The organism is Thalassotalea eurytherma (genome assembly GCF_030161415.1).
GTDB classification, from domain to species: domain Bacteria; phylum Pseudomonadota; class Gammaproteobacteria; order Enterobacterales; family Alteromonadaceae; genus Thalassotalea_G; species Thalassotalea_G eurytherma.
Genome location: NZ_BSSU01000006.1, coordinates 115,343 through 173,013 on the forward strand (window position 1 = coordinate 115,343; position 57,671 = coordinate 173,013).

Sequence of the window (57,671 nt, forward strand, 5' to 3'; positions counted from 1 at the left end):
CTAGAAGATGGCCCTAAGATTGCCTTAGAACGTTTTATTTCTGCAAAAGTAGACATTACCTTTGAAAACCCAAAAGCATCAAAAATATATGCCATGGAAATCATCCAAGGTGCTCAACATATTGATAACTTTGCTCGGGTATACCTACGTAATTGGGTTAAAGAAAAATCTCAAATATTCGAACATTGGATGAATGCAGGCGAGATGGCAAAAGTTGATCCAGTAAAGTTAATTTTTCTTATTTGGTCGACGACTCAGCATTATGCTGATTTTGAAACACAAATATTGAATATCACTAATAAGCAAGAGTATGAGCAAGAAGATAGAGAACAAGTAAAAGCTTTCCTCGTTAATTTTATTTTACAAGGCTTAAACATTAAATGAATCGTTTAACTCAAACATTAGCGTTAGGTGTTGCATTACTAGGTCAAGGTTGTATGTCTGAAACTGAAAAACCAAGCCAATTAAAAGTTGCCACTTTCAATGTGTCGATGGAAGCGCTTAATTATATGCCTTATGAACAAGGTAAAGAGCGTATACCTATGGGCAATGAGTTGGCAATGGCATTAGCGACTCAACATCAGCAAATAAAAAATATAGCTCATATTATTCAAGATGTTCGTCCTGATATTCTCTTGTTAAATGAATTTGACCGTCAAGACGAATTACACCAAAGTGCACTGGCTCAGTTTAAAGATAAATACTTAAACCAAGGCGACAATGCAATTGACTATCCCTACTTCTATCAAGGCCCTGTAAATACAGGCGTACCATCTGGCTTAGATTTTAATGGCAATAGTTCACATACAGATAGCCCCGCAGATACTTATGGCTTTGGTTATTTTCCAGGCCACTTTGGCATGGCTTTGTTGTCAAAATACCCAATTGATGCACAGGCGATAAGAACCTTTCAAACCTTTAAATGGAAAGATATGCCCAGTGCTTTAAAGCCAGTTGAACCATCAACCGGTATTGCTTATTACAACGACGAAGCATGGCAAGCATTTAGGTTAAGTTCAAAATCACACTGGGATGTACCTGTAACCGTTCGCGATACGACAGTGCACATATTAGCTAGCCACCCTACTCCTCCTGTTTTTGACGGACCGGAAGATAGAAATGGTAAACGTAACCATGATGAAATTAGAATGATTAACGATTACGTCACGCCTAACCAAGCAAATTATCTGTATGACGACAACGGGAAATATGGTGGTTTAGGTGAAAATAGTCGTTTTATCATCTTAGGTGATCTTAATGCGTCTAGTGTCGAAGGTGATGCGATTAATTCCGGTATTGAAGCTTTACTAAACAATCCAAACGTACAAGATCCCAAGCCACTAAGTAAAGGTGGTGAACTTCATAAACCAGACAATGAACATGCAAAATATCATACAGCATATTGGGGCATGCGAGCAGATTACGCATTACCGTCACAATATGGCTTTAGTATTAAAGATTCGGGCGTTTATTGGCCTGAAAAAGACAGTGAAACGTATTATTTGATCAAAGATAGAGGTGCATCATCAGATCACCGTTTAGTTTGGGTCAACTTAGAAATCAAAAAATAGAGTATAAAATGAAGAAAATCCTAAGCTCTTTAGCGCTATTAACCTCTTTCCACGTTAGTGCTGAAGCGCCACAAAATATCATCATGGTCGTGAGTGACGGAATGGGACCAGCCTACACCACCGCCTATCGTTATTACAATGACGATCCTGCAACCCCAGAAATAGAAACCACAATATTTGATAAATACCATGTTGGCTCGTCAAGTACTTACCCTGCGAAGGTTTCAGGTTTAGTGACGGATTCTGCAGCAAGCGCTACGGCATTAGCTTCAGGTGTTAAATCATACAATGGAGCAATTGGCGTAGACGTAAATGAGCAACCTGTTAAGAGTGTATTGCATCAAGCAAAACAAATAGGCAAAAAAACTGGCATTGTCGTGACCTCACAAATCAACCACGCTACACCTGCCGCTTATATGGTGCATAACAAAAGTCGTCAAAATTACGATGAGATAGCTGATAGTTACTTTGATAATCGTATCAACGATCAATTTATCGCCGATTTAATGCTTGGTGGTGGTTGGCAATATTTTATTCGTAAAGATCGCAATGTTGTTAACGATTTTAAATCTTCGGGATTTCACTACCTAGATGACTATAATCAATTATCAAACTTACCAAAAGACAAACCAGTTCTTGGTTTATTCGCAGATAAAGGCATGCCTCAGGCGTTAGATTATGGCGATAAGTATCGCTTATCGACAATGACGGCCGCAGCATTAGACTACTTGCCAAACGACAAAGGCATGTTTCTTTTAATTGAAGCAAGTCAAGTTGATTGGGGTGGTCATAGCAATGATATCGCTTATTCAATGTCAGAAATGTCAGATCTAGAAAAAACCATGGCGGTACTCGAGAAGTTTGTAGAACAAAATCCAGATACACTTGTTGTACTAACGGCTGATCATTCTACAGGCGGCATGACTATTGGTGCTAATGGTGATTATGCTTGGCATCCTACGTGGATCAAAAACCTCACTGCATCAACTCAAAGCATGGCGCAAGAAATTGGCGATAATGGTTTGGATGTATTAAAACTTCAGCAAGCATTAGGCTTTCAATTAACACCTGAAGAACAAGATGAACTTACCACGCAAATGGATAAAGCACTCGCCTACTGGACTGAAAATGAGATTAAGTTTTTAGCAAAAGGCTATAGCCAAGCTAGCACGGTTACTAGAAAAATGCGTAAAGCAATTACACAGTTAATCGACAAGCGCACAAATACGGGTTGGACTACAAGCGGACATACTGGTGTTGACGTTCCCGTGTATGCTTTTGGTAAAAATAGTGAGTTGTTTATAGGTCAGCTCGATAATGTTGATATTGCCACTACGATATTTAATTTATTAAAGTAGCCTACAACTAAAGAAAAAAGGCGATGCTAACTATGTTAGCATCGCCTTTTTTATATCAGTATCTGACGATAAGTTTAGTGATTTATTAATAACTCATTTAGCGCCGAAACTGGATGCTTTGGCTTAAACTTAGCCATTCGTTTTACTTGGGATCGACAAGAGAAACCAGTCGCTAACATTTGTTGCTGGTCTATATTATTTACTTTATCTTGCCAACTCATCTTGTACAGCGCTTTTGAGTTATTTACGTTGCTAACTTCATGGCCATATGTCCCCGCCATACCGCAACAACCTACAGATACGTTGTTCAACTGCAAGCCAAATTGTTCAAAAATCGCTTGCCACTGACTTTCGCTATTGGGTAGCGCCGTTTTTTCTGTGCAATGACCAAACAAACTAAAGACAATATTTGAATTAAGTTGAGGGACATTTAATTGCTCTTTTTGCTCAAATAGCCATTCATGGGCTAATAATACTGAAAAATCACCACGGTTTTCCCCAAGTACTTGTTGATACTCATCACGATAACAAAGCACGAGGGATGCATCTAAGCCAATCATTGGTATATTGAGTTGGCTCACTTGATTAAGAAAATCACTTGCTGATCTTGCTGTTTTCGCAAAGCGATCTAGAAAACCTTTAACATGCTGTGGCTTCCCGTTTGGTTTAAACGGCAAAAGCACTGGCTTTCGCCCTAGGTGCTTTATCACAGACATTAAGTCTTCAACCGTTTGCGCATCATAAAAACTGGTAAACGGATCTTGAACAATAAAAACATATTGATCACGAGCTTCTTGCGATAATTGGCTAAAATAATTTAGATCAAACAACTCATAACGTTTCTCAATGACTAAGTTTTTAAGCGTTGGTACTGATAGTAAAGGCGTATCGGCATAGCCAATAGTTGCTCTTGAAAATTTGTCATAGATGGGCGAATTTAAAACGGCATTAACTACGCGAGGCATTTTAGCCATCACAGGCGCCATAGACTCGACATTGGCAACAAGATGATCCTTCATCGGTCTCATATAGCGGGTATGGTAAAGCTGAATAAAGCGTGCTCGCAAATCTGGAATATCGACTTTTATTGGACACTGGCTAGCACATGCTTTACAGGCTAAACAACCTTGCATAGCATCCATTACTTCATGTGAGAAATCGTCTTTTTTGTGTTTGGTCAATTGATTTCTTACTTTCGATAGTAGCTGCTGAACAGACCAACCTGATGTATTTTCTTCAAGTGATAAAACATCAACGCCTTTATCTTCAAGTAGCCTTAACCACTCGCGCATCAAGCCTGCTCTACCTTTAGGTGAATGTCTGCGATCGCGTGTTACTTTACTTGATGGACACATTGGGCTATTCGGATCGAAGTTAAAACATAAACCGTTACCGTTGCAATCTAACGCGTGAGAAAAGGACTCTTTAACGGTCACTGGGATTTGTCTGTCGTAATAACCTCGTTTAGTATCGTCAACACTAACTAAGCGTTCAGACGATGAAATCGGTGTACATATTTTGCCAGGGTTCATTTTATTGTGCTGATCGAATACGGTTTTAATTTTTCGTAATTCAGTAAATAGCTCTTCACCGAAAAAGTCTGGACCATATTCACTACGGTACCCTTTACCGTGTTCACCCCACATTAAACCGCCGTACTTGGCTGTTAACTTAACCACTTCATCTGATAATGTACGTAATAGTTTTTCTTGCTCTGGATCACACATATCAAGTGCAGGTCTAACATGCAGTACGCCGGCATCAACATGACCAAACATACCATAATGTAAATCGTAGCTATCGAGAAGCGCTCTAAATTCAGCGATAAAATCCGCCAAATTTTCAGGTGGCACAGCGGTATCCTCGGCAAATGCTAGCGGTTTTTGGCTACCATCTGTGTTACCTAATAAACCAACCGCCTTTTTACGCATGGCGTATAATTTACCAATACTGCTTAAATCACTGGTAATTTGATAGCCAATAACACCACCTTGTTTGTTCGTTATCGCACTGTCTAGTCTTTGTTTTAATTGGTCAATGCGCGCTTTCATCCAACTTTCGTCTTCAGTATTGTATTCAACGATATTCAGGCCATCCATTGTTTGACCTTCAACGTCGGTGATCAGGTCACTCACTGAATGCCAAACGATGTCTGTTTTAGCAAGGTTTAGCACTTTAGAGTCAATGGTCTCAACTGATGTTGCTTGCGCTTCTACTAAGAATGGCGAATGACGAAGTGCGGAGTCAAAACTGTCATATTTAATGTTGATCAGTGTTTTAAATGTTGGGATCGGTGTTAAGTTTAGCTTTGCTTCACAAACAACAGCTAACGAACCTTCAGATCCGGTGATGATCCTTGAAAGATCTAGTTGTTTTAAGTCTTTATCGAGGACATTTTCTAGATCGTAGCCCGTTAAAAAGCGATTTAAACGGGGGAATTTATTTAATACTGCATCACGTTTATCTAAACAACTTGCAAGCACTTGAGCAGTAATTTTACCCATTGTAGAGTTTTCTTTCGCCAGTGCTTTGGCGACATCAAGGCCGATAGGCTTGGTTTCTAATAACTCACCGTTAGCCAGTACACTTATCAAACCTAATACGTGATCGGATGTTTTACCATAAACTAATGAGCCTTGACCTGACGCGTCTGTATTGATCATTCCGCCAATGGTAGCGCGATTACTGGTAGATAAATCAGGAGAGAAGAAAAAACCATAAGGCTTTAAAAATGCATTTAATTGATCTTTAACAACACCGGCTTGCACCTTTACCCAACGCTCTTCAACATTTATATCAAGAATGTTGTTCATGTATTTGGATAAATCGACAACAATACCAGGCGTTAAACTTTGGCCGTTAGTGCCTGTACCGCCGCCTCTGGCACTGAATTTTATTTCTTGAAACTCTGCTTGATTGGCTAAATCGGTAATTGTTTGCACATCACTAATGCTTTTAGGATGCAAAACCAATTGTGGTAGTTGTTGATAAACACTGTTATCTGTTGCTACAGCTAATCGAGCACTGTACTGACAGTTGATTTCACCATCATATGACGAGTTTTCAAGTTGTTGAGCAAATTGCTGGTATCGTGCAGAGACTAATTCTTTTGGTGCTAAACGAGGTAACATCTTAACTAATAGGCATTATACAATAGAGGCAACAACTATATCATAACCATACAAAGATGTTACCTCGCGCCTTAAATTACTCTGCTATAAATTATCTATTTTAGTTGGGTTAATCGCTTTAATATTTTTATGCGCCTGAATAAGGTGATCGGGTACCATTTTGGTGTGTTTGATTGCATCTAACAGGGGCACTAGTATTGGCTTAGCATAGCGTTCACCAATCATAAACCCTGACATCCCCCCTTTTAATGCCTCAACAGCAGCAACACCTAACTTAGTTGCTAAAATACGATCGTTGGCACTCGGCGCGCCTCCGCGTTGAATATGACCTAATATACATGCTGACGCATCAATAAAATCATAGCGATTAAGTTGATCACGTAATTGGGTAACGCCACCAGGCCATAAATTTTCGGCAACGCAAATCAAGAAACTATTATTACAACTGTTTTGATATTGTTTAACCTGTTTAGCAAGCGAATCGATGACTTGTTCAGGATGTTCTGTGTCGGTATTTTCGAAAGATAAAATCGCTTCAGCGCCTGAAGCTAAACCAACATGAAAAGCAATATGGCCACTATGACGGCCCATTAGCTCTATAATAAATACCCGATCGAAGGCATCCGCCGTATCTCTTATTTTATCTACCGCTTGAATAGCTGTATTAATGGCTGAAGAAAACCCAATGGTATTATCGGTACCGTCAAGATCATTATCAATGGTACCTGGTAAGCCAATGACTTGCCCTGCCCAGTGCTCTTGAATCGCTAACAAGCCATTAAAAGAACCGTCGCCACCAATCACCACTAGTGCGTCAACCTTATCTTTTATCAACGTTGAAACGGCTTGTTTTATACCTGCACTAGTGCGCATTTCTTTGCAGCGCGCGCTTTTAATAATGGTGCCACCTAAGTGAATAATATTATCAACATCGCTTTGCGTTAATCGAATTGACTCACTATTAATTAAACCGTTATACCCGTGTTTATAACCAATAACTTCAACACTACTATCAAGCGCCAGCACAATCGCCCGGATAGCTGCATTCATACCCGGAGCATCGCCACCACTCGTTAACATGCCTACTCGTTGAATATTTTTCATGACAAATTCCATGACAAAACTAATCTCTATAAGCTAACATCATATTTCACTAACTATTTGATAACAAATAATCAATTACTACAAATTGTAATTGCCTTCTTACTAAAGTGAACTTTACTTTAAAATATTGTTCGAACAAAAAACCAAATACGTCGTTACCGCGTATAAGAAAGAAGATAAAGGAAACTTCTATGTTTGCAGTCCGTCGTTCCATCATTGTTATTACACTTAGCATCTTTATGTCTGGATGTTCGTTTTCGTTCGTCTATAACAAACTAGATTGGTGGGTTAGCTGGTATTTAGACGATTATGTTGAGCTTGATAAAACCCAGCAACATGTTTTTGACAAAGCATTCAATAGATTGCATGCCTGGCATCGTACAAATGAATTAATGAGGTATCATAGTCATTTAGCTCGGTTTCAACAGCGGGTTAATGAAATTCCAACCGGAAACCCAATTACAGCCGATGAAATTTACGCCCATACCAATGAGATGCAAGAACATTGGTACCGATTTATAGATGCTGCTGAGCCTTACCTGTCTCCCCTGATGGCACAACTTTCATCTAAACAAAAACAAGGACTTATCGATAATTTAGCAGAGCGTAATGACAAACGTGTAGAAGAACGGAAAAAGTCGACCTACGAGAAACGAATAAAAGAGAATATAAAGGATCAACAGAAATCATTTAAAAAATGGTTTGGTCGTTTATCAAAACATCAAAACTTACTGGTTGAAGAAACAACGCCAACTTACACATCAAGTTTCGATGACTGGATTGCCTATCGAACACTTTGGTTATCTAACTTTGATAATGCACTAATGACTGATGCAGACAACCAAATCAATGCTGTAGCATTGACCCATGCTTTGGTGAATGCTCAAGATTTGCGTTCACCAGAATTTAAGGAAAAGATTGAGTATAACAACCGCATTTTCGCGCAAATGTTGGCCGAATTTTTAAACCAAGCATCTGCTAAACAGTTCAAGCGCTTTAACCGACGTGTAACCTCATATTTAGAAGACTTTGAAGAACTAGCGCAAGAGAATTAACCCAATGCTAAATAATTGTTGATTTGCCAAGACACTCGCCTTAAAAAACGGGATAATAGCGCCAATTATAAATAACATGACTTTGCAGATCGCAAGCAAAGTCATAAGTCATTAGGTAACTCCATGGAAATTAAAGTTAATTTTCTCGATAACTTGCGTCTTGAAGCAAAATTTGACGATTTCACCGTCATTGCTGACCAACCTATTCGTTATAAAGGTGACGGCAGCGCGCCAAGTCCATTTGATTATTTTCTTGCGTCTTCTGCATTATGTGCCGCCTATTTTGTTAAGGTTTACTGTAACGCTCGCGATATTTCTACTGACAATATTCGTATTTCACAAAACAACATTGTTGACCCTCAAGATCGCTACAATCAAGTTTTTCAGATTAATGTCGAATTACCAGATAGCCTAAGTGAAAAAGACAAACAAGGGATATTACGTTCAATCGAACGTTGTACCGTTAAAAAGGTCGTCCAAACAGGACCTGAATTCAAAATTGAGTCGGTAGAAAATCTCGACGAAGACGCACAAGCGATGTTGATGGTTAACGCTGACAACCAAGATAGCACCTATATTTTAGGTAAAGACCTTCCGTTAGAAAAAACCATTGAGAATATGACCAATATTCTGGCTCAACTTGGTATGAAAATAGAAGTAGCCTCATGGCGCAATATTGTACCGAATGTCTGGTCTTTGCATATTAGAGATGCAGCATCGCCAATGTGCTTTACTAATGGTAAAGGCGCTACGAAAGAAAGTGCACTATGTTCGGCTTTAGGGGAGTTTATAGAGCGCCTCAATTGCAACTTCTTCTACAATGACCAGTTTTTTGGTGAAGAAATCGCTAATAGTGATTTCGTTCATTACCCTAATGAAAAATGGTTTGAATTAACGGTTGATGATTCTTTACCTGATGGCTTATTAGATGACTATTGCTTAGAAATCTATAACCCAGATCATGAATTGAAAGGCTCTCACTTAATTGATACAAACTCGGGTCGAAAAGATCGTGGGATTTGTGCTATTCCTTACACCAGAAAGTCTAATGGCCAAACCGTTTATATTCCTTCTAACTTGATTGAGAACTTATACTTAAGTAATGGCATGAGTGCGGGTAATAATATGGAAGAAGCACAAGTGCAGTGTTTATCGGAAATATTTGAACGAGCCATTAAAAAGCAAATTATTGAACAAGAGTTAGTGTTACCCGACGTACCAGCAGAGGTGTTAGCTAAATATCCAAGCATTGTTGATGGAATAAAAGGCCTAGAAGAGCAAGGCTTCCCCGTCTTAGTAAAAGATGCATCTCTGGGCGGACAATTCCCTGTAATGTGTGTCACACTCATGAACCCTAAAACTGGTGGTGTATTTGCTTCATTCGGCGCCCACCCGAGCCTAGAAGTTGCCATAGAACGCAGTCTAACAGAGCTATTGCAAGGTAGAAGTTTTGAAGGGCTTAATGATGTACCTCGCCCTACGTTTAATTCAATGGCAGTACAAGAGCCGGAAAACTTTGTTGAACACTTCATTGATTCAACGGGTGTTGTGTCATGGCGTTTCTTTAGTAGCAAACATGATTTTGAGTTTGTTGAGTGGGATTTCTCTGGTACAAATGACGAAGAATGCAATACGCTATTTGGTATTTTAGAAGACCTAGGTAAAGAAGCCTATATTGCAGATTTTCATGTCTTCGGTTCAAGCGCTTGTCGAATCTTAGTCCCTGATTTTTCAGAAGTATACCCTGTTGAAGATCTTATCTGGGATAATACAAACAAAGCATTGCTTTACCGAGAAGATATTTTGAACCTTCATCGTTTATCTGACAATGAGTTAGACGACTTAGTTAAACGACTGGAAGAATCAGAGCTCGATGTTTACATTGATATTCGTACCTTAATTGGTATTGAATTTGATGAAAACACCGATTGGGGCCAGCTTACCATTTTAGAACTAAAAGCGTTAATTTACCTAGCATTGGGTGAGCTTGATGTAGCCTACGATCTTATTGGTGAATTCTTACAATACAATGATAATACGGTTCAACGAGGCCTATTCTATCAAGCGGTGCACAACGTGTTAGACATTGCATTAGACGACGAACTAGAAATAGAAGATTTCTTAACGTCATTAAATCATATGTACGGTGAAGCGCTGATGCACAATGTTATTGGTACAGTAAATAGTACGGTTACATTCTATGGTTTAGCGCCAACAAGTATGAAGCTTGAAGGCTTAGATAAGCATTTGCGTTTAATTGATAGCTATAAAAAACTACATACGGCTCGAGCAAAATCGATGTAACTGATAACAGTTAGTTAGCCACAGTAAAAGTCACCACTTTAATTAAGTCGTGGCTTTTTTTTCAGTCTCACTTTGTACTGTCCTTTACGTATCATATAACTGACCCATAGCGTGCCCGTCAATGAAAGCCAAAAAGCAATAACAGAAAAAAACATCATCAAATAGTTATTGAAACTGCCTTCTTTTGCATAATCCATAAAATGGAGCATAAAGAAAAAGTCTGCAAATCGTTTGTTATCATCAGTGTGACCAATAATATGCCCGGCATGCGCATCAACATATACGCTGGTATTTACCTGATCATCAAAATCAACACGCCAACTTGCGTTTTTTTGTTTAAGTAACTCTATTGGTTTTTCCATCAGCGTAATTCGAAAAGGTTGGCCTGAACCGTTATAGCTCAATGTCGCTATTTGTTTCGCAATATCTTTTGTAATAGTAAAAGGTGTTAAATCGGTCACTTCAAACAATTGGTAGTCTTGCTTAAAATGTGGGTATAGCGCTTTAGAAAAGTAAGCTAAATAATGGGCGCTTCCTAACACATTAACGACGTCTATCGAGACAATGTTTGGATGGGACACTAACAAGTTTTCTATTGGCATCACATTAGCTAGATCAAAAACAATATTATGAGCACCTTGCACTTTATATTGGTTTCCAGATACCTTTTCGCTATCCATGACATTGAAGTAAAAACCGCTAACAAGCCATATCATTAGCTGCAGGCCAACAACTAACGACAAGATATAATGAAGTTTTCTGATAAATTTCATCGCATCGCCCTATTGCTCGAACGGCTACGCTTACTAGCCAATTTACTGAAAACTAAATAAAGCCCGCAACCACAACTTAATAGGCCAAGTAGTGTTGTACACCAAAGTAACCAGTTGTCTACTTCACTCGTTTCATAATCCATTATATGGAAACGAAACATCCAATCAAAAAGTCGCCAAAAACTATGTCGTTTGGTAACAATAGCGCCGCTTTGCGCTGAAATATACAGACTTGGCAACGCAAAATCATCAAATTGAACCTGCCAAACAGGTAAGTGCCGGGAGCTCACTTCAAAAGGTTGGTTTTCTTTAAACAACAAAACAGAAGTAACGGCGCCTTTACCCGTATAGGCATGAATAGCGATTTGTTTCGCTAACGATTCATCAATAGGTGACAGAAGATTTCCGTTAGTTGCATCAATTAGCAATTTACTGCATTCGTTATCAATCTGATAGACAGGTAGCTCAATGAGCACTTTCAATGTTAATGATGCTAACGTCGGGAAACGATCCTGTAAATGAGCAACAGTCACATTGATTTTCGACGGGTCAATGGCCTTTTGGTGGTTGTGAACAAGTAAGTCACCATGAATATAATGGATATTAAAATACACCATATACATACCAGTTATTGACCAAATCAAAAACTGAACCGCCAATATTGCCATTAACCATTTATGAAAACGTCGAACTACTCTCACTCATGCCCTTATTTACTAACCTGATGTTTTCGCCATAAAAAATACACAGCGGGGATTACAATTAACGTTAACATTAACGCGCTAAACATACCACCCACCATAGGCGCAGCAATACGACTCATAATTTCTGAACCTGTACCACTACCGTATAAGATAGGCATTAACCCAATTATGATGGTAGAAACTGTCATCATCACAGGTCGAACTCGCTGACCTGCACCCGCAAGAATTGCATTTTTCAATAAGGCTTCTGGCAGTTTGCCGTCATGACCTTGTTCATTTTTTATGAGATCGTTAAAGGCTTGATTTAGGTATACCAACATAATCACGCCAATTTCTACGGCGACACCTGCTAGTGCTATAAAGCCAACACCAACTGCTACACTAAAATTAAAGCCTTCAATATAAATCAACCAAATACCACCAATAAGCGCTAAAGGCAGAGTCCCCATAATAATGGCAACTTCTGCGAAACTTTTAAAACTCATATAAAGCAAAATTAATATGATTGCTAAGGTCAGTGGTAATACGTAAGTTAACTTATCTTGAGCGCGAGACAAATACTCATATTGGCCAGCCCAACTTATTGAATAGCCTGGCGGTAATTTAATTTTTTCATGAATTAACGCTTTAGCGCCTTCAACGTAATTACCTAAATCAACACCTTCAATATCAACGAACGTCCAGCCGTTAATACGTGCATTCTCACTTTTTATACCGGGTGCGCCGTCTTCGAGATAAATAGATGCGACATCAGCTAAGGCAATACGTTGGCCATTAGGGGTGATAATCGGTAGTTTATTTAGTTGCTCTGGCGAATCACGATAAGCTTGCGGATATCTCAGGTTTATTGGATAACGTTCAAGCCCTTCAACCGTTTGTGTAATATTCACACCACCAATAGCTGTTGCGATAACTTGTTGAACATCGTCAATATTCAAACCGTAACGCGCTGCTTTTAGTCGATTAATGTCGATCTTAATATATCGACCTCCAGCGACACGCTCTGAATAGACTGACGCCGTACCAGGATAACCTTCAAGTACTCGTTCTACTTGCTCACCTATAGACTGGATAACGTCTAGCTCAGCGCCCGCTATTTTAATACCAACAGGTGTTTTAACGCCTGTTGCTAGCATATCTATTCGTGTTTTTATTGGCATAACCCACGCATTGGTTAAACCAGGGATCTTTACTAAATGATTAAGCTCTTCTTTTAAAATTTTCGTTGTAACGCCTTCGCGCCATTGCGCTTTTGGCTTTAATTGAATAAAGGTTTCAATCATTGTTAACGGCGCAGGATCTGTTGCCGTATCTGCTCTACCTACTTTACCAAAAACGTTTTTAACTTCTGGCACAGTACGGATTAACTTGTCGGTTTGTTGTAGCAGCTCACGTGCTTTACCAATAGATATACCAGGATGTGTCGTTGGCATATACATGATATCGCCTTCGTCGAGTTCTGGTATAAACTCATGACCGATCTTGCTCACTGGATAAAATCCTAACAAGGTTATCGCAAAAACGATAAACAACGTAAGTTTAGGAAATGACAATACGGCTTTCAGTACCGGACGATAAGTGTTGACTAACAATCGATTGACTGGATTCTTTTGCTCCGAGGTTACTTTACCTCTAACAAAATATCCCATAAGAACCGGTATTAACGTCACAGCGATACCTGCCGAAGCTGCCATTGCATAAGTTTTCGTATACGCTAGCGGTGAAAACATTCGTCCTTCTTGCGCTTCTAAAATAAAAACCGGCAGAAAACTCACGGTAATAATCAATAAACTGAAAAATAGTGCAGGACCTACTTCTGTCGCTGACTTAGCGACGATTTGCCATCTATTTTCTGGTGTTAGTGGTGTCCTTTCCATGTGTTTATGCATGTTTTCTATCATGACTATTGCACCATCTGTCATCGCACCAATAGCAATAGCAATCCCGCCTAGCGACATGATATTTGCGTTTATTCCTTGGTAGTACATGATAATGAACGACACAAGGATACCTATGGGCAGACTAATGATAGCGACAAATGATGATCGGATATGGAAAAGAAAAACGATACACACTAAAGCAACAACGACAAATTCTTCGGCAAGTTTGGACCATAGATTTGATACAGCTCTTTCAATCAAGCCGGAACGGTCATAAACAGTTACGATTTCTACACCCTGTGGTAGTCCCTTCTTTAGCGTAGTTAGTTTATCTTTAACGCGGTTAATTGTTTGTTGAGCGTTTTCACCAAAACGCATGACAACAACACCACCAACCACTTCGCCTTCACCATTTAGTTCGGCAACACCACGTCGCATCTGTGGGCCTAATGTTATCTGCGCTACATCACTTAACAACAAAGGTGTGCCTTGATCGTTAACGCCTAAAGGAATGTTAGACAGATCATCAACAGAATTAATATAGCCTGACGCGCTAACCATATACTCCGCTTCAGCCATTTCAATAACCGATGCACCTACTTCCTGATTGCCTTGTTTTACCGCTGTTTCGATAAGGCGCAGAGGAATACCGTAAGCGCTCAGTTTTTCGGGGTTTACCATCACTTGATATTGCTTAACCATACCGCCAATACTTGCTACTTCTGAAACACCAGCAACGGTTTGCAATTCAAATTTTAAAAACCAATCTTGTAGCGCACGTAGCTGGCTTAGGTCGTGTTTGCCCGTTCGATCAACGAGGGCATAAAGATAGACCCACCCAACACCTGTTGCATCAGGACCTAACTGAGGTTTTGCTGAGGAAGGTAACTTAGGCGCTACCTGTGATAAATATTCCAAAACACGAGATCTTGCCCAGTACATGTCGGTATCGTCGTCAAAAATAATATAAACATACGAATCACCGTAAAAAGAAAATCCTCGCACTGTTTTGGCACCGGGGACAGATAACATTGCCGTTGTGAGTGGGTATGTTACTTGATCTTCAACGACCTGTGGCGATTGGCCAGGATAGTTCGTTTTAATGATAACTTGAACATCACTCAAATCAGGTATGGCATCAATAGGCGTATTTTTAAAAGCGAAAATACCAAAGCCAATGGTGATCAATGTAACGAGTAAAACAAAGAAACGATTATTAATCGACCAATGAATTATATGAGATATCATTATTAATGCCCCTTGTGTTGATCATGTGTTTTATCTTCAAGCACCACAAGCTCTACAACAACGAATTCATCTCGAATTTCAAAGGTAAAGTTAATATTTTGACCTATTTCCAACTCGGAAAGATTAATATGGCTGGCAACAACAAAGTCCATTGTCTCAGCCTCTCTATTCCATTTAACAATCGCTTCTCTTGATATATTTAGTATCCGTGAATCGATATTGATTTTATTGATAACGCCATCAACATTAGCATTCATAATATCAGTTACGTCGTCCTCATCGGGCATCATTCTTAAGAAATCAGATGAAATACTTGATTCAGAATCCAGTAGGAATTGAGCTGAAACTACTACTTCATCACCGCTGTTAATACCTTCTAAAATTTCTATCACCTCATGGTTAACATGTCCTATTGTGACGTTAACTGACTTGAATCTACCTTGTCCTAGGGCTAAAACTACTCTATCGTCTTGCCCCGTTCGAATCACGGCTTCTTTTGGTACCAAAACAGATCGTTGAGATGATTGGTTTTTAATACGTAATTCAGTAAACATATTCGGTTTGAGTAAGCGATCTGCGTTTACAAAACTTAGTCGCACACGCAAAGTACGTGTAGCTGCGTTTAAACTTGGGTAAATATATTCAATATCGCCCTGCCATACCTTGCCTGGGTAAGTGGCTAACGTCATATCTACTTTGGCATTTTCAACAATCAACGACGCATCGCGCTCAAAAACTTCGCCTTCAACCCAGACTTCATCAAGTTGCCCAATACTCATCAGTGTATTACCGGGTTTAACATAGAAGCCCTCGCGAACTTTTAAGTCATCTAAAACGCCAGACTGCGGCGCGTAAAATGTAACCGTTTGGCTAACCTTTTTATTTGTGCGTAATCGTTCTATATATTCCTCACTTAACTGTAGCGCTAACAACCGTGCTTTTGCAGCCTGTATTAATGTGTTGTTCTTGCGATTGAGTGCAATTAAATACTCTTCTTGCGCACCAACCAATTCAGGAGAATATAGTGTGTAAAGTGCTTGATTTTTTACTACAGGATCGCCAACTGTCTTTACATAGAGCTTTTCTATCCAACCATCAACACGCGGATGAATATGGACAAGTTTATCTTCATCGTACTTTACGATACCAACAGTCGTTATAGTCTGTTCAAAATAATCTTGTGTAGCTATTGCGGTTCTTACACCTAAGTTATTAACAACCGATGATGAAATTTCAACAACACCTTCGCCAAAATCGTTAGCTGATTGAGGCTCATCATAAACAGGCACTAAATCCATGCCCATCGGTGATTTACCAGGTTTATCTCTTCGATAGTTCGCATCCATTGGCGCAACCCAATAAAGCGGCTCATTTTTAGCGCCGCTATCGGTGGCACTAGGCGTTTGTGTCCCTTCGAAAAAAAGCTTACCCATTAAAATACCAACCATTAACGCAGCAAGCACACCAATAATCATTGGTACTATCGCTATTTTTTTTGTATTCATTATTAGCCCCCTACCGCAAGCTGTTTAGTATCAACAGGTTCATATTTCGTAAAGTAATAGTTTAAATCAGCAGTGACTTGTAATGCCTTCACACTGATATCTAAGCGCGCTATATCCGTATCAAGTTTCGCTATTCTCGCTCTGATCACATCAGTAAAGTCACCGTTATCATTGGTATAGGCAGTTAACGCTGACTCTGCTTGTTCAATTGTTTTTTGCATGATTTGCTTTTCATAAAGGGAGTAACGCTCTTTTAGTCGATGCAATTGTGTCATCGCAGTTTGTACATTACTCGTTAACTTTCTCAGTAACAGGACCCTATCTGTTTCAACGGCTTCGGCTCGGGATATCGCTGCTCGAACTAATTTATCCTGTTTATTTTCGGTAAAAATAGGCATATCAACACTTACACCAATAGAGAAAAAATCAGCTCGACTATCACCGAGTTGGTCGTCATCTCGAATACCATAACTCGCAGAAACGCCCCACTGCGGCTTATATTTTTCATTCATAATTGACACATCTTGTCTTGCCGCAGCTTGTTTGTACGTTTCAACATGCATTAACGGATGAAACTGAAGTTTTTCATATAACGCTCTGTTATTTAATGCTTTATTTTTAATTTTATCACCGTAACGTAAAACCAATCTAGGTAACGCGTTACCGTAATTAACGTGTAAAACATGATTATCGCTAGACATCTGTTGAATATCACTGTTCAACAGCCAAGGAGATAGTTGAGAGAACACTTGCTCGAGCTTTTGCTGCTCAATAAGTAACCGGTCTTCAAGTTTAATTAACTCGAGTTGAGCACTGATAATATCTTGTTGTCTGGTATTTCCTTGCGTCGTTCCGTAGCTTGACTGACTAATTTCAAGCAGTTGGTCAAACAGCACTTTATCTCTGTTAATCAGTGATATTGTTTTGTTTGCTCGATATCCCTCTAACCATATGCGAGTAATTAAGCGTTTTACATAAGCTTTTCTGTTTTGTCTTAACAATGGCTGCTGGGATGCCTGTTCTATCAGCTTTTGCTGTTCTAGTGACAAGGTGTTACCACGGGCAAACATTTGTGAAACGCCAATGGTTATTTGAGTCATCGCTTCTTGATCTAATTGCCAGCTATCAACAGGCAAATTCATTAAGCCAAATGATATACGTGGGTCTGGTAACGTATTGGCGGCAATACTCTGATTGAGTTGCGCATCTTGTAGTGATTGATTTTGGTTGAGCCATGGATCATTAGCAATTGCTAACTCAATCGCGTTTGCTAATGAATTGACTCCATTAGCATATACTGGTGCGATAGCTATCGAGAGAGAAGCGACACAGTAGATACAAATTTTGAACATTTTTATCCTCCAGAAATACTGGATAAAACAATAAAACTTAACAAGCTATCGTAAAAATAGCATTATTTTTGAATGGAATACTGAAATTTGGGCACAATAGCCCTAGGTTAAGCAGAAATCGGTGGACGATATAGGCTTGAAAGAGATTGGTTAATCGCTAGATTGTTATCCAATGGGATAACACGCTGTGAAAGAATGTTTGTGTGATGAAGCTTACCGGTCATTAACACTGAAAAAGAACTGCATGTATTAGCCGGACAGAAGCAGTCATCTTGACAACACTGTTCATGTTCCATCACTTCGATATTCATATGTTCGTGATTGGCATGGCTATCATCACTATTTGTTGACATGTGATGTTGATGCGCATCAACGGACGTGCTTGTAACCATGGTGTTTTGCATATCTTGGCATTTCATCGACGCAATCGCATAACTCTGCCCTATTTGAGCAAAGATTAGTACAACGAAAAGTAAGATATGTTTAAACAACGTAAGTCCAAAGCAAAAGCTAATTGGTTTAATTCTAGAGTTAACAAGATTGTATGTAAAGAGTTTGTCTATTAATACAATGAGGTAGGTAGCAGAAATTGGAATAAAAAATACAGCATGGGTAAACAATTGATTGCTTTTGGGAGTAGTTAACCTAGTCAATCAAGATGACAGCTAACTTTTCCCCTTGAAAAAACGTCTGTTGTTGATTGTGTAGCATCACATCAAAGCGTAATTGCCAGTTTGAAGCATTTGGAGCTTGATATATGATTATAAAATGCGTGTTATTTCATAGCTACTAATAAGAACAGTAAAGCTGAATGAGTTATGGGGTAAATTCATACCCCATCAAGCATTTGAATTTGGCAACTCAAGTCTTTACCACGATTGTGCTTTCTCATCAAAATATTCATTGGTATACAGTGCAAAGTAACCTAATGTACTAAGCACAAAATACATAGCTAACACGACAAACATGACCTGAAAGATTATTATGCCTGAGTTCATTACAGAGTTTCCTGCTAATAAACTAAACAATATAGCTAACGGCAAACAGACTAATGCACGAAATAGGTTTTCATTTTCGACTTTTACATTCCCCATAAAACGCTTCCTTTTGGTAAGTATTCTCATTATTTTTATAGCTTTTTTATAAATAATAACCACTTAAGTTCGTGGTTACTATTCAACCACTATTGACTATTTCAACGAAAAACGGAAGTGTTTTTTAAGCTTATGACATACGATAAACCGAAATAAGTGGCTTATAATTTGTTCAACATTATATTATTTGACGGGGTTTAACTAAGCGGTAAATACTTCAAAGGCCGCTTTACTGAAAAATTTACAGTAAATAAGCGACCTAGCTATGGTTTATGTGTACTTATCTTTTGTTTTTGGGTACGTAGTTTAAGATAGAAACAGGTACTGTTTTCTTAACGGGAAACTCTTCAAATGCCTTACGACTAATGATATGGTTCAGGCGACTTTCAATTGCACATAATTCGCGAAAGTTATCTTTTGATACCAATGACACAGCTTCACCTGAAGCACCTGCTCGGCCTGTTCGACCAATACGGTGAATGTACTCATCAGCCTTAGCGGGTAAATCATAATTGACAACACGCTCAAGATCATCGATATCAAGCCCTCTAGCAGCGATACCTGTTGATACTAAGTAATTAATTTTACCCGTTTTAAAATCTGCTAAAATTTGCTCACGAATGGCCTGTGTTCGGCCACCATGAATGGATTCAGCAATAATACCTCGCTTGGCTAGCTGACTCACTAACTTAGCCGCACCCTGCTTTGTCTCGATAAAAATCAAAGCTTGCTGCCAATCAAACGTTTTGATCAAATAGCTCAACAACGCAGACTTATTGCTTTTATCAACGGTAACTAGCCATTGATCAATATTTGGCGTTGATTGGTCATTATTACTTGCTGTTATTTCTTTAGCATCTTGCAATGTCCGTTTAGCTAAACGTTGCACATCTTCAGAAATTGTCGCTGAAAACAGGAGGTTTTGACGATCCTTAGGCAAGCGATCAATGATTTTATTGATATCATCAATGAAACCCATATCTAGCATTCGATCGGCTTCGTCTAGTACTAAGGTTTTTAACTCATCAAAATGTATAGCACGTTGATGGGCTAAATCGAGCAATCTTCCAGGGGTAGCTACAAGCATATCTACACCCCAAATTAATGCTTGTTTTTGTTGCTCAGCATCAACACCACCGTACATTGCCAATGAGGTAATGTTTAAATACTTACTGTATTGCTCAATACTTGCTGCAACTTGTACTGCGAGCTCGCGCGTCGGGACAAGTACCAATGATTGAATACGTTTACTGCGTAACTTCTTGTCGTTATTTAGTTTCTCTAATAAAGGTAAAACAAAGCTTGCTGTTTTACCTGTCCCCGTTTGTGCCGCTGCAATTAAATCTTTACCCAACATCACAACGGGTATTGCTTTAGCTTGTATTGGTGTTGGTGTGCTATACCCTATTTCGTCAAGCGCTTTTAAAATTGGCTCAGACAAACCTAGATTAGAGAACGACATACAGATACCTTAAAATTCTAATTTAATGACGATAGAGAACACAGGCTAAACAATAAACTTATGCAACTTTAGTTTGAAGAACACTCTTTGCTAGGTATTCATCTAACGTACCATCAAAGTTAACCAGTTTATTCTCTTTAATATCGATAATGCGTGTTGCCAAACTAGAGACAAATTCACGGTCGTGACTGACAAATATCAACGTACCTTCAAATGCTTTCAACGCATTATTTAACGCGTCAATTGCTTCGATATCCATATGGTTTGTTGGTTCATCCATAATTAAGACATTGATATCTTGCATCATCAACATACCAAATAACAGACGGTTTTTTTCACCACCAGAACAGTTACGAGCACGCTTATTGGCATCATCTTCTGTGAACAATAAACGGCCTAACATGCCTCGCACGGTTAAATCGTTGTGGCAAGGCCTGCGCCATTGCGTCATCCAATCCATAATGGTTAAATCATTCTCAAAGAAATGACTGCTATCTTGTGGGCAATAGCCAACAGTCGCATTTTCTGACCACTTAACCACACCACCGATTGGTTGTAACTCACCCATTAGGCATCGTAAAAACGTTGTTTTACCGACACCATTTTCACCAATAATGGCTAGTTTAGCGCCAGCCTCAAGCAGTAAGTCACCTTTGTCAAAAAGTAGTTTACCGTCAAAACCATGAGACAAGCATTCAAGTTCTAACGCTTGTCGATGCATTTTTTTACCCGGTGCAAACGAAATCTTTGGTGTTATTCTGCTCGAAGATTTAACTTCATCTAACTTAATTTTATCCATTTTCTTTGCACGTGAACTTGCTTGTTTCGCTTTAGATGCGTTAGCACCAAAACGGTTAACAAAATCTTGTAGCTCTTCAATCTCAGCTGCTTTTTTCGCGTTACCGGCTAAAAGTTGCTCTCGTAACAAGCTTGATTGCGCTAAGTAAAATTCATAGTTACCAGGATAAATGCGTAGCTCACCGTAATCGATGTCTGCCATATGAGTACAAACAGCATTAAGAAAGTGCCTGTCATGAGAAATAATAATCATGGTGCATTTGCGCTTATTCAATTCACCTTCTAACCAACTAATCGTATGAATATCTAAATTGTTGGTCGGTTCATCAAGCAATAAAATGTCAGGATTGGCAAACAAGGCTTGTGCTAGTAAAACACGTAGTTTCCAGCCCGGTGCAACTTGTTGCATTAATCCGTAATGCAATGACTCGTCGATACCGGCCTCTAATAAAATTTCGCCAGCACGACTTTCTGCACTATAACCATCCATTTCAGCAAATTGACTTTCTAAGTCGCCTACTCGCATACCATCAGCTTCACTCATTTCCGCTTGCGCGTATATGGCGTCTCGTTCTTGTTTAACTTTCCATAACGCGACATCGCCCATGATCACGGTATCAATCACGCTAAATTGTTCAAATGCGAACTGATCTTGACTCAACACACCCACTTTATTGCCCGTGGTAATTGATACATTGCCAGACGTTGGGGCTAAGTCGCCGCTAAGGATTTTCATGAAGGTCGACTTACCACAACCATTAGCGCCAATTAAGCCGTAGCGATTGCCGTTGCCGAACTTTGCAGAAATGTTTTCAAATAACGGCTCAGCGCCAAATTGCATGGTAATATTCGATGTTGTGATCAAAAGTTTGTCCTAGGTACGGTAACGAAAACTTAGCGCCAAATACTTGGGTGTTGAGATGCGTCTAAATAATAAAGGTGGCGAAGTATACAGCAATAAGGTGAACTGCCCTACCGTTACTTGACTATTAATCATGTTTTTGTCGACTAAATAGATAAAAAAGAGCACAGTGGCTCGTTTTTAGAAAATTACAGCACAATTTATCGTTGATTACGGCGATACCTTGTACCGATACTTAGTCATACAAAGCTCATCGAAAAAATCAGCAATGAACTAGGCTCTGGAACAAGGTATTTAATGATTTCACCTATTAATTAGGATGCAAAAAGCCCAATTTTATGGGGGCACTTCAGAGTTAGGCTTTCTAAAAGGTGGGATTAACTTCAAGGATGAAGTTATGTAGTTTTCACATGGATGTGATAAAAACCTAGAGATAGGGATTTGAAACCTGTATAAGGTGTTGACTACAAAGCCATTTTCTAATGATAAATTTTAATACTCTGAATAGCAAAAAGCCCGAGTCTTTCGAATCGGGCTTTTCTAAATATGGCGGTGAGATAGGGATTTGAACCCTACTTAGAGGTACGGCGCTACAAACCCACAATTTCTTCTGTGTTATTAAAGGCATTAGAAACGAAAAAACCCGCTATAAAAATAGCGGGTTTCTCTTAATATGGCGGTGAGATAGGGATTTGAACCCTAGATGGGCTACAAACCCATGCCGGTTTTCAAGACCGGTGCTTTCGACCACTCAGCCATCTCACCAAATGCTTTAGCTGTCGCTAAAGAACGATGCGAATATTAATGTCTCACATAGCTCTTGTAAAGCCTTTATTTAATAAAAGTGTTCGTTTGCTATTTTTTTAAACACTTTGTTGTTCAAACAACCAGTTATTAGGATTTGTTGTTAAATTTAGCGTACTAATGCACCGCTAAATCAAGCTTGGAGTAAGCTTCATCCATATACTGAATGTCTCGTTAGCGCTCAGCTCTTCTGCACCTGTATCTTTGTTGCCTTGCGCATGTAAATTTATTGCATCAGTACAATGGCTCACTGGCTCGATACAAAAAAAGTTTTCACCTATTGGTGTAAATATCACGGCAAACTTGCAATTTTCACTGGCGGTTAATGAAATTTTTGTCGCAAGTTCTGGCAAAACAATATCGGCCTTTTTGGCAAACTGAGTAAAGCCGTTATCTAATACGACCTCGTTTACCAAAACGCCCTTTTGATTAATTCCTATTGGCGCATCTATAAGTTTGGTTGGCAGGCACTTATCATCTACCGCCCACATTTTATCAACATCAGCATACATCTTAGCTTTTGACGTTCTTACAAAGTAAGGATGAAAGCCCAATCCTGCTGGCATCGTTCTCTTGTCAGTATTGGTGATTGATAATTCATGATGCAATCCATCATCATGTAAGGTAAAGCGTTGCTCAGTAATATAAGCAAATGGCCACTCATTTGTTGTCATTTCAAATGAAATATGTAAAAACGTCTCTGTCGACTCAACTACCTGCCAGCTGTTCTGCCACCCCTGCCCGTGTATTGCACTTGTTTCAGGGTGAAAATTCAAAGGTATGTTATATTTCTGGCCTTGCCAATCAAATGTCCCTTGCTTAATACGGTTTGAAAAGGGAACCAATGGAAAATTTGACGCGTCTAACACACAGGTAGCTGTCTTAGCATCCCGTAAAATAGGTACTACGCCATTAGGGTGTGACAGCCAATTATAAGCGACAATGCTACCGCCTAACGATGGGTTGATCACGACTTCAAAATCGGAGTTACTTAGTGTTATCAATGACATGACATTTAGAAAAGAATGTAAATTTATCGCATCATAACAAAGTTAAACAATAAAAAAACACCAAGGTTTTAACATAGGTGTTTTTATTTAGTTATGCCTCTCAATAGGCTAGTAAGTCGACCAACTAGCTAAAAACTATCACCAGGAATTCTTACTAAGCCTTCCATTAGGATCCGAGCACTTCGGCTCATAATCGCTTTTTCAACAACCCAGTTACCTGATTGTACGTTGGCTTTAGCGCCAACTTTTAAGGTACCTGAAGGATGACCAAAAATCACAGATTCTCGCTCACCACCACCTGCAGCTAAATTCACTGTTGTGCCTGGAATTGCAGCCGCTGTGCCAATAGCAACGGCTGCGGTGCCCATCATGGCATGGTGCAATTTACCCATTGATAACGCGCGAACATTTAAATCTATGTCTGACTCATCAATAGCTTTGCCACTTGATGCGCTATAACTGCCTGCTGGTGCAACAAATGCCACCTTAGGAGTATGTTGTCGATTTATGGCTTCTTCAATGTTATCAATCAAGCCCATAGCAACCGCGCCATGTGCACGTATTGTTTCAAAAAATGCGAGTTTTTCGTCACTGTTATTAATATCATCTTGCAATTCAATACCCTGATACCCTATTTCTTGTGCATTCAAGAAAATTGTCGGGATACCTGCAGTGATCATCGTTGCCGTTAATTGACCAATACCCGGCACATCTAATGTATCGACAACATTGCCTGTTGGGAACATTGCTTCTGATGGGTCAACCGGCGCAATAAACTCAACCGGTACTTCTGCCGCAGGAAATGTCACACCGTCAAGTTCAAAATCACCGGTTTCTTGCACTTCACCATTGGTAATTGGCACTTGAGCAATAATCGTTTTCTGTATGTTTTTCTGCCAAATTCTAACGGTACAGACGCCATTTTCAGGAATACGAGAAGAATCTACTAATCCCGAATATATAGCAAATGACCCAACAGCTGCCGTTAGGTTACCGCAGTTTCCAGACCAATCAACAAAGGCTTTATCTATCGCGACTTGGCCAAACAAATAATCAACATCGTGATCTTGTTGCTCAGATTTGGCCAAGATTACCGTTTTACTGGTGCTCGACGTTGCTCCGCCCATACCATCAGTTTGTTTACCATAAGGATCTGGCGAGCCAATTACACGTAACAACATGTTGTCGCGTGCTTCTCCGGCAACCTGACAAAGCTCTGGCAAGTCAGTTAGATTAAAAAATACGCCCTTTGACGTACCACCGCGAATATAAGTCGCTGGTATTTTTACTTGAGGAACGTGAGCCACAGCTCTCTCCTTTTAAGCTTATAAAAATGGCACATCAGCTGTGCCATTTATAATTAAAATCATTAAGAATAGATTTTCATCATTTAGATTTTAGTTTGTTTTTCAGGCGGAAGCGCATAGTTGACGAACGTCAATGAGCACTTACAACAACGAAAAACGACTAAATCACAATTATGAATTTGATTCCAAGAAGTCGTTGGCAAACTTTTGTAAAACACCACCAGCTGCATGAACTGAAACTTCTTCAGCGGTATCTAAACGACATTTCACTTCAAACTCAACTTGCTCACCAGATGTACGTGTCATAACGACAGTCATCGCGGTGCCAGGTGCTGTTTCACCTTTCACATCGAATGTTTCAGTACCGTCAATATTGTACGTATTACGGGTGTCACCATTACAGAACTCAAGCGGTAATACCCCCATACCAATTAAGTTCGTACGGTGAATTCGCTCAAAGCCTTCAGCAACAATAACTTCAACACCGGCTAAGCGAACACCTTTGGCTGCCCAATCTCGACTTGAGCCTTGACCATAATCAGCGCCTGCAATAATACACAGTGGTTGTTTACGATCCATATAGGTTTCAATGGCTTCCCACATGCGTGACTCAACGCCCTCTGGCTCTATACGAGCAAGTGAACCTTGTTTTATTGCGCCACTCTCATCACGACACATTTCGTTAAACAACTTAGGGTTGGCGAATGTTGCACGCTGTGCCGTTAGATGATCACCACGGTGCGTTGCATAGGAGTTGAAATCTTCTTCTGGCAAGCCCATCTTATCTAGGTAAGCACCTGCGGCACTGTTTAGCTGTATCGCATTACTTGGTGATAAGTGGTCAGTCGTTATATTGTCGCCAAGTACCGCTAAAGGGCGCATCCCTTTCATTGTTCTTTCACCCGCTAAGGCACCTTCCCAATAAGGAGGTCTGCGAATATAAGTACTGGTTTCATCCCATGCATATAATGGACTTTCTGCAGGTTCAAAAGCACCTAAATCGAACATTGGCGTGTATACTTTCTTAAATTGTTCAGGTTTTACACAAGATGCAACAATGGCATCTATTTGCTCATCTGATGGCCAAATATCTTTTAAGGTGATCGGGTTATTATTTTCATCATAACCTAATGCATCTTTTTCTATATCAAACCGCATCGTACCTGCAATAGCATAAGCCACAACTAATGGTGGTGACGCCAAAAACGCTTGTTTCGCATAAGGGTGAATGCGACCATCAAAGTTACGGTTACCCGATAATACCGCTGTGGCGTAAAGATCTCGGTCGATAACTTCTTGCTGTATTTTAGGATCTAACGCACCCGACATACCGTTGCACGTAGTACAAGCATAGCCGACAATACCGAAACCCAGTTTTTCCAGTTCTGGCAATAAACCGGCTTCTTCTAAATAAAGTTTTGCTACTTTAGAGCCAGGAGCAAATGATGACTTAACCCAAGGCTTTCTAATTAAGCCCAGTTCGTTAGCACGTTTAGCAACTAAGCCTGCCGCGACAACATTTCGAGGGTTAGAGGTATTTGTACATGAAGTGATCGCCGCAATAATTACTGCGCCATCAGGCATTTCGCCTTGCTCTTCCTGTGCTTTAGCTTTATCTAAATCTTTCGCTATTTCTTTCGATGCTAAATCAGCAGTCGCTAAACGACGATGCGGGTTAGATGGCCCTGCCATATTACGACCAACCGTAGATAAATCGAACGTTAATACTCGCTCATAATCAGCATCTTTTAAATCGTCAGCCCACAAGCCTGTGTGTTTAGCGTAAGTTTCAACTAGCTGAACTTGCTCTGGTTCACGACCCGTAATTTTTAAGTAATCAATGGTTTGTTCATCAATATAGAACATACCCGCTGATGCACCGTATTCAGGCGTCATGTTTGAAATCGTTGCTCTGTCACCAATTGATAGTGAGCTAGCGCCTTCACCAAAGAATTCTAAATACGCACTAACAACTTTTTCGTTACGCAAAAATTCTGTGATCGCTAGTACAATATCAGTTGCGGTAATGCCAGGTTGACGTTTACCTACAAGTTCTACACCGACAATATTAGGTAAGCGCATCATAGATGGGCGACCAAGCATAACAGTTTCTGCTTCTAAGCCACCAACACCAATCGCTATAACACCTAGTGCATCAACATGCGGCGTATGAGAATCGGTACCAACACAAGTGTCAGGAAACGCAACACCATCTCGATTTTGAATAACAGGCGACATCTTTTCAAGATTGATTTGGTGCATAATGCCGTTGCCGGCAGGAATTACATCTACATTTTTAAAAGCTGTTTTTGTCCATTCAATAAAATGAAAACGATGCTCATTTCGGCGATCTTCAATCGCTCGGTTTTTTTCAAAAGCTTGACTATCAAAACCAGGAGCTTCTACTGCTAGCGAGTGATCAACGATCAACTGTGTTGGCACTACAGGATTTACTTTAGCAGGGTCACCACCTTGGTCGGCAATCGCATCTCGTAAGCCCGCTAAATCAACTAATGCGGTTTGACCTAAAATGTCGTGACAAACTACACGTGCAGGGTACCAAGGAAAGTCTAAGTCTTGTTTGCTATTCAGAATTTGTTCTAAGGACGCTGTTAAATCCGCAGGATCACATTTACGTACTAATTGTTCTGCTAAAACGCGAGAGGTATAAGGTAATTTGGCGTAGGCGCCTGGTTTTATTGCTTCACAAGCTTCTCGTGTATCAAAGAAATCAACATTTGCGCCTGGTAGCGGCTTGCGGTAATCATAGTTCATAATTGACCTATCGATATTTAATTAAATTAGATCCCGACCTGCGTCGGGATGACAATGACTTTTTTAAAGATCCTGACCTAGGCCAGGATGACAACTAACCGTCGAGATACTGACCTGCGTCAGTATGACAACTTTCTGTCTTGGTCCCGTCCTGTGTCGGCAAGGCGGCTATTTATCAGGATGACGTTTTGTCGTCATTCCGGTGTAGGCCGGAATCTTTAAGTCTAATTAGCCACGCTCTGAAATTGCAACGAATTCCATTGTCTCTGGACCTGTATAGTCTGCAGAAGGACGAATAATACGGTTATTTGCACGTTGCTCCATCGCATGTGCTGTCCAACCAGAAACGCGCGAACAGACAAAAATTGGAGTAAACAACTTGGTTGGAATACCCATAAAGTTATAAGCAGATGCATGGAAGAAATCAGCATTACAGAACAGCTTCTTCTCACGCCACATTACTGCTTCACAACGCTCAGACACTGCATATAGATGAGTGTCACCTACTTGCTCAGATAACTTTTTAGACCATTCTTTGATAATTGCATTTCGTGGATCAGATTCACGATAAACAGCATGACCAAAGCCCATGATTTTTTCTTTACGCGCTAACATACCAAGCATTGCTTCTTCAGCTTCATCAGCTGAACTCCACTGCTGGATCATATCCATCGCGGCTTCATTTGCACCACCATGTAAAGGACCACGTAATGTACCAATCGCACCAGTAACTACAGAATGGATATCAGACAGCGTTGATGCACAAACACGACCTGCAAATGTTGACGCATTGAATTCATGCTCAGCATATAAAATTAACGAGGCATGCATGACTTCAACGTGCAATGGTTCCGGTTTTTTATCATGCAACGTCCATAAAAATTGTTCCGCAATTGAGTCTGCATCGGTTTCAGTTTCAACACGAGTGCCATTGTGGCTAAAGTTATACCAGTAGTTCACAATACCCGGGAATGTCGCTAGCATACGATCGATATGGTCTAGTTGATCTGAAAAGTCTGTTGCTTCAGTTTCTAAATTACCTAACATTGAACAACCCGTGCGCATAACGTCCATTGGATGTGCGTCTGATGGAATTTGTTCTAATACTGTTTTTAAAGCTTCTGGTAATTTACGCATGCCTTTTAAACGCGTTTTGTACGCGTCTAATTCAGTTTGCGTTGGTAACGTACCGTATAATAAAAGGTAGGCTACTTCTTCAAATTGAGCATTTGCTGCTAAATCTTTAATATCGTAACCACGATACGTTAAGCCTGAACCTGTTTTACCCACCGTACATAAAGCAGTTTCACCTGCACTTTGACCACGAAGGCCAGCTCCACCTAATTTTTTATCGACCATCTCTCTTTCCTCAAATTTTAATATTTTTGAATTATTTATGTTTCGTTGTTTAAGTAACTAAATTCATTTTTTATTACTGATAAAATGCTAAGCAATGAGATCCTGAAACAAGTTCAGGATGACGCTTCTACAACTTAAGCAAGCCTATTAGCGCAAGCTCGTGCGACAGCTATTTTTTCGTTAACTGAAGTTGCACAAACGACAATCTTCATGCGTTAACGTCAACAGTCACTCTTTAACTACAATCGTCACTCTTAACTACAATCGTCACTCTTAACTACAATCGTCACTCTTAACTACAGTCGTCACTCTTAACTACAGTCGTCACTCTTAACTGCAATCGTCATTCTGGCGTAGGCCAGAATCTCTCCTCAATTACTTGTTCTTACCTTCAGCGAAAAGCGAATCAAGCTTTTGCTCGTAGTCGTGATAACCAAGGTAATCGTATAATTCCATTCGAGTTTGCATATTATTGATTTCAGCTTTCTGATCGCCGTCAGCTAGTAAGGTTTTGTAAACCGACTCTGCCGCTTTATTCATTGCTCTAAACGCTGATAATGGATATAGCACCATTGCACAGCCCCACTCTCCTAGCTGTTCTTTGTTCCAAAGTTCAGTTTGACCAAACTCAGTAATATTTGCCAAAATCGGGACATCGAGTGCTTCTGAGAACGCACGGTAATGCTCTTCAGTTTTAACGGCTTCTGCAAAAATACCATCAGCACCAGCTTCTACATAAGCTTTAGCACGCGCTAATGCTTTTTCTAGGCCTTCTTGGGCGAATGCGTCGGTACGCGCCATGATAAAAAAGTCTTTATCAGTGCGAGCATCAACAGCAGCTTTAATACGATCAACCATTTCATCGGTAGAAACGATTTCTTTATTTGGGCGATGTCCACAACGCTTTTGCGCAACCTGATCTTCAATATGCACAGCAGCTGCACCTGCTTTTTCCATGTCACGTACGGTTTTTGCAATGTTAAATGCACCACCCCAGCCGGTATCAATATCAACAAGTAACGGTAAGCTAGATGCCGAAGTAATACGTTGAACGTCGGCGATAACGTCATTTAACGACGTCATACCTAAATCTGGTAAACCATAAGATGCGTTTGCAACACCACCACCTGACAAATAAATGGCTTGATGACCAAGTTGTTCAGCCATCATCGCGCAATAGGCGTTAATGGTACCGACCACTTGCAATGGTTTGTTATTTTGAAGGGCTAGTCTGAACTTAGCACCAGGAGAAAGTTGAGCTGACATAAGTAATCCTTATTTTGTTCATCAACGTGATGTAATGTATTTGCTACGCTTGTTCTTTTTGTTGTTTTAGCGCAATTTTGTTTTCGATATTTTTTCTAGAAGCAGCGATATGTCTACGCATAAGCATCTCTGCTAATTCACCGTCTCTATCTGCGATTGCTTCAATAATTCTAGAGTGCTCGTCAAAGGCACGTGTAGCACGAGGGCTGTTCATACCAAACTGACAGCGATACATTCTGACCAAGTGGTATAGCTGGCCACAGAGAATATTAATGAGTTCGTTATTATGAGAGCCAAGTATGACCTTATAATGAAAGTCTAAATCACCCTCTTCTTGATAGTAGGCAACACCATCTTGTAGATCTTTGGCTTGAGCGTGTTGCTCTAAAATTGCCTTCATTTGTTGAATTTCATCGTCAGTCATGTTTTGAGCTGCTTGACGACAAGCCATCCCTTCAAGTGCTTCACGGACAATGTAAATTTCCAATAAACCTTGGATGGTGCACTCTACGACACGAGAACCGACGTTAGCTTTACGCTCTATAAGATGGCATTTTTCTAGACGATTGAGGGCTTCACGAAGTGTAGAACGACTAACTTGATATTTTTTTGAAAGCTCTGGCTCACTGATTTTGCTACCAGCAGGTATGTCACCTTCAACAATTGCACTTTGCATTTGTTCAAAAATTTTATCGGTAGTTGTGATGGCCTGTTGCTTAGTTGGATTATTCATCAAAATAAAATTGTCGACACTTTTCAATAAGTGGCTTAATAATAGCTAATTATTTGTCGTCGTCAAGCTAACAACCACAACAATTGTCGACAATGTATAAAATTTAGACGAAAGTCTATGAATTGATATATAAATAGTGCGTTATTGTTTATTTATGACTAACCAAAAAACCAATAACAAACCCCAATTGCAGCGACCATACCTGATACATCAGCAATTAAGCCACAGGTTAGCGCATGACGAGAGTATTTGATCCCGACAGAGCCGAAATATACGGCTAGTACATAGAATGTGGTTTCGGTGGAGCCTTGCATAATTGAAGCTAACCGCCCAGCAAATGAATCAGCGCCATGATTATTCATGGTTTCAATCATCATGGCACGTGCGCCAGAACCACTAAGCGGTTTAATAATCGCCGTAGGTAACGCATCAACAAATCGGGTATCAAAACCAATAAACGTGATAACGACACGAAAACTGTCGACAATTAGGCCCAAAGCGCCACTTGAACGTATCATGCCAATCGCACATAACATGGCCAAAAGATAAGGAATAAGCTTAATAGAGATAGAGAAGCCTTCTTTGGCGCCTTCAATAAAGGTTTCATAGACATCTACTTTACGTTTAAGGCCTACAAGAATAAATGCAACGAGTGTAATGAAAATTAAACCGTTGCCTAATAATGATGATTGCTCAGCAAGCGCATCAGCCGACAACTGCATAAAATAAAGGATAAGCGCGGCGATGATCGCTATTGCTCCGGAAAGGTATAGAACAACTGTTCGCTGTAATAAATTAATTTTTTGCAACCAAGCAACACTAAATAAACCTGCTAAGGTTGAGCAAAATGTTGCAATCAAGATCGGTAAAAAGACATCGGTAGGATCAGCCGCCCCTTGTTGTGCACGATACATAAAAACCGCGATAGGAAACAAGGTGACCGACGAAGTGTTCAAAACCAAAAATAAGATTTGTGCGTTAGTCGCAGTATCTTTATTTGGATTAAGGGTTTGTAAATCTTGCATGGCTTTAAGGCCAAGTGGCGTTGCTGCGTTATCTAGCCCTAAAAAATTAGCCGATAAATTCATGGTCATAGACCCTATTGCAGGGTGACCCTTCGGTACTTCAGGCATCAGCTTTACAAATAAAGGTGAAATAAAGTGGGCCAGTTTGTTGATCAGCCCCGCTCTTTCAGCGATCTTCATCATGCCAAGCCAAAAACTTAATATCCCGACTAAACCAATAGCGATATCAACCGTTAGTTTAGACATGTCAAAAATACTACTGATCACTTGTTCGAAAACTAAATGATTACCCAATAGAAAATACTGAACAAACGCTGCAAGCAATGCGACTAGAAAGAAGCTCGACCAAATGATATTTAACACAAGAAATTCACATTATTTTTTTTACATCATGACACAGCAATTCACGATTGCCAAACCTGTGGCTAACAACTGCTAGCTAGCCCTTTAACAACCTGTGAATAAGCTGTTCTTAGTCCGTGCATAGCCTGAGCATAAAAACACCACAAACAAAAACATTGTCTTTAAAAACAATAAGATAAAATAACAGAAAATAAACTAGCTAATATCAATATTTACACTACACTTAAGTTATCACTCGCTGTGATGTTTATTTTTTGTACAAGCTTTTATCCAAATTTAATTAGCGCAAGGCTCAACCATGAGCCATTCCCCTAAGCCCGAAACAGGAGTCGTTTCGGGCGATTTTTTGCCTAAATTTTAGAACAGTAATTGTTTAAAGTTTTGGGAAGTTGTTTGAGCAATATGTTCAACAGATTGACCACGAATACTGGCTAGGTGTTTTGCCACTTCAATAACATATGCTGGTTGGTTTTGTTTACCACGATGTGGCACAGGTGCTAGATAAGGAGCGTCAGTTTCAATCAAGATACGATCATCGGGCACCTTTTTAGCGACTTCTCTTAACGCTGCTGCATTCTTAAAGGTAACAATGCCTGAAAATGAAATATAGAATCCCATATCAATTGCTTGTTTAGCCATTTCCCAAGTTTCTGTGAAACAATGAAGAATACCACCACAGTTCTGAGCATTTTCAGCACGCATGATATCTAATGTATCTTGTTGAGCGTCACGTGTGTGAATAATTAATGGCTTGTTAATTTTATTTGCTACTTGAATGTGCTTTACAAAGGAGTCTTGCTGAACGGCTTGGGTTTCTGGTGCATAAAAATAGTCTAACCCTGTTTCACCAATTGCAACAACACGTTCGTTATCAGCTAAAGCGAAAAGGTTGTCTGCGTCTATCATTTGTTCTTGATTTAACGGGTGCGCACCACATGATAACCAAACGTTCGGAAACTGTTTGGTTTTCTCTACCATTGATGGAAATTCTTCTAGTGTTACGCTTACACATAACATCTCAGAAACATTGGCTTGGTGTGCGTTTTCTACTACTTTTGACAGGTCTTGGTTAAACTCAGCTAAATCTAAACGATCTAAATGACAATGAGAGTCAATAAACACAATTTCTCCGTTACATTGATAAGGTTGGGTCTGAGCTGCTTAGCAGCCGACCTATAGCCGTTTCTATTTGGCCACGTATATTTTCTGGATCTTCTTCAAACGCTACACCTAAACCAGGAGGTGTGCCATTTTGAGCGCCTGGTGGGGTAACCCAACAAACCTTACCAATAACTTCAGATGACTCTAATGAGTCGGGTAACGTTACATTAAGTGTTACTTGTGTACCAAGCTCTAATAATTCAGTTGTTCTAATAAAAACACCACCATTTTTAAGAAATGGCATATAAGATAAGTATAATTCTCGTTCAGAAGGATAGTCTAATAACAAACTTTCCATGACTTGCTCCTCTAGCATATGAGCCTCTATTTATTTTTTATTATTAATGAGTTGCTGAACTGAAATTAAAAACTTTTCAGTTTGTAATTGTTTATTGGTTTGCGCTTGATGATTCAAGGCAACTAACGACAATAATAACGTGTTTATCGCAAACAATGAAGAAGGCTTTATGAGGTGGCTAATTTGTTGGTATAGCAAATCGTTTGACTGCCCCTGCCATTGATTAGATTCTCTTACAAGTGTTGCGATTGTTTGTTGTAGAAATTGAAAACCTTGTTCTTGGTTTGCGATATCACTTGCTAGTTGAACCAATGGAAATTTGCCAAGTAAAAAGTTAATAAAGTTACTTTGCTGCGTTAGATAATTTTGATGTGCTTCGCTTGACGTCAATTGAGCTAAATGGGTCAAATTTAAGTGTGGGTCATCAATCTCAACGTTAAAATGTTGCGCTAATTGCTGCCCAACATAAGGTTTTAAATCAATAGACTGACATCGACTTATTACGGTTTCTAATAACTGTGATTTTTGATCAGTTAGTAGGACTAACAAGGAACTTGGTGTTGGTTCTTCTAAGGTTTTTAGTAACGCGTTACTCGCAGAAACGTTCATGCAATGGGCGTCATCTATCGTAACTACTTGATATACACCTAATTGTGGGGTTTTCTGAAGGTACTGAGTAACTTTTCTGATTTCATCAACTTTGTGACTGTTTTTATCACTTTCGAGTAGGTGATTGTCTGGATAGGTTTCACCTTTAATCAACAAACAATGTTTACAATGACCACAAGATTGTAAAATATTATCGTGATCTTTAATGGGTGTACGGCATGCGACAACGGCACTTAACCAACTAGCTAATTCACGTTTACCAGCATGTTTCACACCCGTAATTAGAAGTGCATGCGGTAATTTCTGCGCCTCAATTTGCGAAGAAAGTAACTGTTGATGGGCTGATAACCAATGCAATTTAATACCCTACGATTTGTGAAAATCAATAAATTGATTAACGTGCTTTTCTATATCTTGATGAACCTGCTCCATCGATTGACTAGCATCAACAATCACAATACTGTCGTCGTGATTCGCAATTAACAGGTATTTGTCTCTCGTTCGCTCGAAGAATGACATGGCTTCTAATTCGATTCTATCAAGTTCACCTCTAGCACGAGCACGCTTTAAGCCAATCTTAGGATCGATATCTAAATAAATCGTTAAATCTGGTGTAAAGCCTTTTAATGTTGCATTTGCTATACCGCCAATAACATCGTCAGGTATTTGTCTGCCGCCACCTTGATATGCACGTGAAGATAGGTCGTGACGATCACCAATAACCCAAAGCCCTTTTTCTAAGCTAGGTAAAATTTTATTTACCAATAACTGACTTCTTGCAGCATACATTAGCAAGAGCTCTGTTTCTTGTGTCACTAACTCACTGTGATCAGCACTTTTCACTAATTCACGTAATTTCTCTGCTAAAGGTGTACCACCTGGCTCACGTGTTTTATCAAACGAAACTTGTTTGTTATTAAGTGCTTGCTCGACTATCGAAATTGCTGATGACTTACCTGCGCCTTCAAGCCCTTCAATAACGATAAATTTTCCTGGTAACATACTTCTTAAACCTAAGGGCCTATTGGCCGAGTTGATATTTCGCAACCGCTTTATTGTGTTGCTTCAATGTTTCTGAAAACTGATGCCAGCCATTTCCGCGACTAACAAAATATAAATAATCTGTTTCAGCTGGCTGCAATGTTGCTTCAATTGCAGATTTACCTGGCATTGCAATTGGTGTTGGTGGCAAACCATTTATCCGATAAGTGTTATATCGCGTCTTTTGTTTTAAATGTGCGCGGGTTATATCACCATCATATGCGTCGCCGATGCCATATATTACCGTAGGATCTGTCTGTAATCTCATTTTTTTGTGAAGACGATTAAAGAATACTGATGAAATGATTGGTTGCTCCTCACGCTGGCCTGTCTCTTTTTCAATAATAGACGCCATAATTAGCGCTTGGTAAGGTGTTTCATACGGAAGGTTTTCAGCACGTTTTAGCCATGCTGATGAAATAAATGCGTTCATTCGCGCTTGAGCGCGACGTAAAATATCAATATCTTTTGTACCAGCCGTATACGCGTATGTGTCAGGAAATAATAGCCCTTCAGGATGCTCTTCATCAATGTTAAGCAACTCATTAATCGATTGAGTAAACGTTATCGGCAAAGTATGTTCAATATATTGCGCATTAGCTAGTTGCCTAAGCCAATCGTCAAACCGACTGCCTTCGATAAACGTAATGCTAAATTGGTGCTCTTTCCCAATGACAAAATCGTTAATTACAGACAATAACGTTTGATGTGATTTGATTAGGTAAACGCCCTCTTTAACATGGGCAATTTCAGGATTAAATTTAACGTGTGCTTTTAGCCAGAAACGTTGTGATATCCAACCAGATTTTTCAAACTGTTTCCCTAATGAGCGAACTGATTGCCCTTTCTTCACTTCAAATAACGTATCTTGTGACAGGTTTAGCGGTTGGTTCACTTGATACTCGGTATATTTTACTAGGCTTAAATAACTAGCAATAACCAAAGTAAGCAGCGTACCCATTAACCAGGCAATAGTTTTAGGTTTAAGAAATTTCATTGAGGTAATCTAGATAAGGTTTACAAACAGAGATATCAAGCAAGCGCCCTTCTAACGAGCTAACAGGCAAAAGTGGCATTAGGCAATTAGTTGTGAACATTGCTTTAACATTGCTAGTTTCATCAACCCTAATTTCACGTACACAAATACCAGAAAAGTGATTGAGTAGCTTCATTCTAGCTAGCCCTGCCACCCCTGACTTATTCAGTTTAGGCGTGCACCATTGATTATTAATGAGCATGAAAACATTGCCTGTGATGGTTTCGATAATATCACCATCACTATTAGTCGCTAGTAAATCATCGACCTTTGCGCTAACTAACTCATTTTTAAGTAACACTTGTTCAAGCCTATTAAGATGTTTTACACCGGCAAGCATTGGATTAATACTGACAAAGCTTTTAGCTAAAGCAACGGAAACACCTGATTTTTGCAGTAGCTGATAGTAAATTGGAAAGTCATTGATCATCAACATCGTATTGGCAGTGCAATCGTTACCACGAGCGTAACCTTTGCTGGAGTGGCCTGCACTAATAATAACTTTGAGTACATGGTGTTCAAAAGGTTTAACGACATTTAAAATTTCTTTTTCTAGTGACGACCAATTAACCCCTGCAATATTAAATTGCTGGCAACTATGTTTTAACCTATCAATATGACTACTTAGCCAAACCACTTTGCCTTGGGCTATTTTTGCCGTCGTAAAAACACCATCACCGTAATGAATAGTGCGATCTAACGTCGAAAGTTGTGTGGTGTTAACACCATTGATAGAACAAAACTGCATAGAAAAAATAAAAAAGCCTAAATACAGACTTAGTATTTAGGCTTAAGATTTTGAATTCAAGCAATAATTTCGATTATTATCGCTTAATCACCGAAGATTAGATCTTTTTGAACAATAATGAGCCGTTTGTACCACCAAAGCCAAACGAGTTACATAACGCGTACTCTAGGTTGACGTCACGTGCCGTATCTTTAATAAAATCAAGATCACATGCTTCATCCTGATTCTCAATATTGATCGTCGGAGGGACTTTACCTTCAGATAATGCTTGAACCGTAAATATTGCTTCAACAGCACCAGCAGCACCAAGTAGATGACCTGTCATAGACTTTGTTGAACCAACCATTACATCATTGGCATGTTGACCAAAAATACTTTTAACAGCATTTGCTTCGGCAACATCGCCTGCAGGAGTCGACGTACCATGTGCGTTAATATAGCCAACTTTCTGAGCATTTAACTTAGCGTCATTTAACGCATTTTCCATCGCTCTTGCTGCACCTGCGCCATCAGCTGGTGGTGAAGTCATATGATAAGCATCACCACTCATACCAAAGCCAACAAGTTCAGCATAAATATTTGCACCACGTGCTTTTGCATGTTCATACTCTTCAACGACAAGCACACCCGCGCCGTCACTAAGTACGAAACCATCGCGATCTCTATCCCAAGGGCGTGATGCAGCTTGTGGTGAGTCGTTTCGAGTTGATAAAGCTCTAGCTGCAGCAAAGCCACCAATGCCTAACTCTGTTGATGCTTTTTCAGCACCACCTGCCAACATTGCATCAGCGTCACCATAAGCAATCATACGGGCAGCATGACCGATATTGTGAACACCTGATGTACAAGCAGTAACAATCGCTAAATTAGGACCCTTTAGCCCATGCTTAATTGACAACTGTCCGGCAACCATATTGAGAATTGTTGATGGGCAGAAAAATGGTGATAATTTACGTACGCCACCATTTAAATACTTCTTATGGTTTTCTTCAATCAGGGTTAAACCGCCAATGCCTGAACCAATTGCAACACCAATTCGGCTTGCATTTTCTTCAGTAACTTCTAGTCCGGCGTGTTCAATTGCTTGCGTACCCGCAGCAATACCGTATTGAATAAAGAGATCCATTTTCTTGGCATCTTTACGAGAAATGCCATAATGCTCTGCATCAAAATTTTTGACTAAACCAGCAAACTTAGTGGTGAAATTAGATACATCAAAATGATCAATGTAATCAATGCCACTTTTTCCAAGTAATAAGTTTTCCCATGTACTTTGAGCAGTGTTCCCGAGTGGGGATAACATACCAAAACCGGTAACTACAACACGACGCATTGGCTGAGTTGCCTCCGATAGAAATGAAATATGAAAGGTTAGTAATTTTTGAAGCCTGTATTTTGTTTACATAAGGCTTAAAACAAATCAGGCGGTGTGTACCGCCTGATTCTTATATTCTTATTGATTCGCTTTAACGTAATCAACAGCAGCTTGAACTGTAGTGATTTTCTCAGCTTCTTCGTCTGGAATCTCTGTGTCAAACTCTTCTTCTAACGCCATAACTAATTCAACTGTGTCTAATGAATCAGCACCTAAGTCGTCTACAAATGAAGAATCTACTTTAACTTCATCTTCGCTAACACCTAGTTGCTCTACAGTAATTTTTTTTACGCGTTCTTCGATAGTACTCATTTTGTTTCCTTTACTAGAAAATGCAATTTTGCAATTGCGGGTAGTTTATTCTTCAACAGGAGACCATGCAAGAGGATAGTTTTGCTTTTTCGTCTGGTCAAACCTGTTTACACCTGTTTTTGTATACATTACATCAATTTTTTATTGAGGCAAGTTACAAAACAATTAAACCATGTACATGCCACCATTGACATGCAATGTTTCACCTGTGATGTAAGCAGCAGCATCAGATGCTAAAAATGTTACAGCACTGGCAATTTCTTCTGGCTTACCTAAACGGTTTGCAGGTACTTGAGAGAATATCCCCTCTTTTTGCTCATCCGTTAAAGTTTGCGTCATATCCGTATCAATAAATCCCGGCGAAACAGTATTAACCGTAATACCACGAGATGCAACTTCGCGCGCTAGAGATTTAGTAAAACCAATTAAACCTGCTTTAGCTGTAGCATAGTTGACTTGACCTGCATTACCCATAGTACCAACAACTGAACCTATGTTAATGATACGGCCATTACGTTTTTTCATCATTGGACGTAAAACGTTTTTAGAGATTTTATATATAGACGTCAAGTTAGTTTCGATAATATCGCCCCACTCATCGTCCTTCATACGCATAAAGATATTATCTCGTGTAATACCTGCGTTGTTAACTAAGATATCTAACCCACCGAAACGTTCCTTGATCACTGAAAAAAGTGCTTCAATTGATTCGTTTTCAGTAACGTTTAACACTAAACCATTACCTTCACCTAAATATTCACTAATGCGCTGCGCACCTGAATCTGAAGTTGCAGTACCTAAAACCGTCGCACCTTGCTCTTTAAGCTGTGTCGCGATAGCTTTACCAATACCACGGCTAGCACCGGTTACTAGTGCAACTTTACCTTCTAATGAAAACATGTATTCACCTACTGTAATAATTCGATTGCTTTATCAATTGTTGTAGCATCATTAATAGATACACAAGCAATTGATTTATTAATTCTTTTAACTAAGCCTTGTAATACTTTACCTGGGCCTACTTCAAGCATTTTTTCTGTGCCGTTAGCAGCTAATTGTTCGATTGTCTCAGTCCAACGTACCGGGCTATAAAGCTGCTTAATTAACGCTTGTTTGATCGCTTCTACACTTTGCTCAGCACTGACATCAACGTTATTAATAACAGCAATTTTAGGCTCATTAAATGTTACGTCATTAAATGCTTGTGCTAATTGTTCAGCGGCCTCTTTCATTAAAGCACAGTGCGAAGGAACACTTACCGGTAAAGGCAGTACGCGTTTAGCACCCGCTTCTTTACATAAATCGCCTGCACGCTCTACTGCTGCTTTATTGCCCGCGATAACAACTTGACCAGGAGAATTAAAGTTTACCGCTGACACCACTTCATTTTGCGCTGCAGATGAACATGCTTCAATAATTTTGTCATCAGCTAAACCAATAACCGCTGCCATTGCTCCTGTCCCCTCAGGCACTGATGACTGCATAAACTGTCCACGCTTTTCAACAAGCTTAACAGCATCGGCAAGTGATAAAACGCCAGCACATACTAATGCTGAGTATTCACCTAAGCTATGGCCCGCCATTGACGAAGGCATGGCACCTGTTTTTTCAGTGATAACACGATACATTGCTACGCTAGCCGTTAGTAATGCAGGTTGCGTAAATTGTGTTTGGTTTAACTGACCATGTTCGTCTGTAGAAATAAGTTGCCAAACATCATAACCAAGTGCTTCTGACGCTTGTTTAAATGTTTCTTGCACTATCGCATTGTCTGCAAAATCAGACAGCATGCCAACAGTTTGTGAACCTTGACCAGGAAACACAAATGCTAAATTATTATTCATTAACATTACCTATTAATATTTTATGAGTGCAGAGCCCCAGGTAAAACCACTACCAAAGGCCTCTAAAAGCAGTGTTTGACCGCGCTGAATACGACCATCTCGAATGGCGATGTCTAACGCAGTAGGAATTGTTGCTGCAGATGTATTACCGTGCTTGTCTAATGTGACAACAACACGCTCCATCGGTAAAGCGAGTTTTTTAGCTGTCGCTTTAATAATGCGCATATTAGCTTGATGTGGAACGAGCCAATCAATATCTGATTTTTCAATATTGTTGTGCTTAAGTGTCGTATTCACAATTTCACTTAGCTTAGTCACAGCCATTTTGAATACTTCATTACCTGACATGTACATGTAAGAAGATTCAACTGACAATTGATCGCCACGCACTGGCGCATCGCAACCAAGTAATGGTTGGTATTTGCCATCAGCATGTAAATGTGTTGATAAAATGCCCTGTTCTTCACTTTGTTCAATAATACATGCGCCTGCAGCATCACCGAATAAAATAAGAGTTGTACGATCTTCAGGATCACACATATGTGAAAGTGCATCTGCGCCAATCACTAAAACGCGTTTAGCCATGCCACTACGAACGTATTGATCACCAATGCTTAGCGCGTAAATAAAACCTGAACAAGCGGCTGCTACATCAAATGCTGGGATACTAGGAATATCTAGTAATTGTTGAACAAAGCACGCTGCACTAGGTAATGACACATGTGAGCTTGTCGTGCCCATCACAATCATATCAATATCAGTTGACTGTAACCCAGCCATATCGAGTGCTTTTTTTGCGGCTTCTGCGCCCATGTATGCGACAGTTTCGTCGGGCGATGATATACGGCGTTCCTTTATGCCAGTTCGTTCGATAATCCAATCGTTAGAGGTTTCTACTAATTTTTCTAGATCTTCGTTTGTGCGAACTTGTTCTGGAAAATAACTTCCAGTACCAATAATTTTTGAATACATATAAATTTTATGGCCTGTGCAATAATCGTTGCTCCAGTTTATGCTGTATTTTCTCTGGAACTTGTCTTTCTACTTCTTTTACCGCTTCCATTAATGCGGCAAAAATAGCATGCGAATTCGCATTTCCGTGGCTTTTAACCACAATGCCCCGCAATCCTATCAAACTTGCACCGTTGTACTGGTCGGGGTTCATCGATTTATAGAGTTTTTTTACAGGTAACGTGAGAATTTTACTCAAAATTCGACGAAAAAAGCTACTTTCGAGATTTTGCTGAAGCTTTGATGCCACCATAAGCGCAACGCCTTCACAGGTTTTTAATGCAACATTGCCTACAAAACCATCACAAACGATGACATCGGCTTTATCATTAAAAATATCATTGCCTTCGACAAAGCCAACGTAATTAATATCTGGATTTTCTTTTAATTGAGCTGCTGCTTGCTTGATAGTATCACTACCTTTAATGTCTTCAGCACCCATATTCAATAGTGCGACTTTAGGTTCATCGATATTATCGACTTCACCAGCAAGCACTGAACCCATCAACCCAAATTGATATAAAATATTTGAATCACAAAAAACATTTGCACCCAAATCTAATAAAAAGACGTTCTTTTCTGGATCATGGGTTGGTAAGGCAGAAATTAAAGCGGGTCGCTCTACACCTGGAATTGTTTTTAATACGTAGTGAGCAATAGACAACAAAGCACCGGTATTACCCGAGCTCACACATGCCTGAGCCTTCCCTTCTTTTACAAGATCAATGGCTTTTCGCATCGATGAATCTTTTTTACCACGAATTGCTTGTGCTGGCTTGTCGTCCATTTCAACAACTTGACTAGCATGGATAAAAGATATTTGGGGATGGGCTGAAAAATGTTGTTTTTCAAGTTGTTCAGCAATGACTGAACTGTCTCCACAGAGAATTAAGTGAAGATGAGGTAGATGATTAACTGCCATTAATGCGGCAGAAATAGTTACATGGGGGCCTTGATCGCCCCCCATAACATCTAACGCAATCGTTAGATTATTCAACAAAGGTCACCGCTTACTTAGCGATTACTTTTTCACCTTTGTAGAAACCGTCAGCTGTCACGTGGTGACGACGGTGAGTTTCACCAGAAACTGGATCTACTGATAGGTTCTCTGCTGTTAACGCGTCGTGTGAACGGCGCATACCACGTCTTGAACGAGATTTCTTACTCTTTTGAACTGCCATTGTGCCAAACTCCTAATATCGGTTGGTAACTAAAATATAACTACTTGAGTTGTTTCAATACGTCAAATGGGTTCGGCTTATCTAGCGCTTCCGGCAATTCACCCCATACGCTGTCTGCAGGAGCAGTACAATCGTCTAGAGGATGCTTTGGTATTAATGGAATCGCAAGCAAAAGCTCGTCTTCCACTAAATTACGCAAGTTAACTTCACCATTTTCATCTAATGCTATTGCGTCATAATATGACGGCAAATCAGCAGCTGCATCTTCATTTTTCACTGGACTAAATGAAAAGTCAATTTTCAAAGCCTGAGTGTACAATTCATTGCAACGCTGACAAGCTAAAGCAACCGATGTTGAGCCGTTGCCTGATATTACTACCAGCCCCTGTTCATCAACATCGAACTTTACTTTAACTTCGACCTGGCCATCCGTGCTTCCACATTCGCCAAGTAACCTGTCCATTCCAATTAGATCAAAATAGCCGTCGCACTCTAATCTACGCTGAGCACTCTTGTACGGGTCAATTGTAATTGGAAGTTTAAGATCTTTCATAAGGCGCGCATAATAAAGCGATGCTGCGTGTCTGTCAAAAGAAAATTGCGTTATTTGCTGTAAATTTACAACTAAACACCAAGTCTACTCATTTTTTAGCCAATTACGAGTCAAACAACGTGCTAGAGAGAATTTATAATCAATTTAAAATTACCTTTTAAATTGTCGTTCGTAGAGATAAAACCAACTAAACTTGGTATTCTATATATTAGCAGTTAACTCACTATAATTTGTATAAATGTTATGAAAACACTTGTTTTAGGTTCAACATCTCCATTTCGTAAAACGCTATTAGAAAAACTTAACGTCCCATTTGAGTGTGCAAAACCCAATATTGACGAAACACCTTTAGTTAATGAAAGCTCGATTGCGCTTGTAGAACGCCTTGCTATTGAAAAAGCCAAAGCAGTAGCTGATCAATTCCCGAATGCACTTATTATTGGTTCAGATCAAGTAGCACTTCATCAAGACGATATTTTAGGTAAGCCTCACACCCGAGAAAATGCAATCAAACAACTTACGCGTTTTAGTGGTGATAAAGTAACTTTCTTTACGGGCTTATGTGTATACGACAATGATTTAGATAAAAGCTATAGCTTAGTTGAACCGTTTGATGTTTATTTTAGAACGCTAACACATGCAGAAATTTGTGCCTATATAGATGCAGAGCAACCGCTTAAGTGTGCGGGTAGTTTTAAAAGCGAAGGATTAGGGATTACGTTATTCGAGAAGTTAGTCGGTGATGATCCAAACGCACTTATTGGCTTACCTTTAATTAAACTTCATGCACTATTAAAGCAAGCAGGATTCGATGTACTTAATTATCAGCGAAAAGACTAATAGTACTGATAATGTAAATAGGCTTTATATAACAATATAAAGCCTATCATTTTTATACTTTAGTTAACTTCTTCAATGCATTGTTCAATGCGGGTTCAAGCGGCGCCTCAATCGTAATACGCGCCTCTTTCTTAGGGTGATAGAATTCAATACTTGCTGCATGTAAAAACAAGCGTTTTAAACCTAACGATTTCATTTCATCATCAAATGGTTGCGCACCGTATTTAGCGTCACAAGCAATTGGATGTCCTTTACATTGACAGTGAACACGTATTTGATGAGTTCGCCCTGTTACAGGAAACGCTCGAACTAACGTAGCACCTTGGTAAGCCTGCAACACTTTAAAACGGGTTTCAGACTCTTTACCATTAATGTTATCCACAACGACAACACGTTCACCAGATTTAAGGTCGTTTTTCTTTAACCCTTCAGTAACTCGCGTTATTTTAGGGGACCACGTACCTTTTACTAACGCATGATAAAACTTTTGCACCTGTTTATTACGCAGTTGTTCATGTAAGTGCCGTAAAGCTGAACGCTTCTTAGCGATAACCAAACAACCCGATGTATCACGGTCTAATCGATGAACAAGTTCTAACATTTTAGTTTTAGGCCTTAAAGCCCGCATCGCTTCAATAACGCCAAAACTTAAACCGCTACCGCCATGCACTGCCATGCCCGAAGGCTTGTTTAAAACAATATATAAATCATCTTCAAACAAAATTTGCTTTTCTAGGTTTGCTACTACATTAAGTTGGGTTGGCACCGTATCGGTTTTTTCAGAAATACGTATAGGTGCAACACGAACAATATCGTCGCCATTAATTTTATACTCTGGCTTGGTACGCTTTTTATTTACACGTATTTCTCCCTTTCGTAATAATCGATAGATCATACTTTTAGGAACGCCTTTGAGTGTTTTTAATAGATAATTATCTATTCTTTGGCCGGCTTCATCACTTTCAATCGTGTAAAACCGAACTTGAGGTTTGCTACTTTCTGTCATGGCGATATTCTAACACACCTTTTCTAGGTTTTTCGTTAAATAAATCAAGTAATTTATTGCCATTACACTATAGTTAGTGGGATAATAAATAGGTTACTGAATAAAAATATTGAGTAATATTTATTTTACGACGCCAATTATGAACTGTAAGAGGCGAAATGCGGTACACCATGCATGCAAAAATTAATTGTAAGACATGTGGTTGGGGTACCTATTGATATCACGTAGCTATTCTTTATAGCAAACGTAAACATAAACATTTTGTCCCGCGTAATTTGGCATTTATTAGAGATTATAAGTAGATAGCTTAATTTGCTAAGCACTAACTAAAAGAACGTTATCAGCAAATTATGTACATGAACAACATACTATCTACGAATTAGCACAGCACACGCTTTGCACATAAAGTTTAAGGATGAATAGTAAGTTACTGTTCATCGGCAAGATAAAATTTTGAAATAACAGCTTGTTACGTAAATGGCGTAATAAGATTGACACCCGTGAGGCTGACAAAACGCTGTTAGGCAACTACTACTGCTTTGTGTACTAAGCACATGGTGTGCTGTGACAAAAATTAGGTCACAGAAACTATGAAACGTATGTTAATTAACGCTACGCAATCGGAAGAATTGCGCGTAGCACTAGTTGACGGTCAAAAGCTTTACGATTTAGATATTGAAAGCCCTGGCCATGAACAAAAAAAAGCGAATATCTATAAAGGTAAAATTACCCGTATAGAGCCCTCTTTAGAAGCTGCTTTCGTTGACTATGGCGCTGAACGCCATGGTTTCCTGCCAATGAAAGAAGTGGCTCGTCAATATTTCCCAAGTGGTTATAGCTTCCAAGGTCGTCCAAATATTAAAGACGTCTTAACGGAAGGCCAAGAAGTTATTGTACAAATCGATAAAGAAGAACGTGGTCAAAAAGGTGCAGCCTTAACGACTTTTATTTCTTTAGCCGGTAGTTACTTAGTATTAATGCCAAACAACCCTCGCGCAGGTGGTATTTCACGTCGTATTGAAGGTGATGAGCGCACTGAGCTAAAATCATCACTCAATAAACTCAACCTACCTAAAGGTATGGGATTAATTGTCCGTACAGCAGGTGTAGGTAAAGATTATGATGAGCTAGAGTGGGATTTAGCCGTTTTACTTCAACATTGGAAAGCAATAGAAGAAGCTGCTAATGAGCGCCCTGCCCCATTCTTAATTCACCAAGAAAGTAACGTTATTTTACGTGCCATTCGTGATTATCTTCGTCGTGATATTGGTGAAGTACTTATTGACCGTCCTAAAGTGTATGAGAGCGTTAAAAACCATATCTCATTAGTACGCCCTGACTTTTTAAGCAAAGTTAAACTGTACAATAACGACGCGCCTTTATTCACACATTTCCAAATCGAAACGCAAATTGAATCTGCTTTCCAACGTGAAGTGCGTTTACCGTCTGGTGGTTCAATCGTTATCGACCCTACCGAGGCGATGACATCAATCGATATTAACTCAGCTCGTGCAACAAAGGGCGGTGATATTGAAGAAACTGCATTCAACACTAACCTAGAAGCTGCAGACGAAATTGCCCGCCAATTACGTTTACGAGATCTTGGTGGCTTAGTTGTAATCGACTTTATTGACATGACGCCAGTGCGTCACCAACGTGAAGTTGAAAACCGAATGAAAGACGCTGTACGACAAGACCGTGCACGTATTCAATTAGGTCGTATCTCACGTTTTGGCTTGCTCGAAATGTCTCGCCAACGTTTACGCCCTTCTATTGGCGAAACAAGCCAAAATGTTTGTCCTCGTTGTAATGGTACGGGGCATGTTCGTGGTATTGAATCATTAGCACTTTCTGTATTGCGTTTAATGGAAGAAGAAGCCATTAAAGAGAACACTCAATATATTCAAGCGCAAGTACCTGTTCCGGTAGCTACTTATTTATTAAATGAGAAGCGTCGCAGTGTTTTCCATATTGAACGTCAGCACAAAGTTAATGTGTTAATTATTCCTAATCCGAATATGGACACACCACAATATGAAGTTATACGTGTTCGTAAAGACGAGAGCATCGCAGAAGCAAGTTACGATCTTGATTTGAAAGAAGCGAAAGTTGAAGAAGCAGTTATGCCGAAATTCGATTCAGCATCTGTTAAACGTGACGAGCCAGCATTGCAAGGCATGTCTGCACCTAAGCGTGTAGCAAGCAAACCGGCACCTAAAGCAAAACAGAAACCTGTTCAGCAGAAGAAAGAAAAAGGCTTGGTAGAAAAGTTAGTTTCTTGGGTGAAAGGATTATTTGGTCAAGAAGAGACCACAAATAAACCTGCTCAAAAGTCGAGTAAGCAAAAGCAAGGTGGCGATAAACGCGGTCAGCGTAAACCACGCAACAACCAGCGCAAGAACAATCGCCAAGGCAACCGAAAAGACCAAGACAATAAGACTACTGAAAATAAAAAGCCTACAAGTCAAGGTAACCAGAAGCCTACACGCAAACAAGAACAGCCTAAAGAGCATAAACCAAAAGAAGAGAAAGTAGCAGAACGTCGCCAACGTCGTAATACGCGTAAGAAAGTACGTGTAGAACAACAAAAAGGTAACAATGAAGCCGTTCAAAATAAAGCTGAAGCACCTAAAAAGCCTGTACCGCCAAAAGCGAAACAAAAGCCTAAAGCTAAGGTTCAAGAAGACGCAGTTGTTGAAGAAAATACAGCAACTGAAGAAACAAATGCTACAGAAAAGCCTGAACGTTCAAGAAATCGTCGTTCACCTCGTCACCTTCGCTCTCATGGTCAAAAGCGCCGTCGTAATAACGACGACAACAAATCAACGGATGTTGAAGGTAATGCTGATGAAGCTTCACAAGCAATTGAAGCAAGATATCCGCAAAATGAAAATGTGTTTGACGAAGCAACAGCTGTTCAAGCCAGTGCTGACGTTTCTGAAAAGACTGCATCAACATCAGAAGAATCCGTTGAAGAAATTCAACAAGACTTACCTTTTGTAGAAAAAGCGCAAGAGAATACTGAAGTTTCGCAATCAACTGTCTCAGATGATGACAGTGTAGAAGTAGAAACAACGGTTGAGCAGCAACAAGAAATTGATTTCGCTCAAACGGAACAAACGACTGAAGAAGTTAAAGTTGACGTTCAAACAGAAGCTCAAAGCGAAGTTCAGACTGAAGTTCAAACAGAAGCTGAAACAGTATCCGAAGTCACTAGCGAACAAGAATCATCTGACGTAGCAAATGATGACGTTCAAGAACTAGTTACTCCAGAGCCTATTGTTGAAGAACAAACAAGTAAATCGGTAGAAGTATTAGCACCTACTGTATTTAATGTTGCCTTAGCGAATAAGGTTGCAGGAAAAGCAACTGCACCAATGGCAAAGCCTGAGCCTGTAGAAATTCAGACGTCAGATTTTGTTATTACTGCTATGGACAGTGAATCAAGAATTGAAATTGCTCGCTCAAGCAAAACTGCAAGTAGAGCCGATGCAACAAACTCAAGTAGCGCTGGCCCTACTAAGCCATAATACTTATACGAGAAATCAAAAGGGGCTGTGTTAATACACAGCCCCTTTTTTATTGCCCAGAAGTCAGTCAATGACTAAATGGTGATACGACCAACATTTGCTGACAACACCTTCTCACCGATTCCTTTCACTTCCAGTAAATCATCTATCGTTTTAAAGTGACCATTAGCGGTACGGTACTCAATAATCGCTTGTGCTTTTTGCTCGCCAATGCCTTTTAAGCTCGATAGGCTTTCAACATCTGCTTGATTAATGTTTACCTGATGAACAACATCGTAAGTGTGCTTAGAAGACGGTTCAGGGGTTGAACCAGCATATACATTAAAACCAGTTAGGCTTAACGCGATAGCCAAAATGAAGGGTGTTAGTTTAAACATAGTAAGTTCCTTTTAATAATAATGATTACTTCCATTAGTAATCGTTATTAGGTTTAGTCCTAGAAACTTACTCTGTCAAATAGGAAGGGTAAAAGTTAACTAATCAAAGACGCGTTTATTTGATTCAAGACCAGCTGTGGATCTTCAGCTTTAGTAATTGGACGGCCTACAACCAAGTAATCAACACCAACATCGATCGCTTGCTTTGGTGTCATGATACGCTTTTGATCGTCTGCAGCGCTGCCGGCTGGACGAATACCAGGGGTGACCAACTTAAAATCTTGCCCTAAGCTTTGTTTAAGCATTTCAGCTTCCATGGCTGAACATACAACACCATCCAATCCACTTTGTTGCGTTAGCCTAGCTAAGCGCATAACTTGCTCTTGTGGCTCCATATCGATGCCTATGCCTTGTAAGTCTTCTCGAGACATACTTGTTAATACCGTTACGGCAATTAACAACGGTGCATCATTACCGTAGGCCTGAAGTGCATGCTTAGCCTGCTCCATCATTTTTTGGCCACCACTTGCATGCACATTTACCATCCACACACCAAGGTCAGCTGCCGCACTTACCGCTTTAGCAACAGTATTTGGAATATCATGAAATTTTAAATCAAGGAAGACATCGAAGCCTTTATTACTTAGCGTTTTAACAAATTCAGGGCCGAAGTGAGTAAACATTTCTTTGCCGACTTTTAAGCGGCAATCTGTTGGTTGAATTCTGTCAACAAAAGATAATGCATCTGCTTGCTTGTTAAAGTCTAAAGCAACGACGACTTTTGGATCTGTCATAAAAGGCCCTTTTTACATGAAAATTTCGCGGGCATTATACATGTAATTTAGGGTTATTGTTAGCATGTTAACGCGTTTAGCGATCAGGCATTTTTGAAGAAATAATCGTTAGAATCAAAATAAACAATTAAATATTTCTTAAGTAGAGTGTTGCTCTAACAAATCGCTGATTCTGAAAGTTCTGGTGATTCATTCTTATCGTTTGTTATGGTCAGCGTTAGTTGATGTTTACAAAAAGACATGAAGTTTATGAACAGAAATGCGTACCTATAATGCCTTACAGCCGCTAGCTAGCAAAGAAAAATACTATTCGCCTTCTAATCCCCGTACTGGTTTTAATTGCTCCCATTCGTGGCAAGATGGGCATGACCAATAATGGGTAGCGCTATTGAATCCACAATTCCGGCAACTGTATCGAGGTTTGACTTTTAAGTAAGCCGATACTAATTCTCGGATGACCGTTAAACTCTCTGACTCTTGTGGAGAGTTATTTGCGTTTAGCTGCATCTTAACAAAATGTTTGAAACCATGAATGGTTGAACGTCTTTTCAAACCTGACAAAATAAACTGATTGGCTTGCTCAACCTTTCCTGTGTCAACAAGGTGATCAACATACTTTATTAATGCGCTTGTAGAGCCTGTCTCGTTATAGACATTTTTAATAAATCGATAAAAGTCGTCGGTCTTACCATTTTCATCGTAGCAATGTTCCATTTTATCAATCACGTCTGGAAAGAACTCAATGTCTTGTTGATAGATATTAATATAACATTCGATAGCATGGTCATATTGTTCATGCTGCTCATAAATCAGCGCCATTAACCAATTTGCACGACAGGATTTATTGTCGAGCTTTACTGCTTTTTCCAACAGTTCAATAACTTCTAAATTATCATCTTCTTGGTGTGCCGTTGTTGCTAGTTCACAATAAAAATTAGCTAATATATGAAGTAACTTTTTATCGTTCGATTTAACGATATTCTTCTCTAAAGCGATGCCTTTTTGCCAGTCTTTCGTTGATTGATAAATGTGCATAAGATAGGACAAGGCTTTGAGTTGATATTTCTTTGATTTAAGTAATCGTTGAAACATCGCTTCAGCACGATCATATAAACCTGCACTGAAAAAGTCTTTACCTAACTCGAAAGCAGCTTTGTGTTTTGCATCATCAGGAAGGTATTTATGGCGAACGAGGTGTTCATGTACTTTAAGCGCCCTATCGAGCTCGCCACGCTTACGAAATAAGTTAGCCATGGCAAAATGCGCTTCAATAGAATCGTCTTCGATCTTAAGGGTTTCTATTAAGTGCTCTATCGCTTTGTCTTCTTGGTTCGACAATAAATAGTTAATACCTTGAGAGTATTTCTTTGAAAGGTCTGTTTTTACACTTTGATCGTTTTGCTTAACACTATTTCGCCCCATGTACCAACTATATGCCGCAACAACTGGTAATAAGAGAAACAAAAGCTCTAACATTGGATAACGACCTTAAACTACTTTAAACGTTTTTTCATACGGCTTAATAAGCGCCATAATACTGTGGTGAAGATCCCCAGCAAAAAACCAATAAATGTAAATAAACTAACAGCACTTGCAATCGACATTTCAGTGCGGGCAATAAAATAATTTAAGGTGATCATACCGTTATTTTGACTACCAAAAGCAAATGCGATAACGAGTAAAGCAAAAAGTATTAATAATGTTATCACTAAACGCATTAAATTTTCCTTTTTATCTACGAAAAAAAACGGCACGCTAATGCATGCCGTTTTATAAAAATCTAATCCACTAAGCCAATGAGGCGTTTACGCGTTCGCGTAATTCTTTACCTGGTTTAAAATGCGGAACATATTTACCAGATAGTTCTACCGACTCACCCGTCTTAGGGTTTCTACCTACACGAGGCGCACGATAATGCAAAGAAAAACTGCCAAACCCTCTGATTTCAATACGCTCACCTTTTGAAAGGGTTTGCGCCATCATTTCTAAAATTTCTTTTATAGACGACTCAACTTCTTTTGGAGAAAGATGAGTCATAGATTCTGCTAATTTTTCAATGAGTTCTGATTTGGTCATTCGACCCTCCAGTGTCTTATCTATGTGCCAAATGTGGGTAGATGAGAGAGCGTAAGCTCTCTCATCTAACAACTATAGATTAACCTTTAGCGTTTTTGAAAGCTTCAGCCATTGCATTTGCAAAGCCCGCTTCATCAGCTTGGTTTAAGTTGTCCATTGCTTGACGCTCGTCAGCTTGGTCTTTAGCTTTGATTGATAAGCTGATAGTGCGGTTCTTACGATCTACACCAACAAACTTAGCTTCAACACTGTCACCAACGCTTAACTCAGTAGTTGCGTCTTCAACACGGTCACGAGAGATGTCAGCTACACGGATGTAACCTTCAACGCCTTCTGCTAATTCAATCTTAGCACCTTTCGCGTCAACTTCAACTACTGTACCGTTAACAATTGCACCTTTCTTAGTTGCAGTTGTGTAGTTGTTGAATGGATCGTCTTCAGTTTGCTTAACGCCTAATGAAATACGCTCACGCTCTGGGTCAACTTGTAATACAACAGCTGAGATTTCGTCACCTTTCTTGTAATCACGAACAGCTTCTTCGCCAGCGTTCCATGAAATGTCAGATAAGTGAACAAGACCGTCGATGCCACCATCAAGACCGATGAAGATACCGAAGTCAGTGATTGACTTGATCTTACCAGATACTTTATCGCCTTTGCTGAAGTTCTTAGCAAACTCTTCCCAAGGGTTCGGGATACATTGCTTAAGGCCTAATGAAATACGACGACGTTCTTCGTCAATTTCTAGTACCATAACTTCAACTTCATCACCTAAGTTAACAACTTTAGATGGGTGGATGTTTTTGTTAGTCCAATCCATTTCAGAAACGTGAACTAAACCTTCAACGCCTTCTTGGATCTCAACGAAACAACCGTAATCAGTTAAGTTAGTAACACGACCTGTAAGCTTAGCGCCTTCAGGGTAACGGTTAGCAATTGCTACCCATGGATCTTCGCCTAATTGCTTCATACCTAATGAAACACGAGTGCGTTCGCGGTCGAACTTAAGAACTTTAACTTGAATCTCGTCACCAACGTTAACGATTTCACTTGGGTGCTTAACACGTTTCCAAGCCATGTCAGTGATGTGAAGAAGACCGTCGATACCACCTAAGTCTACGAATGCACCGTAGTCTGTAAGGTTTTTAACGATACCTTTAACTTCTTGACCTTCTTGTAGAGATTCTAATAATGCATCACGTTCTACGCTGCTTTCTGATTCGATAACAGCACGACGAGAAACAACTACGTTATTACGCTTTTGGTCAAGCTTAATAACTTTGAATTCTAAATCTTTACCTTCAAGGTGAGCAGTGTCACGTACTGGACGTACATCTACTAATGAACCTGGTAAGAAAGCACGAATGTTGCTAACTTCAACTGTGAAGCCGCCTTTAACTTTACCGTTGATAACACCGATAACAGTTTCTTTTTCTTCGTATGCTTTTTCAAGTACTTGCCAAGCTTCGTGACGTTTTGCTTTTTCACGAGAAAGGATAGTTTCACCGAAACCGTCATCTGTTGCATCTAAAGCTACATCAATTTCATCACCAACATTGATTTCTACTTCACCAGCAGAGTTTTTGAATTGGTCAATTGAGATAACTGATTCAGATTTTAAGCCAGCATCAACTAAAACGTTGTCTTTGTTGATTTGTACTACAGTACCCTTGATGATTGAACCAGGGCGTGTTTCGATTTCTTGTAAACTTTCTTCGAAAAGTTGTGCAAAATTTTCAGTCATAATGTTTTATGAACTCTATAAGTAAACCAATCAACATCATTGTTTCATGGGGTTGTTAATATAACTTAAAGCATCCTTACCTTAAGTAAAAAAGTATTTTATCCTAGCTTCTCATTAACATACGAAAGCATTTTATTGACAACTTCATCAATAGAAAGCTCTGTAGAATCAATGATTAAAGCATCCTCTGCAGGCACCAATGGCGCAACTTTGCGATTCTGATCTCGCTCATCACGTTGCTTGATGTCTTCCAAAAGGCGCCCGATATTAACATCAAAGCCCTTTTCTTTCAACTGTTGAAAACGTCTTTGTGCGCGTTCTTCCGCGCTGGCCGTTAAAAAGATTTTCACAGGGGCGTCTGTAAAAACGACTGTGCCCATATCTCGACCGTCAGCAACTAAACCTGGTAATGTTCTGAATGCGCGTTGACGACGTAATAAAGCTTCCCTAATACGTGGAAATGCAGCAATTTTTGATGCTAACTCACCCACTTCTTCCTGACGAATAGTAGTAGTCACATCTTCGCCTTCTAAAATGACTTTTACATCCTGGTCTGAACTAACCTCAAATTGCACATCTAAATGTGAGGCGATTGGGATCAATGGCTCTTCTTCCTCAACACTTACACCGTGGTGTTGTGTTGCTACCGCTAATACACGGTAGATAGCACCAGAATCGAGTAATTCCCAGCCCAACTGCTCGGCAACTAAACGAGAAGCTGTTCCTTTACCGGCACCACTTGGCCCGTCTATTGTGATTACTGGAACGCTTTCCTGCATACATTTTTCTCCTAATGTCGAAAATCGGCGGCATTATACGGCAAATTATCAATAAAATCGCCAAAAAAATTATTCTGTAACAAATTTAAGTGCCTTTATTGTAATGAAATTGTTGTAGATTTTGTTACTACACCAATGAAATGGCAAGTTCGGCGCATATTGGCTTTTTTTAAAAAACTATTGAAAAGCCAATACGAAAATGTTGATTAATTAGTTCAATGAACGATTGCTGTTTATTGAGATACCTGAGCGAGTTTATCAAAGTAGTCTGGGAATGTTTTTGCCGTACATTTAGGATCGTTAATCGTAACAGGCGTATCACTGAGTGCGACTAATGAGAAACACATTGCTACACGGTGATCGTTATATGTATCAATAGCCGCATGCGTTAACGTATTTGGCGGGGTCACTGAAATATAATCTTCGCCTTCCTCTACTACAGCCCCTACTTTCCTTAGCTCTGTCGCCATAGCTGACAAACGATCAGTTTCTTTTACTCGCCAATTATAAATATTACGAATGCTCGTGGTGCCTTTTGCAAACAACGCAGTAGTCGCAATGGTCATCGCTGCGTCTGGTATATGATTCATATCCATATCAACTGCAGTCAACGGTTGGCCTTTAACCGTAATTGATTCATCTTGCCATGTGACTTCTGCGCCCATTTTTTCTAACACATCAGCAAAGTGTTTATCACCTTGAACGCTGAGTTTACCGACACCATGAACCGTGACTTCTCCACCTTTAATGGCACCTGCGGCTAAAAAGTATGACGCTGACGATGCGTCACCCTCCACCATATATTTATCCACTGCTAGGTATGTCTGGTTTCCTGTAACAATAAACGACTGGTAGTTGTTATTCGTTACGTTGACACCAAACCTCGCCATGATATTTAACGTAATATCTATATAAGGTTTAGAAACTAATTCGCCCTCAATGACAATTTCAGTATCGCTTTTAAGTAACGGTGCAATCATCAAAATAGCCGTTAAGAATTGACTAGAAATTGAACCATCAATTGACACTTTATCACCGCCTAAAGGCGTACCGGTGATCTTAACGGGTGGATAATCTTTATTTTCAATATATTCAACATTAGCGTTAAGCTGGTTAAGCGCATTGACAAGGTGACCAATCGGCCGCTCTTTCATTCGTGGTTCGCCCGTTAAAATGAATTCACCATCACTTGCCGCTAACGCAGCACATAACGGGCGCATTGCTGTTCCTGCGTTCCCAAGATATAGCTCTAGTGGTGTTTGCGCTTTAAAAAAGCCATTGTTTCCACTCACCGTGCATTTTGTACCACAGTCGCTTAATACATATTCAACACCTAATAGTTTTAACGCATTTAACATGTGATTGATGTCATCACTCACCAATAAATTTGTAATCGTTGTTGTACCTTTGGCTAAAGCGGCAATTAACAACGCACGATTCGACAAACTTTTTGAACCAGGTAAAAACACTTCACCGTTTATTTTATCAATTGGATTTAAGGTTAATTGTTCCATGTTATGAATTCTCCTGCTCAAAACGTTTCATAAATGTTATTAGTGCATTTACACCTTCTAAAGGCATAGCGTTATATATACTTGCTCTCATACCACCAACACTGCGGTGGCCTGCTAAAGCGAGTAAACCCGACGCTTCTGCTTGCGCTAAAAAGGCTTGATTGAGAGATTCATCTTTAAGCCAAAAAGGAACGTTCATACGACTACGAAACTCGTCTTGAATGTGATTAGTATAAAAGTTGCTTTGATCGATAAATTGATAAAGAGCATCTGCTTTTTGTTGGTTGATTTTTTCAACTTCTGGCACGCCGCCAATTGTTTTTAGCCATTGAAAAACCAAACCCGCTAGATACCAGGCATAGGTTGGTGGCGTATTAAACATAGAGTCTTTTTCTGCGGTGAGTGTGTAGTCTAAAATAGCAGGTGTAGTTTTACGGGCATGACCTAATAAATCGTCTCGAATAATCACTAAGGTTAAACCAGAAGGGCCAATATTCTTTTGCGCACCCGCGTAAATCACACCAAATTTAGACACATCTATCTCATGAGATAAAATGGTAGAAGACATATCCGCAACCAACGGCACGCCATTAGTTTCTGGTATTTCAAACATTTCAATGCCGTCAACGGTTTCATTCGGACAGTAATGCACATAAGCGGCCTCTGGATCTAAATGCCATTCTTTAGGCGGCAATACTGACTTTTTACCCTCGATATCAACATTTGCATCGATAACATTGATATCACCATAATTCGACGCTTCCGCTACAGCAGATTTTGACCAAGAGCCTGTTACGACGTAATCCGCACTTTTGCCTTTCGGTAATAAATTTAATGGTACTGCAGAGAATTGTCCTCGCCCGCCACCGTGACAAAACAATACGTTATAATTGTCGGGTACATTGAGTAAGTCACGTAAATCTTGTTCAGCTTTATTTGCGACTTCAATAAAAGGCTTACTGCGATGGCTAAGCTCCATTACAGAAACCCCTAGCCCTT

49 protein-coding genes and 1 tRNA gene (2 of these 50 running past the window's edge) are annotated in these 57,671 nt (G+C 39.7%); 7 read left to right on the plus strand and 43 right to left on the minus strand.

The annotated features are described in order from the left end of the window. The 3 genes in view from QQK02_RS06890 to QQK02_RS06900 are tightly spaced (at most 8 nt apart) and all read left to right on the plus strand, a layout consistent with a single transcriptional unit that may run on beyond the window. Window positions 1-384, plus strand: partial view of a TetR/AcrR family transcriptional regulator gene (locus QQK02_RS06890; protein WP_284207244.1) — the 3' portion only. 231 nt of this gene lie to the left of the window's left edge; 384 of the gene's 615 nt are visible here — the last part of the coding sequence; the start codon falls outside the window, past its left edge; it ends in the stop codon at window positions 382-384. After that, entirely contained in the window at window positions 381-1,571 is a 1,191-nt protein-coding gene (locus QQK02_RS06895) for an endonuclease/exonuclease/phosphatase family protein (protein ID WP_284207245.1), read from the plus strand. Before QQK02_RS06890 ends, QQK02_RS06895 begins: the two co-directional genes overlap by 4 nt. A gap of 8 nt (window positions 1,572-1,579) precedes the next feature. After that, a complete protein-coding gene (locus QQK02_RS06900) occupies window positions 1,580-2,929 on the plus strand; it encodes an alkaline phosphatase (protein ID WP_284207246.1) in 1,350 nt (449 codons plus the stop codon). A gap of 74 nt (window positions 2,930-3,003) precedes the next feature. Here QQK02_RS06900 and ydiJ read toward each other — a convergent pair whose 3' ends face one another. Then, a complete protein-coding gene (gene ydiJ / locus QQK02_RS06905; RefSeq protein ID WP_284207247.1) occupies window positions 3,004-6,060 on the minus strand; it encodes a D-2-hydroxyglutarate dehydrogenase YdiJ in 3,057 nt (1,018 codons plus the stop codon). A gap of 84 nt (window positions 6,061-6,144) precedes the next feature. After that, window positions 6,145-7,164: a 6-phosphofructokinase gene (locus QQK02_RS06910; protein WP_284207248.1), complete on the minus strand. Its 1,020-nt coding sequence runs from the start codon at window positions 7,162-7,164 to the stop codon at window positions 6,145-6,147. 191 nt (window positions 7,165-7,355) lie between these two features. On the opposite strand from QQK02_RS06910, the gene QQK02_RS06915 reads away from it, so the two are divergent. Both QQK02_RS06915 and QQK02_RS06920 read left to right on the plus strand, forming a co-directional pair. Next, window positions 7,356-8,219, plus strand: a complete 864-nt coding sequence (locus tag QQK02_RS06915) for a DUF6279 family lipoprotein (RefSeq protein ID WP_284207249.1) — start codon at window positions 7,356-7,358, stop codon at window positions 8,217-8,219. 123 nt (window positions 8,220-8,342) lie between these two features. After that, entirely contained in the window at window positions 8,343-10,523 is a 2,181-nt protein-coding gene (locus QQK02_RS06920; protein WP_284207250.1) for an OsmC domain/YcaO domain-containing protein, read from the plus strand. Between the two features lie 38 nt (window positions 10,524-10,561). On the opposite strand, the gene QQK02_RS06925 is transcribed toward QQK02_RS06920, so the two are convergent. From QQK02_RS06925 to yceD, 31 genes are all read right to left on the minus strand, one after another. Beyond that, entirely contained in the window at window positions 10,562-11,296 is a 735-nt protein-coding gene (locus tag QQK02_RS06925; RefSeq protein ID WP_284207251.1) for a hypothetical protein, read from the minus strand. Further along, window positions 11,293-11,997, minus strand: a complete 705-nt coding sequence (locus tag QQK02_RS06930; RefSeq protein WP_284207252.1) for a PepSY domain-containing protein — start codon at window positions 11,995-11,997, stop codon at window positions 11,293-11,295. The genes QQK02_RS06925 and QQK02_RS06930 overlap by 4 nt, the downstream gene beginning before the upstream one ends. An 8-nt stretch (window positions 11,998-12,005) precedes the next feature. Beyond that, the gene (locus QQK02_RS06935; protein WP_284207253.1) at window positions 12,006-15,128 is read right to left on the minus strand and encodes an efflux RND transporter permease subunit; all 3,123 of its coding nucleotides are present in this window, start codon (window positions 15,126-15,128) and stop codon (window positions 12,006-12,008) included. 2 nt (window positions 15,129-15,130) lie between these two features. Next, on the minus strand, window positions 15,131-16,633 hold the full coding sequence (locus tag QQK02_RS06940; protein WP_284207254.1) for an efflux RND transporter periplasmic adaptor subunit: 1,503 nt from the start codon (window positions 16,631-16,633) through the stop codon (window positions 15,131-15,133). 2 nt (window positions 16,634-16,635) lie between these two features. Further along, on the minus strand, window positions 16,636-17,985 hold the full coding sequence (locus tag QQK02_RS06945) for a TolC family protein (protein WP_284207255.1): 1,350 nt from the start codon (window positions 17,983-17,985) through the stop codon (window positions 16,636-16,638). Between the two features lie 107 nt (window positions 17,986-18,092). Beyond that, the gene (locus tag QQK02_RS06950) at window positions 18,093-18,476 is read right to left on the minus strand and encodes a hypothetical protein (protein WP_284207256.1); all 384 of its coding nucleotides are present in this window, start codon (window positions 18,474-18,476) and stop codon (window positions 18,093-18,095) included. A 378-nt stretch (window positions 18,477-18,854) separates the two neighbouring features. Continuing rightward, the gene (locus tag QQK02_RS06955; RefSeq protein WP_284207257.1) at window positions 18,855-19,079 is read right to left on the minus strand and encodes a hypothetical protein; all 225 of its coding nucleotides are present in this window, start codon (window positions 19,077-19,079) and stop codon (window positions 18,855-18,857) included. A 280-nt stretch (window positions 19,080-19,359) separates the two neighbouring features. Continuing rightward, window positions 19,360-20,541 (minus strand): DEAD/DEAH box helicase, encoded by a 1,182-nt coding sequence (locus tag QQK02_RS06960; protein WP_284207258.1) that lies wholly within the window; start codon window positions 20,539-20,541, stop codon window positions 19,360-19,362. Between the two features lie 58 nt (window positions 20,542-20,599). Beyond that, window positions 20,600-22,204 (minus strand): ABC-F family ATPase, encoded by a 1,605-nt coding sequence (locus tag QQK02_RS06965; RefSeq protein ID WP_284207259.1) that lies wholly within the window; start codon window positions 22,202-22,204, stop codon window positions 20,600-20,602. A gap of 671 nt (window positions 22,205-22,875) precedes the next feature. Beyond that, window positions 22,876-22,966, minus strand: a tRNA-Ser gene (locus tag QQK02_RS06970). 167 nt (window positions 22,967-23,133) lie between these two features. After that, window positions 23,134-24,015 carry an aldose 1-epimerase gene (locus QQK02_RS06975; protein WP_284207260.1) on the minus strand — a complete coding sequence of 294 codons (882 nt, stop codon included), beginning with the start codon at window positions 24,013-24,015 and terminating at the stop codon, window positions 23,134-23,136. Between the two features lie 128 nt (window positions 24,016-24,143). Continuing rightward, window positions 24,144-25,322, minus strand: a complete 1,179-nt coding sequence (prpF, locus tag QQK02_RS06980) for a 2-methylaconitate cis-trans isomerase PrpF (protein ID WP_284207261.1) — start codon at window positions 25,320-25,322, stop codon at window positions 24,144-24,146. Window positions 25,323-25,493: 171 nt separating this feature from the next. After that, a complete protein-coding gene (gene acnD, locus QQK02_RS06985; RefSeq protein ID WP_284207262.1) occupies window positions 25,494-28,097 on the minus strand; it encodes a Fe/S-dependent 2-methylisocitrate dehydratase AcnD in 2,604 nt (867 codons plus the stop codon). Window positions 28,098-28,325: 228 nt separating this feature from the next. Beyond that, on the minus strand, window positions 28,326-29,456 hold the full coding sequence (prpC, locus tag QQK02_RS06990; RefSeq protein ID WP_284207263.1) for a bifunctional 2-methylcitrate synthase/citrate synthase: 1,131 nt from the start codon (window positions 29,454-29,456) through the stop codon (window positions 28,326-28,328). A 375-nt stretch (window positions 29,457-29,831) separates the two neighbouring features. After that, a complete protein-coding gene (gene prpB / locus QQK02_RS06995) occupies window positions 29,832-30,722 on the minus strand; it encodes a methylisocitrate lyase (protein WP_284207264.1) in 891 nt (296 codons plus the stop codon). Between the two features lie 43 nt (window positions 30,723-30,765). After that, on the minus strand, window positions 30,766-31,461 hold the full coding sequence (locus QQK02_RS07000; RefSeq protein WP_284207352.1) for a GntR family transcriptional regulator: 696 nt from the start codon (window positions 31,459-31,461) through the stop codon (window positions 30,766-30,768). Between the two features lie 152 nt (window positions 31,462-31,613). Beyond that, window positions 31,614-32,843, minus strand: a complete 1,230-nt coding sequence (locus QQK02_RS07005) for a nucleoside recognition domain-containing protein (RefSeq protein ID WP_284207265.1) — start codon at window positions 32,841-32,843, stop codon at window positions 31,614-31,616. 357 nt (window positions 32,844-33,200) lie between these two features. After that, on the minus strand, window positions 33,201-33,965 hold the full coding sequence (locus QQK02_RS07010) for a TatD family hydrolase (RefSeq protein ID WP_284207266.1): 765 nt from the start codon (window positions 33,963-33,965) through the stop codon (window positions 33,201-33,203). A gap of 10 nt (window positions 33,966-33,975) precedes the next feature. Further along, on the minus strand, window positions 33,976-34,302 hold the full coding sequence (locus QQK02_RS07015) for a PilZ domain-containing protein (protein ID WP_284207267.1): 327 nt from the start codon (window positions 34,300-34,302) through the stop codon (window positions 33,976-33,978). 30 nt (window positions 34,303-34,332) lie between these two features. Continuing rightward, on the minus strand, window positions 34,333-35,268 hold the full coding sequence (locus QQK02_RS07020) for a hypothetical protein (RefSeq protein WP_284207268.1): 936 nt from the start codon (window positions 35,266-35,268) through the stop codon (window positions 34,333-34,335). 9 nt (window positions 35,269-35,277) lie between these two features. Then, window positions 35,278-35,913 carry a dTMP kinase gene (tmk, locus tag QQK02_RS07025; protein ID WP_284207269.1) on the minus strand — a complete coding sequence of 212 codons (636 nt, stop codon included), beginning with the start codon at window positions 35,911-35,913 and terminating at the stop codon, window positions 35,278-35,280. Between the two features lie 19 nt (window positions 35,914-35,932). Further along, the gene (mltG, locus tag QQK02_RS07030; RefSeq protein WP_284207270.1) at window positions 35,933-36,949 is read right to left on the minus strand and encodes an endolytic transglycosylase MltG; all 1,017 of its coding nucleotides are present in this window, start codon (window positions 36,947-36,949) and stop codon (window positions 35,933-35,935) included. Beyond that, window positions 36,936-37,736, minus strand: coding sequence for an aminodeoxychorismate lyase (pabC, locus tag QQK02_RS07035; protein ID WP_284207271.1), 801 nt, complete (start codon window positions 37,734-37,736; stop codon window positions 36,936-36,938). Before pabC ends, mltG begins: the two co-directional genes overlap by 14 nt. 97 nt (window positions 37,737-37,833) lie before the next feature. Next, window positions 37,834-39,069: a beta-ketoacyl-ACP synthase II gene (fabF, locus tag QQK02_RS07040; protein WP_284207272.1), complete on the minus strand. Its 1,236-nt coding sequence runs from the start codon at window positions 39,067-39,069 to the stop codon at window positions 37,834-37,836. Between the two features lie 120 nt (window positions 39,070-39,189). Next, window positions 39,190-39,423, minus strand: coding sequence for an acyl carrier protein (gene acpP, locus QQK02_RS07045; protein WP_284207273.1), 234 nt, complete (start codon window positions 39,421-39,423; stop codon window positions 39,190-39,192). A 165-nt stretch (window positions 39,424-39,588) separates the two neighbouring features. Further along, window positions 39,589-40,323, minus strand: coding sequence for a 3-oxoacyl-ACP reductase FabG (gene fabG / locus QQK02_RS07050; protein WP_284207274.1), 735 nt, complete (start codon window positions 40,321-40,323; stop codon window positions 39,589-39,591). Between the two features lie 8 nt (window positions 40,324-40,331). Then, complete coding sequence (gene fabD / locus QQK02_RS07055) at window positions 40,332-41,267, minus strand: ACP S-malonyltransferase (protein WP_284207275.1); 936 nt, start codon at window positions 41,265-41,267, stop codon at window positions 40,332-40,334. Window positions 41,268-41,279: 12 nt separating this feature from the next. Next, complete coding sequence (locus QQK02_RS07060) at window positions 41,280-42,239, minus strand: beta-ketoacyl-ACP synthase III (protein ID WP_284207276.1); 960 nt, start codon at window positions 42,237-42,239, stop codon at window positions 41,280-41,282. 7 nt (window positions 42,240-42,246) lie between these two features. Next, window positions 42,247-43,278, minus strand: coding sequence for a phosphate acyltransferase PlsX (plsX, locus tag QQK02_RS07065; protein WP_284207277.1), 1,032 nt, complete (start codon window positions 43,276-43,278; stop codon window positions 42,247-42,249). A 10-nt stretch (window positions 43,279-43,288) separates the two neighbouring features. Next, window positions 43,289-43,459, minus strand: a complete 171-nt coding sequence (gene rpmF, locus QQK02_RS07070; RefSeq protein WP_284207278.1) for a 50S ribosomal protein L32 — start codon at window positions 43,457-43,459, stop codon at window positions 43,289-43,291. A gap of 40 nt (window positions 43,460-43,499) precedes the next feature. Continuing rightward, window positions 43,500-44,012 carry a 23S rRNA accumulation protein YceD gene (yceD, locus tag QQK02_RS07075; protein WP_284207279.1) on the minus strand — a complete coding sequence of 171 codons (513 nt, stop codon included), beginning with the start codon at window positions 44,010-44,012 and terminating at the stop codon, window positions 43,500-43,502. 243 nt (window positions 44,013-44,255) lie between these two features. Here yceD and QQK02_RS07080 point away from each other — a divergent pair, with 243 nt between their 5' ends. Continuing rightward, a complete protein-coding gene (locus tag QQK02_RS07080; RefSeq protein ID WP_284207280.1) occupies window positions 44,256-44,852 on the plus strand; it encodes a Maf family protein in 597 nt (198 codons plus the stop codon). 52 nt (window positions 44,853-44,904) lie between these two features. Here the strand turns inward: QQK02_RS07080 and rluC are convergent, their stop codons facing one another. Then, complete coding sequence (gene rluC, locus QQK02_RS07085; RefSeq protein ID WP_284207281.1) at window positions 44,905-45,858, minus strand: 23S rRNA pseudouridine(955/2504/2580) synthase RluC; 954 nt, start codon at window positions 45,856-45,858, stop codon at window positions 44,905-44,907. A 590-nt stretch (window positions 45,859-46,448) separates the two neighbouring features. On the opposite strand from rluC, the gene rne reads away from it, so the two are divergent. Then, window positions 46,449-49,388, plus strand: coding sequence for a ribonuclease E (gene rne, locus QQK02_RS07090; RefSeq protein WP_284207282.1), 2,940 nt, complete (start codon window positions 46,449-46,451; stop codon window positions 49,386-49,388). 74 nt (window positions 49,389-49,462) lie between these two features. Here the strand turns inward: rne and QQK02_RS07095 are convergent, their stop codons facing one another. The 9 genes from QQK02_RS07095 to serC form a co-directional block, all read right to left on the minus strand. Beyond that, a complete protein-coding gene (locus tag QQK02_RS07095; protein ID WP_284207283.1) occupies window positions 49,463-49,765 on the minus strand; it encodes a ComEA family DNA-binding protein in 303 nt (100 codons plus the stop codon). Window positions 49,766-49,860: 95 nt separating this feature from the next. Beyond that, complete coding sequence (pyrF, locus tag QQK02_RS07100) at window positions 49,861-50,559, minus strand: orotidine-5'-phosphate decarboxylase (protein ID WP_284207284.1); 699 nt, start codon at window positions 50,557-50,559, stop codon at window positions 49,861-49,863. A gap of 306 nt (window positions 50,560-50,865) precedes the next feature. Beyond that, on the minus strand, window positions 50,866-52,035 hold the full coding sequence (gene lapB / locus QQK02_RS07105) for a lipopolysaccharide assembly protein LapB (RefSeq protein ID WP_284207285.1): 1,170 nt from the start codon (window positions 52,033-52,035) through the stop codon (window positions 50,866-50,868). Window positions 52,036-52,052: 17 nt separating this feature from the next. Then, window positions 52,053-52,277: a lipopolysaccharide assembly protein LapA domain-containing protein gene (locus tag QQK02_RS07110; protein WP_284207286.1), complete on the minus strand. Its 225-nt coding sequence runs from the start codon at window positions 52,275-52,277 to the stop codon at window positions 52,053-52,055. 70 nt (window positions 52,278-52,347) lie between these two features. Further along, window positions 52,348-52,635 (minus strand): integration host factor subunit beta, encoded by a 288-nt coding sequence (ihfB, locus tag QQK02_RS07115; RefSeq protein WP_284207287.1) that lies wholly within the window; start codon window positions 52,633-52,635, stop codon window positions 52,348-52,350. 79 nt (window positions 52,636-52,714) lie between these two features. Next, window positions 52,715-54,379 (minus strand): 30S ribosomal protein S1, encoded by a 1,665-nt coding sequence (rpsA, locus tag QQK02_RS07120; protein WP_284207288.1) that lies wholly within the window; start codon window positions 54,377-54,379, stop codon window positions 52,715-52,717. A gap of 98 nt (window positions 54,380-54,477) precedes the next feature. Continuing rightward, the gene (gene cmk, locus QQK02_RS07125; protein WP_284207289.1) at window positions 54,478-55,158 is read right to left on the minus strand and encodes a (d)CMP kinase; all 681 of its coding nucleotides are present in this window, start codon (window positions 55,156-55,158) and stop codon (window positions 54,478-54,480) included. A gap of 233 nt (window positions 55,159-55,391) precedes the next feature. Further along, a complete protein-coding gene (gene aroA, locus QQK02_RS07130; protein ID WP_284207290.1) occupies window positions 55,392-56,672 on the minus strand; it encodes a 3-phosphoshikimate 1-carboxyvinyltransferase in 1,281 nt (426 codons plus the stop codon). A 1-nt stretch (window position 56,673) separates the two neighbouring features. Continuing rightward, window positions 56,674-57,671 carry the 3' portion of a 3-phosphoserine/phosphohydroxythreonine transaminase gene (serC, locus tag QQK02_RS07135; protein WP_284207292.1) on the minus strand. Its footprint extends 88 nt past the window's final position, so the window shows 998 of its 1,086 coding nt (coding positions 89-1,086); its start codon lies off the right edge, out of view; the stop codon is at window positions 56,674-56,676.

Bases quoted from the DNA above. Each gene is read 5' to 3' on its own strand.
- lapB (WP_284207285.1), bottom strand. From the start codon at position 52,035: ATGTTAGAGCTTTTGTTTCTCTTATTACCAGTTGTTGCGGCATATAGT.
- tmk (WP_284207269.1), bottom strand. From the start codon at position 35,913: ATGTTACCAGGAAAATTTATCGTTATTGAAGGGCTTGAAGGCGCAGGT.
- QQK02_RS06935 (WP_284207253.1), bottom strand. From the start codon at position 15,128: ATGATATCTCATATAATTCATTGGTCGATTAATAATCGTTTCTTTGTT.
- rne (WP_284207282.1), top strand. From the start codon at position 46,449: ATGAAACGTATGTTAATTAACGCTACGCAATCGGAAGAATTGCGCGTA.
- fabD (WP_284207275.1), bottom strand. From the start codon at position 41,267: ATGAATAATAATTTAGCATTTGTGTTTCCTGGTCAAGGTTCACAAACT.
- QQK02_RS06975 (WP_284207260.1), bottom strand. From the start codon at position 24,015: ATGTCATTGATAACACTAAGTAACTCCGATTTTGAAGTCGTGATCAAC.
- QQK02_RS07095 (WP_284207283.1), bottom strand. From the start codon at position 49,765: ATGTTTAAACTAACACCCTTCATTTTGGCTATCGCGTTAAGCCTAACT.
- fabG (WP_284207274.1), bottom strand. From the start codon at position 40,323: ATGTTTTCATTAGAAGGTAAAGTTGCACTAGTAACCGGTGCTAGCCGT.
- prpC (WP_284207263.1), bottom strand. From the start codon at position 29,456: ATGGTCGATAAAAAATTAGGTGGAGCTGGCCTTCGTGGTCAAAGTGCA.
- prpB (WP_284207264.1), bottom strand. From the start codon at position 30,722: ATGTCAGCTCAACTTTCTCCTGGTGCTAAGTTCAGACTAGCCCTTCAA.
- QQK02_RS06920 (WP_284207250.1), top strand. From the start codon at position 8,343: ATGGAAATTAAAGTTAATTTTCTCGATAACTTGCGTCTTGAAGCAAAA.
- QQK02_RS06940 (WP_284207254.1), bottom strand. From the start codon at position 16,633: ATGAATACAAAAAAAATAGCGATAGTACCAATGATTATTGGTGTGCTT.
- rpsA (WP_284207288.1), bottom strand. From the start codon at position 54,379: ATGACTGAAAATTTTGCACAACTTTTCGAAGAAAGTTTACAAGAAATC.
- rpmF (WP_284207278.1), bottom strand. From the start codon at position 43,459: ATGGCAGTTCAAAAGAGTAAGAAATCTCGTTCAAGACGTGGTATGCGC.
- QQK02_RS06955 (WP_284207257.1), bottom strand. From the start codon at position 19,079: ATGGGGAATGTAAAAGTCGAAAATGAAAACCTATTTCGTGCATTAGTC.
- QQK02_RS06945 (WP_284207255.1), bottom strand. From the start codon at position 17,985: ATGTTCAAAATTTGTATCTACTGTGTCGCTTCTCTCTCGATAGCTATC.
- QQK02_RS06960 (WP_284207258.1), bottom strand. From the start codon at position 20,541: ATGTCGTTCTCTAATCTAGGTTTGTCTGAGCCAATTTTAAAAGCGCTT.
- QQK02_RS07110 (WP_284207286.1), bottom strand. From the start codon at position 52,277: ATGCGTTTAGTGATAACATTATTAATACTTTTTGCTTTACTCGTTATC.
- acnD (WP_284207262.1), bottom strand. From the start codon at position 28,097: ATGAACTATGATTACCGCAAGCCGCTACCAGGCGCAAATGTTGATTTC.
- yceD (WP_284207279.1), bottom strand. From the start codon at position 44,012: ATGAAAGATCTTAAACTTCCAATTACAATTGACCCGTACAAGAGTGCT.
- mltG (WP_284207270.1), bottom strand. From the start codon at position 36,949: ATGAAATTTCTTAAACCTAAAACTATTGCCTGGTTAATGGGTACGCTG.
- pabC (WP_284207271.1), bottom strand. From the start codon at position 37,736: ATGCAGTTTTGTTCTATCAATGGTGTTAACACCACACAACTTTCGACG.
- QQK02_RS06915 (WP_284207249.1), top strand. From the start codon at position 7,356: ATGTTTGCAGTCCGTCGTTCCATCATTGTTATTACACTTAGCATCTTT.
- QQK02_RS06910 (WP_284207248.1), bottom strand. From the start codon at position 7,164: ATGAAAAATATTCAACGAGTAGGCATGTTAACGAGTGGTGGCGATGCT.
- rluC (WP_284207281.1), bottom strand. From the start codon at position 45,858: ATGACAGAAAGTAGCAAACCTCAAGTTCGGTTTTACACGATTGAAAGT.
- QQK02_RS06900 (WP_284207246.1), top strand. From the start codon at position 1,580: ATGAAGAAAATCCTAAGCTCTTTAGCGCTATTAACCTCTTTCCACGTT.
- pyrF (WP_284207284.1), bottom strand. From the start codon at position 50,559: ATGACAGATCCAAAAGTCGTCGTTGCTTTAGACTTTAACAAGCAAGCA.
- QQK02_RS06895 (WP_284207245.1), top strand. From the start codon at position 381: ATGAATCGTTTAACTCAAACATTAGCGTTAGGTGTTGCATTACTAGGT.
- acpP (WP_284207273.1), bottom strand. From the start codon at position 39,423: ATGAGTACTATCGAAGAACGCGTAAAAAAAATTACTGTAGAGCAACTA.
- QQK02_RS07080 (WP_284207280.1), top strand. From the start codon at position 44,256: ATGAAAACACTTGTTTTAGGTTCAACATCTCCATTTCGTAAAACGCTA.
- QQK02_RS07060 (WP_284207276.1), bottom strand. From the start codon at position 42,239: ATGTATTCAAAAATTATTGGTACTGGAAGTTATTTTCCAGAACAAGTT.
- ihfB (WP_284207287.1), bottom strand. From the start codon at position 52,635: ATGACCAAATCAGAACTCATTGAAAAATTAGCAGAATCTATGACTCAT.
- QQK02_RS07015 (WP_284207267.1), bottom strand. From the start codon at position 34,302: ATGGAAAGTTTGTTATTAGACTATCCTTCTGAACGAGAATTATACTTA.
- ydiJ (WP_284207247.1), bottom strand. From the start codon at position 6,060: ATGTTACCTCGTTTAGCACCAAAAGAATTAGTCTCTGCACGATACCAG.
- QQK02_RS06925 (WP_284207251.1), bottom strand. From the start codon at position 11,296: ATGAAATTTATCAGAAAACTTCATTATATCTTGTCGTTAGTTGTTGGC.
- aroA (WP_284207290.1), bottom strand. From the start codon at position 56,672: ATGGAACAATTAACCTTAAATCCAATTGATAAAATAAACGGTGAAGTG.
- cmk (WP_284207289.1), bottom strand. From the start codon at position 55,158: ATGCAGGAAAGCGTTCCAGTAATCACAATAGACGGGCCAAGTGGTGCC.
- fabF (WP_284207272.1), bottom strand. From the start codon at position 39,069: ATGCGTCGTGTTGTAGTTACCGGTTTTGGTATGTTATCCCCACTCGGG.